Raw genomic sequence first — 57,311 nt, forward strand, 5'->3', positions numbered from 1 at the left:
AGCCCTTCAGCTTTCAAGACACGGAACCCGTTTCACCACGAACCACGGAGAGCCGGTAAAATCGCAACCCCCGCTCACTTCTTGCGCGTTGTCCGGTAACGCCCGCTCACCTCTGACAGCCCCCCGGGTAGAGTTGTTCCCCATGAGCAGCATCTTCAGCCATGCCCAGGACCCCTTCGAGCCGGATGGAAAGCCCGGTGCCGAATCCCTGGAACCGGTGGTCAACACGGTGGTGGTACCCGGACCCGTAGCCCGGGCATTCGCGGGCTTCACGGACCACACCCATCTGTGGTGGCCGCTGGAGCCGTATGGCGTCTACGGGGCAGCGTCGTACGTCGAATTCGAAGAGAACCTGATCCTCGAGACGTCAGACGACGGACGCACCAGCATCTGGGGAACGCTTGATGACTGGCAGCCGCCGCTCTCCTTCCACACCACATGGCACCCCGGCACCACTGCAATGTGGTCCACCGAGCTTCTGGTGGCCTTCCGCGCGGTTGACGGAGGCACGGAGGTCCGGGTGGTCCATGACGGCTGGGAGGGCGCCGAGGACCCTGCTGCCGTCCGGGGACATTACCTGCAGGCCTGGCCCGTAATCCTCGACAAGTTCGCCCGCTTCATGGGCGCCGCAGACCCGGCGAACTAGTTCAGGGCCGGCGGTACCGCCGTGCTGGTGCGGATCAGGAACTCGGTGGGGTACTCCTGGTCCTGAACCGGTGAAGGCGGCTGACCGCCGACGGAATCCTTGCCGGCGTTCAGCAACGCCAGGGCGGTTTTGGCCGCCAGGTTGCCTTGTCCGCGCGGATCCTGCTTGATGGTGGTGAGGCCAAACGTCTCGCTGAGCTCATGTCCGTCCATGCCCACCACCGAGAGATCCTGCGGGATCTGCAGCCCGAAGTCGCGCGCGGCAAGCATGATCCCTATGGCCATCTCGTCGGACGCGGCGAACACAGCGGTGGGTCGTTCCGCGGATGTCCCCAGCAGCTGGCGCCCCACGGCGTACGCGCCCTGGATGGTGAAGTCCGCGTTCACCACCCACTCGTCCCGGACAGGCAGGCCTGCTTCGGCCATGGCTGCGGCAAAGCCTTTCTGCCTTAGCTTGGGAAGCTTGAAGTCCCGGTTCAGCCCTGCATCCCCGGTGATGTGGGCAATCCGGGTATGGCCAAGCCGGATCAGGTGGCCGGCCGCGCCCCTGGCAAGGCCTTCGTCGTCGATGCGGATGGTGGAGGCGCCCCGCAGGACGCCCCCAATGCCCACAATGGGACGATGGACCGCCAGCAACTGGCCTATTTCGTCCTCGCGAAGGACCAGTGCCACTGCGATGACGGCGTCCAGGCGCTTGCGCAGCAGGAAGTCGTTCAGGATGCTGCTGCGCCGCTCGGGTTGCTCCCCCACGTTGTACAGGGTGAGGTCATACCCGGCGTCCAGGAGGGTTTCCGAGACCCCTTCCAGTACGGAGGAGAAGTACCAGCGCTGGACGTTGGGCACCACCAGCCCAATGTTGCGGTTGCGGCCGGACGCCAGGCTTGATGCGTGGTACGACGGAACGAACCCCAGCTCCCTGGCCGCTTCCTGCGCCAGACGGCGGCTTTTCGACGAGACATTGGACTTGCCGCTCAGGGCCCTCGAAACGGTGGCCACGGACAGGCCGGCCCGGCTGGCAACTTCTTTGATGCCTGCCAACGTCAGTCTGCCGTGGTGTCAGGTCCAAGCTGCAACCAGGCAGTCTCGCCGGATGCGAGGGCATGGCCCGTGGATCCCGGCAGGCTGCGAAGGAGGACGTGGCCGGCCGGCATCTCCAGCGGCTCATGGTTCAGGTTCATAAGCACCAGCGTAGTGCCGTTCACATAGCCGAGTGAGGATCCGGTGCACCAGTCCTCTGCCCAGGACAGGGATCCCCGGCCCAGATCGAGTTCCCGGCGCCGCGCCAGGGCTTCACGGTACAGGGCCAGGTGCGACGACGGTGACTCCGCCTGCACGTCCCGGGCAAGTTCAGCGAAGGACGACGGAATCGGCAGCCAGGGATCGTTCCCGGAGCCGAAACCCAGGTGCCGGTCGTCGGCACGCCAAGGCAGCGGAACACGGCAGCCGTCGCGGCCAAGGCGCTGGCCGTTGGTCCGGGCGAAGGTCGGGTCCTGCCGCAGATGGCCGGGGATGTCGATGCCGTCAGGCAGCCCCAGCTCTTCCCCCTGGTAGAGGTAGGCGGCCCCGGGCAGGCCCAGCATGAAGAGTGAAGCGGCCGCTGCGCGGCGCCGTCCCAGGTCCTCGTCCGGCTGGGGATCGCCGGTCCCGATGCCGTCGCCGTCACGCGGGCCGTGGCCGTTGTAGCCAAACCGGCTGGCATGCCGGACTACGTCGTGGTTTGAGAGGACCCAGGTACTCGGGGCACCGACGCCGTCCAGGACTGTCAGCGAGTCCGTGATGACTGACCGAAGCCGGTAGACATCCAGTCCGGCGTGGAGGTACGGGAAGTTGAATGCCTGGTGCATCTCGTCAGGCCGGACCCAGTGGGCCAGCCGGTGGAGGTCAACACTCGCCTCTGCACACAGAATCCGGTCAGGGCCGTATTCGTCCAGGATCTGCCGCCATCTCCGGTAGATGTCGTGGACGGCGGGTTGACCGAACATGGGTGCCTCATGGCCCGGGTAACCGTCGCAGCTGCCGCCGTCGGCACGGCCGCCCCATGCCGGCAGGCCCGGTGCCTTGACCAGTGCGTGGGCCACGTCCACCCGGAAGCCGGAGACGCCGCGGTCCAGCCAGAACCGGAGCACCCGCTCGAATTCTGCGTGAACCGCCGGGTTGTCCCAGTTGAAGTCCGGCTGGGAGGAGTCGAAGAGGTGCAGGTACCACTGGCCGGGCTCGCCGTCAGGTTCCACCACGCGCGTCCAGGCAGGACCGCCGAAGTGGGACTGCCAGTTGTTCGGAGGTTCCTGGCCTTCCGGGCCGGTCCCGTCCCGGAAGATGAACATGTCCCGCTCGGGGCTTCCGGCGGGCGCTGCAAGGGCTGCCTGGAAGGCGGGGTGCTGGTCCGAGCAGTGGTTGGGTACCAGGTCAACGATGACCCGCAGCCCGAGCCGATGCGATTCTGCCATCATGACGTCGAAGTCGCCCAGGGTGCCGAAGATCGGGTCCACATCGCAGTAGTCGCTGACGTCGTAGCCGGCATCGCGCTGCGGCGACCGGTAGAAGGGCGAGAGCCAGACGGCGTCCACGCCCAAGCCTGACAGGTGCGGCAGTTCCTCGGTGATCCCCGCCAGGTCGCCCACGCCGTCGCCGTTCAAATCACGGAATGAACGGGGATAGACCTGGTAGATCACGGCGGACCGCCACCAGCCGGGAATGGCGTCCTCGGCGTGGATCAGCGTCAATGGACCGGCAACGCTTGCAGTGTCCTGGGTCACAGTTTCGACAGACATGACAGTCAGCATAGCGGCTGGGGGCCGTAAAAATGAAAACGCTTCCATAACGTCCAGGCAAGCTTGTTGCTGTCGAAGGCGGGCGTTGCGCGCAACAATCTGGAAGCGATTGCATGCCCCGGAATGCCGGAGCGGCCAAGCGGGCGGCGCCTAGACTTGGTGGATGTGTCCGACGACGGGTGGAGGCTTTGTGGGAAGCATTGTTGAGCAACTGGAAGCCGTCTTGGCGCCCGGGCAGCTGGAACGCGGCGAGGCTGCGCTCCACCGCTACGCCATTGACCAGGCACCGGTCCTGGACTTCCAGCTACCCCTGGCCGTCGTGTTCCCCGAGTCCGTGGCCGACGTCCAGGCGGTAGTGCGGGCCTGCGCGGCCGGGGGAGTGGCGATCGTACCGCGCGGTGCCGGTACAGGAGTGTCCGGCGGGGCGCACGCCACCAGGAACTGCATTGTCCTCTCGCTGGAGCGGATGAACCGGATCCTTGCCCTGAACCCGGACGACGAAACGGCCGTGGTGGAGGCCGGCGTCGTCAATGCCGTCCTCAATGAGGCCGCCGCGGTGCACGGCCTCATGTACGCCCCGGACCCCGCAAGTTTCCGCAGCTCCACCATTGGCGGCAACGTAGCCACCAATGCCGGCGGCCTTCGCTGCGCCAAGTACGGGGTCACCAGGGACTCGGTCCTGGCCTTGGACGTCGTGCTGGCTGACGGCTCCCTGATCCACACCGGCCACCAAACCTTCAAGGGCGTGGCGGGCTACGACCTCACGGGCCTCTTCGTGGGGTCCGAAGGAACACTTGGGATCGTCGTCGGCGTCACGGTGCGCTTGAAGTACCTGCCCCGGGAAGTCCACACCGTTGCTGCGTTCTACCCGGACTTCAGGCTCGCCGCCGCAGGGGTCCTGGCCGTGGGCAAGGCGCGCGTCCAGCCGGCCATCATGGAGTTGCTCGACGGCGGCACCCTGGCCCAGCTGGATGACATCCACGGCTCGGACCTAACGGCACGCGGAAAGTCCCTGCTCCTGGTTCAGACAGACGGGTTTGGAGCGGCCGCCGAAGCGGACGTTGTACGCCAGGTCCTCAGGGCAGGTGGTGCCACGGTTACCACCGAGGCCAGTGCCGAAGCGGAACGGCTGGTGGAGCTCCGGCGGCACAGCCGGGGCACCGAGGTGGACGATGAATTCCGGGTGGGTGAAGACGTTGCTGTGCCTCGGTCCCGGCTGGTGGACTACGTGGCGGCGCTCGAAGCCCTCGCAGCCACCCAACGGGTGCACCTCAAAGTGGTGGCGCATGCCGGTGACGGCAACCTGCACCCCACCTTCTGGATCGACCGGCAGGGGGACAGCGTTGACGCCGACGCCATGGAACGCCTCCAGGCTGCCCTGGATGAGTCGATCACGGCAGCGTTGGCCATGGGCGGTACCATCACCGGGGAGCATGGCATAGGCCAGTACAAGCTGCGCTGGCTGGGCCAGGAGCAGCCAGCGCCGGTCCGGGAACTGCAGCACCGGATTAAGGGCTTGTTCGACCCTGCCGGAATCCTCAATCCCGGGAAGGCGATCTAGGGTTCAGTCGTCCGAGTCCGGGTATTCGTCGTCCGACTCATCGGCACCGTACCGGGACTCGTCGCTTTCCACCTCAAGGATCTTCAACATCTCGGTGTCGGGGTTCAGCATGATGGCTGCCTCGTCCCGCCGGTGCCGGAGGATCGAGTCGATGTAGGACTGCACGGCCTCGGCCAGCGGGATGTGGCGTTCCTGCTTTTCCGACATGTACCAGCGGTGTTCCAGTACTTCGTGGACCACCTCGGCGTGCTCCAGCTTGCCGGAAAGATCGCGCGGGATGGAGCGGACAATCGGCTCGAAGATCTGGCTCACCCACAGGTGGGCGCTGTATTCCTCGTCCATCTCCGGATTGTTGTCTGCCCGGAAGGAGTCCATGTCGTTGAGGAGCCGGCGGGCCTGGTTTTCCTGCGCGTCCAGGCCGGTAAGCCGCAACAGCCGGCGCTGGTGATGTCCGGCATCGACCACTTTGGGCTGCAGTTGGATGGTTGAGCCGTTCTGCGTGGTCTTTATGGCGTATTCCTCGACGTCGAAGCCGAGCTCGTTCAGGCGCCGGATCCGGGCTCCCACCCGCCAGCGCTCGCCAAGTTCGAAGGATTCCTTCTCCGTCAGTTCCGCCCACAGGCGCCGGTAGCTGTCCATGATCAGTTCACTGGTGGCGACCGGGTCCACTTTCTCCTCGATCAACCCGCCATCGAGCAGGTCCATCAGTTCACCGGCGATGTTCACCCGGGCAATCTCGAGATCGTATTCGCGCTGGCCGGTGGACAGGTCCGGGTAGAGCTCGCCGGTTTCCGCGTCCACCAGGTAGGCGGCGAAAGCGCCGGCATCACGGCGGAACAGGGTGTTGGACAGGGAGACATCGCCCCAATAGAAGCCGATGAGGTGCAGCCGGACCATCAGGAGGGCCTGGGCGTCGATGAGGCGGGTCAGCGTGTCCTTGCGCAGCATCTGCGAAAACAGTGCGCGGTAGGGCATGGAGAACTTCAGGTGGCGGGTCACCAGGACCGGATTGAGCGGGCGCCCGTCCGGGGTGGTGCGTCCGGTGATCACGGCCACGGGCTCCACGCAGGGGACGTCCAGCCGGGCCAGCTTGCGGAGCATGTGGTACTCGTGGCGGGCCACGTGCTCGGACGTTTCCTTAATGGCGATGACCGAGCCGCCCAGGTGGGCGAAGCGCACGATATGCCTGGAAATACCGCGGGGGAGTGCGGCCAGGTACTGTGCGGGCCACTCCTCCAAGGCAATGTGCCACGGCAGGTCCAGCAGTTCCGGGTCGGCCGCTGCGGCCGTGATGTTCAGCGACGACGCTACCGAGGCCGCCTTGTTGTCGTCGGCGCTGGCCGCCACGAACCGCGGCAGTTTACCGATCTGCGCGTAGTCGGTGGGTTCGTCGTGCCACTGGGCGCTGTTTTCCTCGGTCATGGGTCAATTCTTCCGTACGCAGGGCAAGGACGATAAATCTTCGTTAAAGCCCGACGGCGGCCCGCACCTTGATGAAAGGGTGCGGGCCGCCGTCGGTTCCGTGGCTAAGGCCGCTGAGTGCGTGGGATTAGTCGCCCAGGCGCAGGCCGGTCTTGGTGTCGAACAGGTGCACGTGGCCGGACTGCGGGCGGACGTAGATGACCTCGCCCTTCATCGGAGGACGGCGGCCGTCGACGCGGGCCACGATGTCGTGGTCCTTGCCGTCGAGCGTGGTGTGTCCGTAGACGTAGGCGTCGGCGCCGAGTTCTTCGACGACGTCGACCTCAACCTTCAGGCCCTCACCCTGCGGAGCAGTTTCAAGGTCTTCGGGACGGGAGCCCAAGGTGACCGTGGAGCCGTGTGCCTCTTCGAGGACGTCGCGCGGCACGGGGTACACGGTGCCGCCGAACTGCACGCCGCCGTCGACGACCGGAAGTTCCAGGAGGTTCATGGCGGGGGAGCCGATGAAGCCGGCAACGAAGACGTTCTTGGGACGGTCGTAGAGGTTGCGCGGGGTGTCAACCTGCTGCAGCAGGCCGTCCTTCAGCACTGCCACGCGGTCGCCCATGGTCATGGCCTCGACCTGGTCGTGGGTCACGTAGACGGTGGTGACGCCCAGGCGGCGGGTCAGCGACGCGATCTGGGTACGGGTCTGGACGCGGAGCTTTGCGTCCAGGTTGGACAGCGGCTCGTCCATGAGGAAGACCTGCGGGTTACGGACGATTGCGCGGCCCATGGCAACGCGCTGGCGCTGGCCACCGGAGAGGGCCTTCGGCTTGCGGTCCAGGTACTGCTCAAGGTCAAGGAGCTTGGCGGCTTCACGGACGCGTTCGGCGCGCTCTTCCTTGGAGACGCCGGCGATCTTGAGGGCGAAGCCCATGTTGTCCGCAACAGTCATGTGCGGGTACAGGGCGTAGTTCTGGAAGACCATGGCGATGTCGCGGTCCTTCGGCGGCACATCGGTGACGTCGCGGTCACCAATGAGGATGCGGCCTGCGTTGACGTCCTCAAGGCCTGCGAGCATGCGCAGCGAGGTGGACTTACCGCAACCGGAGGGTCCAACGAGGACCAGGAATTCGCCATCGGCGATGTCGATGTTGAGCTTATCGACGGCGGGCTTATCTGTGCCCGGGTACAGACGCGTAGCGTTATCAAAAGTAACTGTAGCCACAGTTATCAATCCCTTCACCGGCAGGTACGTGCCGGACGATCCGTTGTGAATGGTTCATGTTTATTCAGTTGTGTTCCAGCAAAGTGCTCCGGGTCATTGCCCGGAGCACTCAATGACGCCGCACGGTGTTTGTGCGCCACATCACATCAAAGAGTATGCCAGAGCCGGCGGTCTTTTGCGCAAATGTTACGAACGTCACACGCGGCGTTAGTCATTGCCTTAGCCGGAGGCGGACTCGGGATCTTCCTCAGCCACGGCGATGCTCCGCTCCTGCAGCAGCACCTCCAACAATTCGGCGATGTGCACAGGTGCTTCCACCCGGTACTGGGCCTGGGTGAAATCGAGGCCCACCTTGACCCCCACGTCGCCCGGCTCCAACCGGCCGAAAGCGTCCTCGTCCGTCACGTCGTCGCCCGCGAACAAGACGGCGGTGGCACCGGTGGCCTGCCGAAGGAAGGCGACGCCTTCGCCCTTGGAAGCATTCACCACCGAGGTTTCCAGGACACGCTTGCCCTCCTTCAGGAACACACCCTTGCGATCCTGCAGCGATGCACGGGCGTCCGCCACGGCGTCCTCGGCAACGTCGTCGTCAGCCTGGCGGGTGTGCAGGACGACGCCGGCGGGCTTGTCCTCCAGGGACGTTCCGGGGGCTTCGGCCACGATCTCGGCCAGCACCGCCCGGACTTCGGCGAGTAGCGCCTTCTGGTCCTCTTCCAGCGCCAGCTCGGTGGAACCCGGTCCCAGCCACGCTTCGGCGCCGTGGCTTCCGATGAGGAGGGTGTCCACCGGCGGCGACGCAACCTGCCGCAGGCTGGCGAGGGCGCGGCCCGAGATGAGTGCCGTCGTCGTCCGTGGAAGCACCGCAAGGCCCGCGAACGCTGCTGCCGAGCGTGGCAGCGGCCGCGCGTCCTGTGCGCTGTCCACGATGGGTGCCATGGTGCCGTCGAAATCCATGGCCACCAGCAGGTGCCCGGTTCCGGCGATCCGGCGCAGCGCCTCCCTCAGCTCGGGGGTCAATGCCAGCTGCCGCTTGGTGGGGCGGCCTTCATGAGTCATCGCGGACCACCTTTTCATTCAGTGCGCGAAGGAAGTCCGCGGACCAGTGGTCGACGTCGTGGTCCAGGATCTGGCGGCGCATGGACCGCATGCGGCGCGAGGCTTCCCGGGGCGTCAGTTCCACCGCGTTCATGATCGTGTTCTTCAGCCCTGCGATATCGTGCGGGTTGACCAGGAGCGCCTGCTTGAGCTGGTCCGCGGCACCCGCGAACTCGCTCAGGACCAGGGCGCCGTCATTGTTGTTCCGGGCGGTGACGTACTCCTTGGCCACCAGGTTCATCCCGTCCCGGAGGGCGGTGACCAGCATGACGTCCGCGGCCAGGTAGAGGGCCACCATTTCCTCCACCGGGTAGCTGTGGTGCAAGTAGCGGACCGCGGTGTTCTCGAGGGTGTCGTAGGTGCCGTTGATGTGGCCCACAGTCCCTTCCACCTCCTCGCGGAGGAGCCGGTACTGTTCCACCCGCTCCCGGCTGGGCGATGCCACCTGGATCAGCGTTGCCTCGCCAACGGTGAGCCGTCCGTCCGCCAGGAGCTCTTCGAAGGCCTTCAGCCGGTGGCGGATGCCCTTGGTGTAGTCCAGCCGGTCCACACCCAGCAGGATCGTCTTCGGGTTGCCCAGGTCCTGCCGGATCTGCCGGGCCCTTTCGATGATTTCGGGCCTGGCGGCGAGCTCGGTGATCTGCTTGACGTCGATGGAGATGGGGAAGGCCTGCGCCCGCGCAATGTGCGTGATCATGCCGTCCTGGCCCTTGACGTGCACCTGCTGCTGCTTGACGCTGGCACCGAGGAACCGGCGGGCGGAGCGCATGAAGTTTCCGGCGTCGCTGACGCGTTGGAAGCCCACCAGGTCGGCACCGAGCAGGCCGTCGATGATGGCCTGCCGCCACGGGAGCTGGGCAAAGATTTCCGGTGGCGGGAACGGGATGTGGTTGAAGAACCCAATCCGGAGATCGGGCCGCGCTTCGCGGAGCATTCGCGGAACCAGCTGCAACTGGTAGTCCTGGACCCAGACGGTGGCGCCGTGGTCCGCGTGCCGCACCACGGCGTCGGCGAACCGGCGGTTGACCTTGCGGTAGGCGTCCCACCAGGCCCGGTGGAATTCCGGCGGGGCGATGACATCGTGGTAGAGCGGCCAGAGGGTGGCGTTGGAGAAGCCCTCGTAATACAGCTCGACGTCGTCCGTGCTGAGCTGTACCGGGACCAGGTCCATCCCGCCATGGCTGAACGGTTTGACGGTTTCGTCAGGTGCTCCGTGCCAGCCCACCCAGGCGCCGTCCGTCTTGGTCATCATCGGTGCGAGGGCAGTCACCAGGCCGCCGGGGGACCGCCGCCAGCCGGATCCGTCGTCACCGCCGTCGGCGGGCGCCACGCGGTCAACCGGCAGCCGGTTCGAGACCACCATGAAGTCGTACTTCGTGTGCCCGGCATGGCTGGAATCGGTACCTGCGGCCTGTGCCGTGCCGGCGGGTTTTTCCTGGACGGGTGTTTGCATTGCGGCCCCCTGGGGTTGCTTGTGCCTCTAAGCCACACTAGCCGGACGGAATCATCGGGGCTATTCGTCCGTTGGTCAACCCGGAGGAATGGTTGAAACCGCAAGCTCCCAGATTTCTCCCCTAAAATGTGGGGGTGCCACCTAGTGGTCCCCCTTCGTCGACCGACCCAAGGAATTCATGAGCCCCGCAAACGAAGTACGTAAGTCCAAGGCTGAGCGAACCGCGGAGGCGCGGGAAAAGGCGCGCCTGATCCGTGAAGCACAGGCAAAAAAGGACAAGCGCAACAAGCTGCTGATCGGCTGGGGCATTGTCGCGGCTGTGGTGGCCATCCTTGTGGTGGTGGCCCTGGTGGTTACCAGCAGCCTGAAGCAGAATGCCCCGATTGCGGATCAGGGACCCACGCCGGCCAACGCCAACATCCATGGCGGCGTTACCTTGCTTGCCAACTCGGATGTGGCCAAGAGCGACCCGGCAACGGTGGACGCCAATTCCGTGGGCGATGCACCGAAGACTCCGCCGGCCGAGGTAGTGGCGCCGGGCGCGGAGGCGGAAGCCGGCAAACCGGTCAAGGTGGTCCTCTATGTCGACTTCATTTGCCCCATCTGCAAGAACTTCGAAACGCAGTACAACGACCAGCTCACGTCCCTGCGCAACGACGGCAAGATCACCGTGGAGTACCGGCCGCTGGGCTTCCTGGACAGCCGGTCCACCACCAACTACTCATCGCGTGCGGCCAACGCGGCAGCCTGCGTTGCCAACACGGCTCCGCAGAAGTACGCCGACTACTTCAACGCCCTGTACGCCCAGCAGCCGGCTGAAGGCAGTGCCGGCCTCTCGGACAACGACCTGAAGAAGATGGCATCCGACATGGGCGTGGACATCGGTTCCTGCGTGGATGACAAGACCTACCGACCGTACGTGAAGTACACGACGAAGGAGGCCTCGGCCATCGGCGTTACGGGGACGCCGACCGTCTTCGTTGACGGCAAGCAGTGGGGCAAGGGAGACAGCGCCCAGACGCCGTTCCCGGACTTCCTGCAGGCAGCCATCACCGCCAAGGGCTAAGGGCGGGAATCCTCGCAAGGGCCCGTTCCGGAACGTATCCGGGGCGGGCCCTTTCGGTGTCCGCTGCCGGTGTGGGCGGCGTTTTTACCCCCGGCGGGAGTTGGGCTAACCTTATCTAGCGCCTTGACGGCGCCGGCCCCCAGGGGCCATGCCTCCTTAGCTCAGTTGGCCAGAGCACCGCTCTTGTAAAGCGGGGGTCGTCGGTTCGAATCCGACAGGGGGCTCCGGTGCGAAGGCCCCGGCTCGAGGTTCCAGGAACTTCGGCCGGGGCCTTACTCTTCTCCGGGACTAAGCTGGATCCATCCCAATAATCAGCCTGCTGACTAAAGGAGGATGGGTGCCATGCCCAAGACCGGCAATAATGACCACGCCCGCCAGGAAGAACTGCCCTCGACCCTGCAGCGGTCCGGGCGAAAGGCGCAGGACACGTTCGCCAAGACCTACGATTCGGCCCTCGAGTCCTACGACCATGACGAGGAACGGGCGGCCCGCACCGCGTACGCGGCCGTGAAACACAGTTACGAAAAGGTGGGCGACCATTGGGAGCCAAAGGAGAAACGCGGTCCTTCTGACAAGCACGCCGAGGAGGGCGTGCGCTCAACCGAACCCACTGCCGGAGGCGTTGACGCCAACGCCTCCAAGGAACACCTCTACAAACTGGCCAAGGAACTGAACGTCAAGGGCCGCTCGACGATGGACAAGGCCCAACTGGTGGAGGCACTCCAAAAGGCGAACACCAAGGCAACCCGCAAAGCCCGCAGCAAATAGCTTATGCTCTTGCCGTCCCGCCGCCCAAGGTGTCGAATCAGAGGATACGTCCGGTCCGGCCGGCAATGATGCCAGGAGGTTCCCATGTCGGTGAAGAGCACCAAGGAGTCAGTGCGGGCGGCGGGCGGCAGGAACGGCCCCGATGCACGCCGGGCGGATCAAAACGCCGGCATTGCCGCCTCGGATCCGGGCCGGATCCGCAACGTGGCCCTGGTGGGGCACTCCGGCGCCGGAAAGACGATGCTGATCGAGGCCTTGCTCGCCGCAAACGGCATGATCACCCGCAAGGGCTCCATCGTGGACGGAACAACCGTCAGCGACTCCGACCCGGCGGCTGTGCACCAGCAGCGCTCGGTCACGCTGTCCTTGGTGCCGCTGATGGTGGAGGACGTCAAAGTGAACCTGATGGATACCCCGGGCTACCCGGACTTCATCGGGGAGCTGCGGGCCGGGCTGCGCGCCTCCGATGCTGCCCTGTTCGTGGTCTCCGCGGTGGATGGTATCGACGCCACCACCACCGCGCTGTGGGGCGAGTGCGAACACGTGAGGCTCCCGCGCGCCGTCGTGATCACCCGGATGGACCATCCGCGCGCAGACTACGGGCGGACCCTGGCAGCCTGCCAACAAGCCTTCGGCGACGCCGTTTTGCCACTGTGCGTGCCAGTGCAGGGGGAGGGGGCGGACGCCTCTTTGCTGGGCCTGCTGTCCCGCGAGGTCACCGATTACTCGTCGGGTGACCCATCGCCAGCCACCCGCCCTGCTGACCCTGCCGAGCTCGAGGCAGCAGGGCCGGCCCGCGGAACCCTGATCGAGGGAATCATCGCCGAAAGCGAAGACGAGACGCTCATGGACCGCTACCTGGACGGTGAGGACGTCGACCCGGCAGCGCTCGCAAGCGACCTGGAAACCGCCGTCGCCCGCGGCTCGTTCTTCCCGGTGCTGCCCACATCCGCCGTCACCGGCCTCGGTACCGCCGAGCTCCTGGAACTGTTGGTCAGTGCTTTCCCGCCGCCGGGGGAGCGGAGCCTGCCGGACCTGACCGACCTCGCGGGAGAGCCTGCCGGAACCCTGTCCTGCGATCCGTCCGGTCCGCTTGCCGCGGAGGTGGTGCGGACATCCAATGATCCCTTCCTGGGCCGCATCTGCCTGGTGCGGGTCTTCTCCGGAACCCTGCGTGAGGATTCGCCCGTGCACGTGGGCGGCCACGGCCTGGCCGACCGGGGCCACCAGGACCACGACACCGACGAACGCGTGACCCATATCTACTCGCCACTGGGGGCCAGCCTGCGTCCCGTGCCTTACTGCGTGGCGGGGGACCTCTGCGCCCTGGCCAAGCTGGGGAGCGCCGAAACAGGAGACACCATTTCTGCACGGGACATGCCACTGCTGCTCGCCACCTGGGAAATGCCGGAGCCGCTGCTGCCGGTCGCCGTGGAAGCGGACTCCCGCAGTGACGAGGATGCGCTGGCCCGCAGCCTGGGCAGGATTGCGGCGGGCGATCCCACCCTGCGGGTGGACCGGAATGCCGAAACGCACCAGCTGGTGCTGTGGTGCATGGGTGAGGCGCATGCGGAGGTAGTGCTCGACAGGTTGCGCGAACAAGGTGTGAAACTCCACACCGTTGACGTGGTGACGCCGCTGCGGGAAACCTTCGCCGCGCCCGCCACAGGCCATGGCCGCCATGTCAAACAATCCGGCGGTCACGGCCAGTACGCCGTATGCGACATCGAAGTGGAACCCCTGGAACGCGGTGCGGGGTTCGAATTCGTGGATAAAACCGTGGGTGGCGTCATTCCGGGAACGTTCATCCCGTCGATCGAGAAGGGCGTCCGGGCACAGATGGAGCGGGGCGTCTCCGCAGGCTTCCCTGTGGTGGACCTGCGCGTGACCGTCGTGGGCGGCAAGGCCCACAGCGTGGATTCATCCGACGCCGCATTCCAGTCGGCGGGGGCCCTGGCGCTCCGCGAGGCTGCGGCCGCGGGAAAGATCCAGCTCCTCGAACCCGTGTCCGCGGTGGCCATCACTGTGTCGGACGAGCACGTGGGGACGGTCATGAGCGACTTGTCCGGCCGGCGCGGGCGCCTGACCGGCACCAATTCCTCCGGCCAGGGCCTCACCGAGATCAGTGCCGAAGTTCCGGACCAGGAACTCCTGAGGTACGCGGTGGAACTGCGCGCCTTGACCGCCGGCACCGGCAGGTTCCGCCGGCACTACCTGCGCCATGAACCGGTGCCATCGAATTTCAGCCCCTCCTGATCCCGCCCGGGCAGGAACTTCGCCAAGGAACGCCGGCCGCCCGTGAACGCCGCTACACGAAAAATCCAAAACATCTACCTGACGTTGACGCTGGGCAACACCCTCGCGGCGTCCTTTATCTGGGGCATCAATACACTGTTCCTGCTCGATGCGGGCTTGAACAACTTTCAGGCCTTCGCCGCGAACGCCTTCTTCACGGCAGGCATGGTGCTCTTCGAAGTACCCACCGGGGTGGTCGCGGACAGCTGGGGGCGGCGGGTGTCGTTCCTGCTGGGCACTGTCACCCTGGCCGGGTCCACCTTCCTTTACTACCTGCTCTGGCAGTTGCACGCGCCGTTCTGGTGGTGGGCGGCCGTTTCGGCGCTGCTGGGGCTCGGTTTTACCTTCTTCTCCGGCGCGGTGGAGGCCTGGCTGGTGGATGCTCTGCACTTCACCGGCTACGAGGGCACCCTCGAAGCGGTCCTGGGCCGCGGCCAGATGGTTTCCGGCATCGCCATGCTGGGCGGTTCGGTGGCAGGCGGGGTGATCGCGCAGGCCACCAACCTGGGGGTGCCGTTCCTGCTGCGCGTCGCGGTCCTGGTGGCCATGTTTGCCGTTGCGTTCCTTCTCATGCACGACGTCGGCTTCACGCCCGAGCGCTCGGCCCACCCGTTGCAAGCCACCCGGGCAGTCCTCCGGGCCTCGCTCGACGGCGGGCTGAGGAATCCGCCCGTGAGGTACATGATGCTGGCCGCGCCCTTTACCGAAGGCGTGGGCTTTTACGTCTTCTATGCCCTCCAGCCCTACCTGCTGCAACTGTTCGGCGATCCGAGGGCCTACGCCATTGCGGGCCTGGCCGCAGCCATTGTGGCCGGGGCCGACATTGTGGGCGGCTGGCTGGCGCCGCAGGTCCGGAAGCTGGTGCACCGGCGGACCACCGTGCTGATCGGCTCCAACATCATCAGCTCGGTGGTTTTGGTGGTGCTGCTGGCAACCAACGTCTTTTGGCTGGCGCTGGTGCTTCTGGCCCTCTGGGCAGTGGTGGCTTCCGCCGGCACCCCGGTCCGCCAGGCCTACCTCAATGACATGATCGCCTCCCAGCAGCGGGCCACCGTCCTCAGCTTCGCATCGCTCATGGGCTCAAGTGGCGGGGTGGTGGTGCAACCGTTGCTTGGCAGGGCGGCGGACCTTTACGGCTACCCTGCCTCCTTGGCCATGAGCGGGGTCGTGCAGTTGCTGGCGGCACCATTCATCCTGCTGAGCCGGCGGCGGCGCTCGCCGGCCGATGCCGGGGCGGGCCTGCCGGCCGCGCCCTGACCAGGTTGGGAAGCACACACCGGACGACATGCAGCGAAGGCCCCTGGCCACGGACGGTATGCGTCCGGGGCCAGGGGCCTTCGAAGAACTGCCTGCCGGTGGCAGAAGCCGGTATTACTTGACGCCGGCCTCCACCGGTTCGCTGGCCACCGGCGTCAGTTTCTCCGCGGTGGGCGGAGGAGTGGTCTTCAGCCTGAACCGTCTTCCAAGGTCGCTGCCGCCGCCGCTGCGGTTCTTGTTGAAGATGTCGAACCCGACGGCGATCAAGAGCACCAGGCCCTTGATCAGCTGCTGGTAGTCCGTGCCCAGGCCCAGGATGGACATGCCGTTATTGAGCACACCCATGATGAGTCCGCCGATCATGGCCCCGGCAACGGTGCCGATGCCGCCGGTGACGGCCGCACCGCCAATGAACGCCGCCGCGATCGAATCGAGTTCGAATCCGGTTCCGCCTGCCGGTTGGGCCGAGTTGAGCCGGGCCGTGAAGACCAGGCCCGCCAAAGCTGCGAGGACGCCCATGTTCACGAAGAGGCGGAACGTCACGGCCTTGGTCTTGATCCCGGACAGCTCAGCTGCATACAGGTTGCCGCCGATTGCATAGGTGTGCCGGCCAAACACGCTGTTGTTCATCAGTGCCGTGTACGCGATCACCAGGACAGCCAGGACCACCAGGACGATCGGCGTGCCCCGGTAGGACGCCAGCAGGAAGGTGATGATGAGCATCAGCAACGCGGTGAAAGCGGTTTTGATGACGAACCAGACCAGAGGCTCGCTTTCGAGATCGAACTTCTTGCGGATGCGGCGTTCCTTTAGGGCCTGGATCAGGAGTGCCACGGTGGCGCCCACGCCAAGGATGACCGTGAGCCATTCCAGTACTGACGTGCCGCCGGAGATGTCCGGGAGAAAGCCTCCGCCCAGGGCACGCAGCTCCGCAGGGAACGGCGTGATCTGCTGGTTCTTCAGGGTGATGAGCGTCAGGCCGCGGAAGATCAGCATGCCTGCGAGCGTGACGATGAAGGCCGGGATTCCCACGTATGCGATCCAGTACCCTTGCCAGGCCCCGACGAGCGCGCCGACCAGCAGGCACGCAGGGATTGCGGCCCACCATGGCCAGCCCCAGTGCACGATCATGACGCCGGCGACGGCACCGATGAATCCCGCCACGGAGCCGACGGACAGGTCGATGTGGCCTGCGATGATCACCATCACCATGCCGATGGCCAGGATGAGGATGTAACTGTTTTGGACCACCAGGTTGGTGACATTCTGCGGCTCGAGCAGGATCCCGCCCGTCAGTCCTTGGAACAGGAGGACGATCAGGATCAGGGCGACGAAGATGCCAACTTGGCGGAGGCGGCTTGTGAGGAATCCGAGCGACTCTCTTAGGGCTGACATTTCGCTATTCCTTCTCTTTGGTCATGTAATGCATCAGTGATTCCTGGGTGGCCTCGGCGATGGGCACTTCACCGGTGACATGGCCGGCGGCGAGGGTGTAGATGCGGTCGCAGATACCCAGAAGCTCGGGAAGTTCCGAGGAAATGACGATGACGGCCTTTCCTTCGGCCGCGAGCCTGGCAATGATCGTGTAGATCTCATACTTGGCGCCGACGTCGATGCCTCGGGTGGGTTCATCAAGGATGAGGACGTCCGGGTCGGAGAACATCCACTTGCTCAGGACCACCTTCTGCTGGTTGCCGCCGGAGAGCTTTCCGGTGATGGCGGCGACGGAGGGTGCCTTGATGTTCATGCTGGTGCGGTAGCCGTTAGCTACCACGGTCTCCTGGTTTTTGTCGACGAATCCGCGCTTCGCGAGCTTGCGCAGCGATGCCAGCGAGATATTGCGCTTGATGTCCTCGATCAGGTTCAGGCCGTAGTGCTTGCGGTCCTCCGTGGCGTAGGCAATGCCGTGCCTGATCGCGTCCGAGACGGTGGACGTATTGATCTCCTCGCCGTACTTGTAAACCTTGCCTGAGGTGGCCGTCCCGTAGGTGCGGCCAAACACGCTCATGGCCAGTTCCGTCCGGCCGGCGCCCATGAGCCCGGCAAGGCCCACGACTTCGCCCTTCCTGACGTGCAGGTTGGCGTTGCTGACTACCATGCGGGCGTGGTCCTGCGGGTGGCGGACGGACCAGTCTTCGATCCGGAGGACTTCCGCGCCGATGTTCGGCTCGCGTTCCGGGTAGAGGCTCTCCAGGTCGCGGCCCACCATGCCGCGGATGATCCGTTCCTGGGTGATCTGGCCTTCGTCGAGCCGTAGGGTCTCGATGGTCTTGCCATCGCGGATGATGGTGACGGCATCCGCCACCTTGCGGATCTCGTTGAGCTTGTGGCTGATGATGATGCTGGTGACGCCTTGGCCCTTCAAGTGGAGGATCAGGTCCAGCAGGTGGCCGGAGTCCTCGTCGTTGAGGGCGGCTGTGGGCTCGTCCAGGATGAGCAGCTTCACTTCCTTGGACAGCGCCTTGGCGATTTCCACGAGTTGCTGCTTGCCCACGCTGATGTGCTGCACGGGAGTGACGGGATTCTCGTCCAGTCCCACGCGGGCCAGCAGTTTTGCTGCCTCCAGGTTGGTCTTCCGCCAGTCCACCCATCCCTTGGTGGCCTGTTCGTTGCCGAGGTAGATGTTCTCGGCGATGGAAAGGTACGGGCTCAGGGCGAGTTCCTGGTGGATGATCACGATGCCCCGCTTCTCGCTGTCCGAGATGCTGGAGAAGTTGCAGGGTTCGTTTTCGAAGAGGATTTTCCCGTCGAACGTGTTGTGCGCGTATACGCCGGACAACACCTTCATGAGCGTTGATTTTCCGGCGCCGTTTTCACCGCAGATGGCATGGACTTCTCCACGGTTCACATCAAGGGTGACATCCTGCAGCGCCTTCACGCCCGGGAATGTCTTGGTGATTCCTCGCATTTGAAGAATGGGTGTGTTCATCGTCAATTCCCACTGACTGGTCGAATCTTGGCCTTCCTGCTGCTGCAGGAGGTTGCGGGAGGGGCTGCGGCCGGACGGCCGGCCGCAGCCCCCGACTGCCTATTTGACGTCGGCGTCGGTGTAGTAACCCGAGTCGATCAGTTCCTTCTTGTAGTTGTCCTTGGTGATGATCACGGACTTCAGCAGGTAGGCCGGGACAACCTTGACCTTGTTGTTGTAGGTCTTGGTGTCATTGGTTTCCGGTTCCTGGCCCTTGAGGACGGCGTCCACCATCTTGACGGCCTGGGCGCCGAGCTGCCGGGTGTCCTTGAAGATGGTGGAGTACTGCTCGCCGGCAATGATCGACTTCACGGAGCCCTTCTCGGCATCCTGGCCGGTGACCACCGGCAGGGTTCCCTTGGCGTAGCCGCCGGTGCTGGTGAGGGCCGAGATGATGCCGATGGACAGTCCGTCATAGGGGGACAGGACGCCGTTCAGCTTGGTGCCTGAGCTGTAGGCGGACGTGATGATATCCTCCATGCGCTTCTGCGCCACGGGTGCCTGCCAGCGAAGGATCGCGGCCTGCTCGAACTTGGTCTGGCCGCTGGGGACCTTCAGGGTGCCGGCATCCATGTACGGCTTGAGGGTGTCCATGGCGCCGGTCCAGAAGAAGTTGGCGTTGTTGTCGTCAGGGCTTCCGGCGAAGAGTTCGACGTTGAACGGACCCTTGCCGTCCACTTTCTTGCCACTGGCGTCAAGGAGGCCCAGGCCGGTCAGCAGCGAGGTGGCCTGCTGGACGCCGACCGTGTAGTTGTCGAACGTGGTGTAGTAGTCCACGTTCGGGGTGCCGTTGATGAGGCGGTCGTACGCGATCACTTTGACGTTCTGCTCCTTGGCCTTGGCCAGGACATCGGTCAGGGTGGTGCCATCGATGGCGGCGATGATCAGCGCTTTGGCGCCCTTGGTCAGCATGTTTTCGATCTGCGAGACCTGGGTGGGGATGTCGTCATTGGCGAACTGGAGGTCTGTCTTGTAGCCGAGGTCCTTGAGCGACTTCTCGACGTTGGCGCCGTCGGCAATCCAGCGCTCGGATGTCTGTGTGGGCATTGAGATCCCAACCAGCGAGTCGGCGGGCTTCGCCGCGCTGCTGGATTCGGTTGCCGCGCCACGTGAGCCGCAACCGGTGGCGCCCACCGTCAGCGCGAGGACAAGGGCCACCGCGCCCACGATTTTTTTGATTCTCACCATTTTCTCCTTCCGCGGCAGCACTGCCGCGAAGTGTTATTGGACGAGGCAGCAGCGATGCTCCCTGGTCCTGGCCACATTGTTGATGTGTCGGTTCAATATAGACTGATTTGTGAACGCTAACAAGAGGCAGCTATCAAGTGCATGAACCTGCTTCAATTTCATTGACTTCTGCTTTGTTAGCGTTCACACTTGCTGCAGCGCTTAGCTCGACCGTGACCCCTAGACAACCCCGGCAATGAGGCCCCTGCCTCCCGGGCGGAGGCAACCGAATGCCAGATACATCCTTCAGTTCCAACCCTGACCACTGCGTCGTCGGCGTGGATTACGGAACACTTTCCGGCCGTGCCGTGGTGGTGCGTGTCCGCGACGGGAAGGAGCTCGGCAGCGCGGTCCATGCGTATCCGCACGCCGTGGTCACCGACGTCCTGCCACGTGACACAGCGGGCGACGACGGCGCGCGGCTTCCCGGGGAGTGGGCGCTCCAGGTGCCCAACGACTACCGGGAGGTGCTTCGCACTGCCGTCCCGGCAGCGGTGGCTGACGCCGGGATCGACCCGGCGGCCGTCGTCGGTATTGCCACGGACTTCACCGCCTGCACCATGGTGCCTGTCATGGCCGACGGCACCCCGCTGAACGAACTGCCGGGCTATGCCAACCGGCCGCACGCGTACGTGAAGCTGTGGCGCCACCACGCGGCGCAGGGGCAGGCCGACCGGATCAACCGGCTCGCCGCCGAACGGGGCGAGGACTGGCTTCCCAGGTATGGGGGGCTGATTTCCTCGGAGTGGGAATTCGCCAAGGGGCTGCAGCTTCTGGAAGAGGACCCCGAGGCCTACGCCGCAATGGACCGCTGGGTGGAGGCGGCGGACTGGATCGTCTGGCAGCTGTGCGGCAGGTATGTCCGCAATGCCTGCACGGCCGGCTACAAGGGCATCTACCAGGACGGGCGCTACCCCTCGGAGGATTTCCTGGCTGCCTTGAACCCGGAGTTCAAGGACTTCGTCAGCTCCAAACTCGAGCACACCATCGGTCGGCTGGGTGACGCCGCCGGCACACTGACCGCGGAGGCCGCAGCCTGGACCGGGTTGCCGGAGGGCATCGCCGTGGCGGTGGGAAACGTTGACGCCCATGTGACTGCCCCGGCAGCGAAGGCGGTGGAACCCGGCCAGCTGGTGGCCATCATGGGCACCTCCACCTGCCACGTCATGAACGGCACGGAACTGCGTGAAGTACCGGGAATGTGCGGGGCCGTTGACGGCGGCATCGTTCCCGGCCTGTGGGGCTACGAGGCGGGCCAGTCGGGCGTGGGAGACATCTTCGGCTGGTTCACGAAATACGGAGTCCCGCCCGAATACCACCAGGCGGCCGAAGCTGCCGGTCTGGGGATCCACGAATACCTCACCGAACTGGCCTCGCGGCAGGCCATCGGGGAGCACGGGCTGATAGCCCTGGACTGGCATTCGGGCAACCGGTCGGTCCTGGTGGACCACGAGCTCTCCGGCATCGTGGTGGGCCAGACGCTCGCCACCAGGCCCGAGGACACCTACCGGGCGCTTCTGGAAGCCACAGCCTTTGGAACGCGCACCATCGTGGACGCCTTCCGCGACGCCGGGGTTCCGGTCAAGGAATTCATCGTGGCCGGCGGCCTGCTCAAGAACAGGCTCCTAATGCAGATCTACGCAGATGCCACCGGCCTGCAGCTTTCCACTATCGGCTCGGAACAGGGCCCGGCCCTGGGGTCGGCGATTCACGCCGCCGTCGCAGCGGGAGCATACGCGGACATCCGCGAAGCCGCAGCCGCCATGGGCGCCGAACCCGGGGAGCTCTACACGCCAATCCCGGAAAACGTGGCCGCGTACGAGGAACTCTTCCAGGAGTACAAAACCCTCCACGACTACTTTGGCCGCGGCAGCAACGACGTGATGCACCGGCTTAAGGCCATCCAGCGACGGGCCGCCAGTACGGTGCTGCCCCGTACCGGGTCCGCCGTCCCCTCTGTCGTGGAAGTGTCCGCATGAGCGTCCGGCAAGGAACCGAAGCCGCAATCCTGGAAACCATCGCCCGGATCCGGGAAGACGTATGCGCCCTGCACGCTGAGTTGACGCGGTACGGCCTGGTGGTGTGGACTGCGGGCAACGTCTCGGCCCGGGTGCCCGGCACCGACCTGATGGTCATCAAGCCGTCCGGCGTCAGCTACCAGGACCTGACCCCGGAGCAAATGGTCGTGACCGACCTGCACGGCACGCCGGTGAGGGGCACCAACGTTGGTGGCGGGGGCACCGTCGATTGGGGCAACCCGCCGCTCTCGCCGTCGTCCGACACCGCCGCGCACGCCTATGTGTACCGGCACATGCCCGAGGTGGGCGGTGTGGTGCACACGCACTCCACTTACGCCACCGCGTGGGCTGCACGGGGTGAGGCCATCCCCTGTGTGCTCACCATGATGGGCGACGAGTTCGGCGGCTCTATCCCGGTGGGCCCGTTCGCGTTGATCGGCGACGATTCGATCGGCCACGGCATCGTGGAAACCCTCAAAAACTCGAACTCACCGGCGGTCCTGATGCAGAACCACGGCCCCTTCACCATCGGCAAGGACGCCCGCTCCGCCGTGAAGGCCGCCGTGATGTGCGAGGAAGTGGCCCGCACCGTCCATATCTCGCGGCAGCTGGGTGAACCCCTCCCAATCGACGCAAGCCATATCGACTCGCTCTACGCCCGGTACCAGAACGTCTACGGGCAGTAAACCCCCAAACCTTCAACAGGAGTACGCATGAACACCGCAGCAAACACCACCCTGGACGGCTACGAGGTCTGGTTCCTCACCGGCAGCCAGCACCTCTACGGCGAAGAAGTCCTCAAACAAGTGGCCGCCCAATCCCAGGAGATCGCCAACCAGCTCAACGCCTCCGCCACCGTCCCGGTGCGGATCGTCTGGAAGCCGGTCCTGACCGACTCCGATGCCATCCGCCGGACCGCGCTGGAAGCGAACGCCGATGACTCAGTCATCGGCGTGACGGCCTGGATGCACACCTTCAGCCCTGCCAAGATGTGGATCTCCGGCCTGGATCTGCTGCGCAAGCCTCTGCTGCACCTGCACACCCAGGCCAACCGCGACCTGCCCTGGGCGGACATTGACTTCGACTTCATGAACCTGAACCAAGCCGCGCACGGTGACCGGGAGTTCGGGTACATCCAGTCCCGCCTGGGCATTGCCCGGAAGACCGTCGTCGGGCATGTCTCCAACCCCGAGGTGGCACACCAGGTGGGGTCCTGGCAGCGCGCCGCTGCCGGCTGGGCCGCCGTCCGCACCCTGAGGCTCACCCGCTTTGGCGACAACATGCGCAATGTTGCCGTCACCGAAGGGGACAAGACCGAAGCCGAGCTGCGGTTCGGCGTTGCGGTGAACACCTGGTCCGTCAACGAACTCGCGGACGCCGTGCACGGCGCGGGGGAGGCCGACGTCGACGCCCTGGTGGCCGAGTACGAGGACCTTTACGACGTGGCGCCGGAGCTCCGCGCAGGCGCGGCCAGGCATGAATCGCTGCGGTACGGCGCCCGGATCGAGCTGGGCCTGCGCAGCTTCCTTGAAGCCAATGGCTCCGCCGCGTTCACCACCTCCTTCGAAGACCTGGGGGCCCTCCGCCAGCTCCCCGGCCTCGCCGTGCAACGGCTCATGGCGGCCGGGTACGGCTTTGGCGCCGAAGGCGACTGGAAGACCGCCATCCTGGTGCGCGCCGCGAAGGTGATGGGTGCCGGCCTGCCCGGCGGGGCGTCCCTGATGGAGGACTACACGTACCACCTGGAACCGGGCGCGGAGAAGATCCTGGGCGCGCACATGCTGGAGGTCTGCCCCTCGCTCACGCGGTCGAAGCCGCGCCTGGAAATCCACCCGCTGGGCATCGGCGGCAAGGATGACCCGGTCCGGCTGGTGTTCGACGCCGACGCCTCCCCGGGCGTCGTCGTTGCCCTGTCCGACATGCGCGACCGGTTCCGCCTGGTGGCCAATGCCGTCGACGTGGTCCCCCTGGACCAGCCGCTGCCCAACCTGCCCGTGGCCCGTGCGCTCTGGCAGCCGAAGCCGGACTTCGCCACGTCCGCCGCCGCCTGGCTCACCGCCGGCGCCGCCCACCACACCGTACTCTCAACGCAGGTGGGCATGGATGTGTTCGAGGACTTCGCCGAGATCGCCAAGACCGAACTCCTGACCATCGATGAAGGCACCACCATCCGCCAGTTCAAGAAGGACCTGAACTGGAACGCCGCCTACTACAAACTCGCCGGCGGGATCTGATTCCGTGGCGCAGCCCGGCTCCCGGCCACGGCGACTGCCAAGGCTCGAGGACGTGGCGGGGCTGGCCGGGGTCTCGCACCAAACCGTTTCGCGGGTGGTCAACAACCACCCCAACGTCAGCAAGGAGACCCGGCACAAGGTGGAAGCGGCGATTGCCGAACTCGGCTACCGCCGCAACACCGCCGCACGCAGCCTGGTCACCCGGCGCTCGCAGACCATTGGCGTCCTGGGCAGCGAGTTGTCACAGTACGGCCCTGCCAACACCTTGCTGGGAGTCGAACGGGCCGCGCGGGACGCAGGATACTTCGTCAGCGTCGCTGCCCTGCGCGAGGTCACGAGGGACACCATCCTGGACGCCGTCAGGCACTTCCTGGACCAGGCGGTGGACGGGATCGTAGTGATTGTTCCGCACCTGGCCACGTTGGCGGCCTTGGCGGAAATCGCTATCGGGGTGCCGGTGGTGGCCGTCGGCCCCGACGGGAATGACGCTGTTGGCGGTGTCCGGGTGGACCAGCGCAAGGGAGCTGAACTGGCCGTCCGGCACCTCATTGCGCAGGGCCACCGCCGGATCGGGCATGTCGCCGGGCCGCAGGACTGGATTGACGCCGTGGCGCGGTCCGACGGCTGGCGGTCCGCCCTGGAGGCCGCCGGGCTCGAGGCGGATCTCCTGGTCGAGGGGGACTGGAGCGCTGGCACCGGCTATGCCATTGGCCGGCGGCTGGCGGCTGACCGGCGCGCCACGGCCCTCTTCGTGGGCAACGACCAGATGGCATTGGGGATCCTGCGCGCCTTCAACGAAGCAGGCCTGGGGGTGCCGAAGCACGTTTCCCTGGTGGGCTTCGACGACCAGCCCGAATCCGCATACTTCAGCCCCCCGCTGACCGTGGTCCGGCAGGACTTCGAAGAACTGGGCCGGCGCTGCATGGACATGATGCTCGCGGTGCTCGGCGGTGCGGAAGGGCCCCGGACGCTGGTGGTGGAACCTGAGCTCATCCTGCGCAGCAGCACGGCCCAGCCCTGCTGAAGGAGCAGGCAGGCGCCGGAATTAATCCGGGGGAGACCGCCGCGAAACGTGGCCACAACAATTGCTGCGTAGGTTTCAGGGATGACGGCTACTTTGCTCACCCGGCTCCGCGACTGGGCCATTGATACCTTTACCTGTGAATCAGAGTCCGAGGCCGCCGGCGCCATGGCCGATGCCACCCGGTGGGGGTGGCTTCCCGCCTTGAGCGGAGTCTCCGTCGGCGCCGACCATGCCCGCTCCGAACATCTGGGAAGGGTGTCCGGCGGCAACTGAATGTCTGCTTGGCCACACTATTGCGCCGGGGCCGGGATGATGCCCTAAACTGCTTCACTGAGGTGCCTGAAATGGCGCTGTGCAGCAACGAAAGTGAACATGCTAATGGCTACCGATTACGATGCTCCACGCAAGCAGGAAGAGGAGTCTCCCGCTGACTCCCTGGAGGCCCTCCAGGCGTCCCGGAGCGGCAACGCTCAGACCGCAGTCATCGACGTCGACGAGAATGACACCGCTGAAGGCATCGACCTCCCCGGCGCCGATCTGTCCAACGAGGAACTCACCGTCATTGTGGTTCCCGAGCAGTCCGACGAGTTCACCTGCTCTTCCTGCTTCCTGGTCCGCCACCGGTCGCAGGTGGCCCGCGAAAAGGACGGCCTGAAGTACTGCCGCGACTGCGAGGGCTGAGCCCCACCCGTTCTCCCGGCGCCGGTTGCCCCTTCGGGGCGGCCGGCGCTGCTGTGTCTCCGGCCGCCGTCGTTATCAAAATTCGCCTCCGTGACAACGGAAAAGGTGCCGTGCCCCGGTTGGGGGCACGGCACCGTTTTTGGACGCTTCGCTTTATTCCGGCACTACCAGGGCGGGCGTGTCCTTCTTGAGCGTTTCGCCGCGGAAGAAGCCCGGGTGCGTGCGGGACATGACCAGCATGACGACGGCGCCCAGGGCCAGGATGCCCACGCCCAGGATGAATACCAGGCCCACGCCGAAGACCTCGGAACCGCTGCCGAACTCGGGCGCCAGGCTGTCCACGGCGGTCTGGACGAACACCACGAACAAGCCCACGCCGCCCACCACCGGGCAGACCAGCCTGAACAGGAAGTGGCGCATGCTGTTGAACAGGCTGTGCCGGAAATACCAGGTGCAGGCCAGTGCGGTGAGGCCGTAGTAGAAGCAGATCATCAGGCCCAGCGCCAGGATGGTGTCGTTCAGGACGTTGTCGCTGACCACATGCATCACCGCGTAGAACCCGGCGGAGACGACGCCGGCAGCAATGGTGGCGAAGCCCGGCGTCGCGAACTTCCGGCTGATCCGGCTGAAGGGTTCCGGCAGTGCGCCGTAGTGGGCCATGGCCAGCAGGCTGCGGGACGGCGACATGAACGTGGACTGCAGGGAAGCGGCCGAGCTGGAGAGCACCGCCAGGGACATCAGGATGGCGAACGGGCCCATGATGGGGGAGGCCAGCGCCGTGAAGATGTTCTCGTGGTTTTCGGCGTTGTTCAATCCGTTGCCGGTATCTCCCACGCCGGCGAACATCATGGTGGCGATGCTGACCAGGAGGTATATGGCCAGGACGATGACCGCGGTGAGGGTGCCCGCCACGCCGGCGGTCTTCTTGCCGTTGGCGGTTTCCTCATTGACTGTCAGGCAAACGTCCCAGCCCCAGTACACGAAGATCGACAGGGAGATGCCGGCGGCAACCTGGCCGAAGGTCTCGATTTTGGTGACGTCGAACCAGTCCCAGCTGAACGGGATGGCGGTCTCGGAGGTGGACCAGTTGGCGAAAGCCATGACGACGAACAGGCCCAGGACCAGCAGCTGGAATCCCACCAGGCTGTACTGCACCATTTTGGTGGTGTGCATGCCGCGGTAGCTGACCCAGACGGCCAGTGCCACGAACACGAAGCATGTGATGACGTTGAGCGCCTTGTTGTCCGCCAGGTCTGCCAGTTCGGGGGAGCCTGTGACCTGGGACAGGAAGAGATAGAAGAAGTCGACGGCGACGCCGGCCAGGTTGGACAGCACGATGATGTTGGCGGCCAGCAGGCCCCAGCCGCCCATCCAGCCGATCCAGGGGCCGAACGCTTTGGTGACCCAGGTAAAGGTGGTGCCGCTGTCCGGGGAATCGGCGTTGAGTTCCCGGTAGGCGAGCGAGACCAGGATCATGGGGATGAAACCGATCAGGAAGATGACTGGCAGTTGGAGCCCGGCTTCGTTGACGGTGGGTCCAAGTGCGCTGGTAAGCGTGTAGGCGGGGGCAATGGTTGAGATGCCCAGGACGACGACGGCCAGCAGGCCGAGCTGCCCGCCCTTGAGTCCCTTGGCGCTGACGCCGCCCGTGGACGGTGCGTGGGCGTGGGGGCCGGATTTGGAGGTACTGGTCCGGATTGTCTCTGTCATGGCACCACTTTCTGGAAGGCTGTGAGACGGAGGTCACTATATGAATGGCGTTCATTTAGTATGGGACCGCCGGCCCTGTGATGCAAGACGCAATATGAACCACATTCGTTTATGACTGATTTCCATAATTAGTAAGCTCACTGAGAAATTTCCGGATTGCCGGCCGCGGGGCAGTCTACGGCTGGTAGCGTCGGCCCTACTGGACCAATCGAGGAGGACGCATGAAAGCTTCACCGACACTGACCAACAACCTGCAGGCAGTCCTTGCCGACCTGATCGAACTCCACATCCAGGGCAAGCAAGCGCACTGGAACATCGTGGGCACCAACTTCCGCGACCTGCACCTGCAGCTCGATGAGATCGTTGACGCTGCACGCCAGTTCGCCGACGATACGGCCGAGCGCATGCGCGCCCTGCACGCCCTCCCGGATGGCCGCAGCTCCACCGTTGCCGAAACCATCAGCCTGGCCCAGTTCCCTGACGGGCTGATCAGCACCGCGGACGCCATTGAGCGGATCGTCGCCGCCATGGAAGCCGCCGTGGGCACCATGCGCAAAGTCCACGACGAGGTGGATGAGGAAGATCCCACCTCCGCGGACCTTTTGCACGAGTTCATCGCCCGGCTGGAGCAGTTTGCCTGGATGGTGCAGGCAGAAAACATGAAGCCTACCGCCAAGGTGACTGCCGCCGACTCCAAGTAGGCCAAGCGTCCCACCCCTTGGGCGCCCCGTACCGGAATTGATCCGGCGCCGGGCGCCCTTTGCGGTCCCGGGCGGTCAGGTGGCCTTGGGCACTTTCCGCAGCACGACGGCGGCGAGAACTGCCGCCGTCGCCATCAGTACCAGCCCGATTGCCGCAGTGATGTGCACGCCGGAATCGAACGCCGCCGCCGCAGCGTCCCGGACCGCGTCCGCCAGCGGGCCGGGCAGGACGGCGGCCGCTTCCATGGCGCCCGCCAGCGTTTCCCCGGCGTTGTGCAGCGCGGTGCCCGGGAGCATGCCATCCAATCCTGCCGGGAGGCGCAGGTTGTGCTGGTAGGAGGCCGTCAGGATGGAGCCCAGGACCGCCGTCCCCAGCAGTGAGCCCACCTCGTATCCTGTTTCGGAGATGGCCGCGGCGGCGCCTGACTTTTCCGGGGGCGCGGAGCCCAGGATGAGGTCATTCGAAATGGTTTCCGCCGTCCCCACGCCCAGCGCCAGGACCAGGAGCGCTGCCAGCAGCAGTGCGGGTCCGCCGTCGTGGTTTCCGAACGCCACCAAGGTGTAGCCAGTGGCACTGAACGCCAATCCGGCTGCCACCACGTATCCCGGACGGACCTTGCGGACCAGCGGCACCACCACCAGGCCGGCCACCACCGTGGCTGCCAGCGCGGGAATCATCGCCACCCCCGCGGCTGACGGGCTCAGGCCCTCAAGGAGCTGGAGGTGCTGGGCAAGGAACAGGATGAAGCCATTGAAGGAAAACAGGGCCAGGATGTTGGCGCTGATGGCCATGCTGAACACCCGGTTCCGGAACAGCGACATGTCCAGCAGGGGGTGTTCCAGGCGTTGCTGGCGCCGCACGAACACCACGCCCATCGCCGCGCCGAACGCCATGCTGCCAAGGCCTGCCGGGCCCGGACCTTCGGTGGCAACATCCTTGATGCCGTAGACCATGGGAACCATCACCAGCATGGAAAGCAGGATGCTGGGGACGTCCACCCTGCCCGGCGATGGGTCCTTGGATTCCGGGATCAAGGTTCTCCCCAGTGCCAGCAGGGGAAGCATCAGGGGTACCGCCACCAGGAACACGGCGCCCCACCAGAAATGCTCCACCAGCCAGCCGCCGAAGATTGGGCCCAGGGCTGCGCCTCCGGAGAACCCGGCAGCCCAGATGGCGACGGCCATTCGCCGGCGGTTGGGCTCCGGGAAGATGTTGCGGATCAGCGACAACGTGGAGGGCATCAGCATGGCCCCAAAGAACCCCAATGCGGCCCGTCCGGCGATCAGCCACTCCGCGGTGGGCGCAAAAGCCGTCGCGGCGGATAACCCGGCAAAGCCCGTGCTGCCGATAATGAGCAACCGGCGCCGCCCGATCCTGTCGCCAAGGCTTCCCATCGATACCAGGAGTCCGGCCAGCACCAGCGGATAGGCGTCGATAATCCACAGCAGGTGGACGCCGGAGGGTTCCAGGGCGCGGGTGATGGCGGGAAGGGCGAATGTCAGGGCGGTGTTGTCCACGGCGACGAGCAGCACTGGGAACATCAGCAGCCCCAGCGCGAGCCAGTCGCGCCGCGGGGAGCGCGCGGCCGCTCCGCCGGTGCGTGCGGGCACCAGGGTCGAAGGGGAAGTCGTCATGAAATAACTATACCGTCCAGACGGTATAGTTTGAAATCCGCGATTTCCCGTTTTGCCGCCGGGGGAGGGCATGATGGGAAGCATGCCCCGAAAGCCTGTAGCCCGTGACGCGGTCCTTGATGCCTTCGAAACCCTCCTGATTGAGGTGGGGGAGCGGGCAGCAACCTTGGACGCGGTGGCCAAGAAGGCGGGGGTGTCCAAAGGTGGGCTGCTCTACCACTTCCCCAACAAGGAAGCGCTCATCGAAGTGCTCCTGGACCGTTTGGACGGGCTGGCCAAGGAGGACGCCGACGCCATGGCCGGGGCCGCCGAGGGGGCGGCCGCCTACTTCATCCGTTCCTCCGTCTGGGCGGACACTCCGCTGGACCGGGCCATCGTCGCCGCCACCAGGCTGGCGGAGGTGGCGCACCAGGAAACGCGACGCCGATTCGCAGCCATCCAGCAGCGGTGGCTGGATGAGATCGCGGCCGACGTAGGGCCTGGACTGGCCAAAGCGGTCCTGTACATGGGGGACGGGCTGTATTTCAACGCCATGCTGTCCGTGGGCCCGGCACCGCAAGGGGGAGCGGCCGCTGACGTGGAGGAACTCCTGGCGGCCCTGGAGCGGCTCCGCAGGTAGCCTTCGCCATTTGCCGGGAAGGGTTGCGGCATAGGACAATGGAATGTTGTGAGGGCTGTCACCGGCCCGCATGATCCAGCACATGGCTGGTTTAACAAGTGAATAGCCTTTGATCTGCGGCGGGAGAGTTCTGCCGGTGTACAGGCAGGCGCCGTAGGAGCAAATCCTCCCCAGGAATCTCGCAGGCCCCCGTACCGCCGCGGCGAGGCGCCTCTGGAAAGCAGCAGGCGGTTCCCATGGCCCCCATCAGGGTCAGGAACCGGTGTGCTCACCGACGGTGCAAGCGGGTCCTGCCAGGCAGGCACCGCGGAAACTCTCAGGTCCAATACAGAGCGGGGAGGAACCCGAATCGCTGTGGCGTACCCTGCGCCGCCTGAGTAAATGGAGTTCCTTCGTGCCGGTTAGCCCAGCCTCCACCACCTTCGTAGACCGCCATATCGGCGCGAGCCGCCAGGCCGACGTCGACACCATGCTCAAAGCCGTTGGCTACGACACTGTCGACTCCCTGGTTGACACCGCCGTCCCCAAGGTCATCCGCCAGGAAACCGCCCTCCGCCTGCGGGACGCCCTCAGCGAGGTGGAGGTCCTGGCTGAGCTGCGCAGGATCGCCGGCCGGAACAAGACTGCCGTGCAGATGATCGGGCAGGGCTACTACGACACCGTGACGCCGCCGGTGATCCGCCGCAACATCCTTGAATCCCCGGCCTGGTACACCGCCTACACCCCGTACCAGCCCGAAATCTCGCAGGGCCGGCTCGAGGCGCTGCTGAACTTCCAGACCATGGTCCAGGACCTGGTGGGACTGCCCATCGCCAACGCCTCCCTCCTCGATGAAGCCACCGCCGTTGCCGAGGCCGTGCTGTTGATGCGCCGCGCCAACAAGTCCGCGGCGGCCAAGGACGGCAAGACCGTCCTGGACATCGACGTGCTCCCGCAGACCATCGCCATTGTCAAGGGCCGCGCCGAGGCGCTCGGCTTCGAGGTGGAGGTCGCCGACCTCTCCCAAGGCCTGCCCGACGGCGACATCAATGGCGTCGTGCTGCAGCAGCCCGGCGCCTCCGGCCGCGTGTGGGACCAGTCCGCCGTGATCGCCGCCGCCAAGGACCGGGGCGCGCTGGTGACGGTGGCCGCCGATTTGCTGGCGCTGACCCTGATCACCCCTCCGGGCGAGCAGGGCGCGGACATCGCCGTCGGCTCGGCCCAGCGTTTTGGCGTGCCGTTGTTCTTCGGCGGCCCGCACGCTGCCTACATGGCTGTCCGCAAGGGCCTGGAACGTTCCCTGCCCGGCCGCCTGGTTGGGGTGTCAAAGGACGACGCCGGTGTTCCCGCCTACCGTCTGGCTTTGCAGACCCGCGAGCAGCACATCCGCCGCGAGAAGGCCACGTCCAACATCTGCACGGCCCAGGCGCTGCTGGCCATCGTTGCGTCCATGTATGCCGTGTACCACGGCCCGGAGGGGTTGAAGGCGATCGCGGAAACGGCGCATGGCCACGCCCGTACCCTCGCCGCGGCGCTCAAGGCCGCCGGCCTGGACGTCCTGCACACCTCCTTCTTCGACACCCTGACGGTGCGCGTTGCCGGCCGCGCGTCAGCTGTGATCTCCGACGCAGAGGCCCGCGGCATCAACCTGCGGCGCATCGACGCCGACACCGTAGGCATCTCCCTCGACGAAACCACGACGCCGGCCATCGTCGCCCAGGTTGCCGACGTCTTCGGCGCCCCGGTTGCCGAGGTCCACGGCGAGGGCCAGGGCTTCGGTCTTGAGGCCGCCGTCGAGCGTTCCTCGGCCTATCTGCAGCATCCGGTGTTCAACACGCACCGGTCTGAAACCCAGCTGCTGCGTTACATCCGCAGGCTCTCTGACCGTGACCTGGCCCTGGACCGGACCATGATCCCGTTGGGTTCGTGCACCATGAAGTTGAACGCGACGGCTGAGATGGAAGCGATTTCCTGGCCGGAGTTCGCCTCGATCCACCCGTTCGCCCCGGACTCCCAGACCGAGGGCTGGCGCGAACTGATCACCGGGCTGGAGGCTGACCTGGCCGAGATCACCGGGTATGACCAGGTGTCCATCCAGCCCAACGCCGGCTCCCAGGGCGAACTCGCCGGCCTGCTGGCGATCCGCGGCTACCACCACTCCCGCGGCGAGCAGCAGCGCACCGTCTGCCTGATCCCGGCCTCGGCGCACGGCACCAACGCCGCCTCCGCCGTCCTCGCCGGCATGAAGGTCGTCGTCGTGGCCACCGCCCCGGACGGCACGATCGACCACGACGACCTGACGGCCAAGATCGAGGCGAACAAGGATGTCCTGTCGGCCATCATGATCACCTACCCCTCCACCCACGGCGTGTTCGACGGGGATGTCCGGGAAGTCTGCGACGCCGTCCACGCCGCGGGCGGCCAGGTCTACATTGACGGGGCCAACCTGAACGCCCTGGTGGGCCTGGCCCAGCCGGGCCGGTTCGGCGGCGACGTCTCGCACCTGAACCTGCACAAGACCTTCTGCATCCCGCACGGCGGCGGGGGACCCGGCGTCGGGCCCGTTGCCGCGAAAGCCCACCTGGCCCCGTTCATGCCCGGGGACGCGAACAAGGCCGCCCACGAAGAGGGCCACGGGGTGGCGATTTCGGCGTCCCGGTTCGGTTCGGCCGGGGTGCTGCCGATCTCGTGGGCGTACGTGAAGCTGATGGGCGGGCAGGGCCTGACCGAGGCCACCAAGTCCGCGCTGCTGGCCGCGAACTATGTCGCGTCCCGCCTGAACGAGTACTTCCCGGTCCTCTACACCGGTGAGGGCGGGCTGGTGGCGCACGAGTGCATCCTGGACCTGCGCGAACTCACCGCGAAGACCGGGGTCACGGCCGAGGACGTGGCCAAACGGCTGATCGACTTCGGGTTCCACGCCCCCACCCTGTCCTTCCCCGTCGCGGGCACCCTCATGGTGGAACCCACCGAGTCCGAGGACCTCGCCGAGATCGACCGCTTCATCGAAGCCATGATCACCATCCGACAGGAAATCGACCAAGTGGCCAACGGCGACTTCGCCGTCACCGACTCACCCCTGCGCCACGCACCCCACACGGCCGCCGCCGTCGTCTCCTCTGACTGGGACCGCGCCTACCCGCGCGAGCAAGCAGCCTTCCCGGCCCACCACAAGCAGGACAAATACTTCCCGCCCGTCGGCCGCATCGACGGCGCCGCCGGCGACCGCAACCTCATCTGCTCCTGCCCGCCGCTGTCCGAGTTCGAGAACTAGACCACTCCCGTGGTTGAGCCGGCCGGCACCGGGTTTTCGGCCGGCTCAACCACCGCTCCCAAAGGACTTTCAATGACTGAGAAGTACACCGCGCTCTACGACGAGCACAAAAAGCTGGGCGCCTCGTTCACGGACTTCGGCGGCTGGCAGATGCCGCTCAAGTACAGCTCCGAACTGGCCGAGCACCACGCCGTCCGCAAGGCCGCCGGGCTGTTCGACCTCTCCCACATGGGAGAAGTCTGGGTGACCGGCCCCGACGCCGCCGCCTTCCTGGACTACGCCCTGGCCGGCAAACTGTCCGCGGTCGCCGTGGGCAAGGCCAAGTACTCGCTGATCTGCAACGAAGACGGCGGCATCATCGACGACCTCATCACCTACCGCCGGCCGGCAGCAGCGGACGGCACCGACGTCTTCCTGGTAGTCCCCAACGCAGGAAACGCAGACACCGTCGCAGCAGCATTGCAGGAACGTGCCGCACGGTTCGACGTGAAGGTGGAGGACGCCTCAGCCCGCACGTCACTGATCGCCGTCCAAGGCCCGGCAGCAGAATCGATCCTGCTGCGGCTGCTTCCGGCAGCCCGGCATTCCCTGGTGACAGAGCTGAAGTACTACGCCGCCGTCGAGGTCCCCTTCCTGGTGGGCGGTGCGGGCCTGGACCTGCTGTTGGCCCGGACCGGGTACACCGGCGAGGACGGCTTCGAGATCTTCGTGGACAACGCGGACGCCCCGGGCCTCTGGCAGGCGCTGATCGCCATAGCCGACGAGGGCCAGCTCACCCCCGCAGGGCTCGCCTCCCGCGACTCCCTCCGCCTCGAAGCGGGAATGCCGCTCTACGGCAACGAACTCTCGCTGGAAGGCGACCCGTTCGCCGCCGGCCTGGGCGCCGTCGTCGCGCTGTCCAAGGAAGGCGACTTCGTCGGGAAGGCCGCGCTGGCAGCCATCAAGGAAGCCGGTGCAGGCAGCACCTCCGGCCGCCGCCTCGTGGGGCTCAGGGGCCAGGGACGCCGCGCCGGCCGCGCGCACTACCCGGTCCTGAAAAACGGCGCCACCGTCGGTGAAGTCACCTCCGGCCAGCCTTCGCCCACCCTGGGCTACCCGATCGCCATGGCCTACGTCGACGTCGAGCATTCGGCGCCGGGAACCTCCCTCGAAGTCGACCTTCGCGGTAAGGCCGAACCCTTCGAAGTCGTCGGCCTCCCGTTCTACAAGCGCCAAAAATAGCGCCGGACAGCCGGTGGTTTTGCTTGTCGAAACCCCGCCCCCACCACCCGTTTTAGTTAGGAACCAATCGCATGGCTGTTGGCGTTTTTGATCTGTTTTCGATTGGGATCGGGCCTTCGTCGTCTCATACTGTGGGGCCGATGCGGGCTGCCGCCGTTTTTGCGGAGGAACTCAAGGCCTCGGGTGTGCTGGCTCACGTGGCGTCGTTGCGGGTGGATTTGTATGGCTCGTTGGCGGCCACGGGCCATGGGCACGGGACGATGACCGCGATCCTGCTGGGCTTGGAGGGGTTTCACCCGGAGTTGATCCTCCCGTCGGAGGTGGAGGAGCGGCTGGCCGCGATTGCCGGGACGGGGACCTTGCACCTCGCCGGCGCCGTGCCGCTGCCGTATGGGGTGAAGGACATGGTGCTGCGGCCCCTGACGGTATTGCCCCGGCACACGAACGGGATGACGTTCACCGTCACCGATGCTGCCGGTGCGGTGGTGCATGCCGCGACGTTCTTCTCGGTCGGTGGCGGGTTCATCGTCCGGGAGGGTGAGGAAGACGCGGCCCGGCAAGAACTGGAGGAGTCCAAGAAGGAGCTTCCGCTGCCGTTCCGGACCGCGGCGGAACTGTTGGAGCATTGCGCAGTGACCGGGTTGGGAATCGCCGACGTGATGCTGGTGAACGAAAAAGCCTCCCGCGGCGAGGAGGAGATCCGGGCCGGGTTGCTGCACATCTGGTCCGTGATGGAAGCCTGCGTTGCGGCCTCGTTGAAGCGTGAGGGCGTGTTGCCGGGCGGCTTGAAGGTCCGCCGCCGCGCCCCTGACTGGTTTGAGCGGTTGAAGAAGGAATGCGCCGACGGGCAGGACACGGACCAGGACGCCGCGTGGGACGCGGGCCCGTTCGATCCCCGGTATTGGCAGGAATGGGTTAACTTGGTGGCGCTGGCCGTGAACGAGGAGAACGCATCCGGTGGCCGCGTGGTCACCGCCCCGACGAACGGGGCGGCCGGGATCATCCCTGCCGTGTTGTTCTACGCCCTGCATTTCGCTCCCGGCATGGACAAAGCCACCGGCGCTGACCGCGACGACGTCGTGGTCAAATTCCTGCTCGCCGCCGCCGCCGTGGGGGTGCTGTACAAGGAACAGGCCTCGATCTCCGGGGCCGAGGTCGGCTGCCAGGGCGAGGTGGGTTCCGCGTCCTCGATGGCCGCCGCGGGCCTGGCCGAGGTCATGGGCGGGACCCCGGCGCAGGTGGAGAACGCCGCTGAAATCGCGATGGAACACAACCTGGGCCTGACCTGCGATCCGATCGGCGGGCTGGTGCAGGTGCCCTGCATCGAACGGAACGCGATCGCGGCCGCGAAGGCGATCAACGCCGCGAAGATGGCGCTCTGGGGTGACGGGACCCACCGGGTCTCCCTGGATGAAGTCATCATCACCATGCGCGAAACCGGCAAGGACATGTCCCACAAATACAAGGAAACCGCCATGGGCGGCCTCGCCGTCAACGTCGTCGAATGCTGACCACAGCCGCCGCTTTCCGGAACCCGGGCGGCCCTTCCTAGTTGTGGGCGGCGCTTCCTAGTTGTGGGCGGCGGCCCACCAGTTCAAGGAAGCGGCAAACACCAGCCAGGAAATGTATGGCAGCAGGAGTATCCCGGCGGTCCGGCTGATGGGACCAAAGAAGAGGACCGTGACCGCAACGGCGGAAATGAGTGCCAGGATGATGCCAAACCCAAGCCACAGGGCAAGAGTTCCAAGGGCAGGGTAGAGGGCGAAGAACGCAGGGGTCCAGGCAAGGTTGAGGAGCAACTGGATCCCGTAGGCGGTGAGGGCGCTCCGGGTCTGTTCCGTCCGCTTGCGCCACACCAGCCAGCCGGCAACAGCCATCGCCGTGTAGAGGATTCCCCAGACCGGGCCAAACACGCCGTTGGGCGGGGACCAGGGCGCCTTGTCCGCCGTCGCATACCAGCCGTTGACGTTGCTGGCCGACGCCAGTCCGCCCAACGCCGCCACCAGCAAGGAGGCCACCAGGAAGGCGGCGAGCCCGGCCATTTGGATCCCGGCGCCATAGGGCCGCCCGCCCTCCGCGGAAGTGCTGCTCTGGTGCCGGTCTGGCCTCATCCTCCAACCCTTGCCGACCCCGGGCAGCCCCGTCAAGGCGCCGCCCCGTGGACGGTCGGCGCCATGCCAGGCAGCGCCGGGAGAAGGGCTCCAGTGGCTGAGGCTTTAGACTTGATGCTGCATGTCCGCACGCATCCAGACCCACCGAAACCGCGCACAAACCCGATTGGACACGGCCCCCTTGCGAGAATTCACCGCACGTTTTGCCACAGCCGAGGAAATTGAGAACTGGGACAAGCACGTCACGGCCAACCCCAACGGCGGCAACATGCTGCAGTCCGCTGCCTACGCCTCGGTCAAGAACGGGACCGGCTGGAAAGTCCGCTTCCTTGTCCTGGAAGCCCCGGGAAGCTCCAGCTACAACCTGGTCCTGGAAAAGTCATTTCCCGTCCTCGGACGGCTTTGGTACCTCATCAAGGGCCCTGATGTTGCGGCCGCCGCAGACTTGAAGGCTGCCCTCGAAGCCTGTGCGGCTTTTGTCCGCAGCCGGAAACTGAACGTCTTCACCATCAAGGTGGAACCGGACATCATCGACACCGCCGGGGCGCAGCAGGACATCCAGGCGGCAGGCCTTGTCAAGGCCCCTAACATCCAGTCCAACGACTCCACCGCGCTGCTGGACATCTCGGGCAGCCCCGAGGACGTGTTCAAGGCGATCTCCTCGCGCGCCCGCAACGCCGTCCGGCGCGCCGAGCGCGAGGGCTGCCAGGTGGTACGGCGGGAACAGGGCCCGGAAACCTACCGCGCCCTTTACGACCTGATGGCAGACACCGTCAACGCCAAAGGCTCCATGCCCCTGCGCAGCTACGACTACTACGCCAAGTTCTGGGACGAATTCTGCAACCGTGGCCAGGGCAACTTCTTCTTCGTCTATGAGGATGGAAGGCCCAGCGTCGGAGCTTTCGTGATCAACTACGGTGCCAAGGCAACCTACAAGGACGGCGGATCCACCCAAAACCGCAAGCAGTACGGGGACTCGCACCTGGTGCAGTGGGAAGCCATCCGCCGCATGCAGGAACTCGGCTGCACCGAATACGACTTTTGCGGCACCCCGCCGGCGGCCCGGATCAAGGACAAAACCCACAACCTGTACGGGATGGGCATGTTCAAGACCAGCTTCACCAAGACCGTCACCGACTTTGTGGGCTGCTACGACTACGTCCTGTCCCCGCTGCGCCACAAGCTCTGGACCAGTGGCGGCGAAAAGGTGCTCCGCCGGATTGAGACCGCCCGGACCGGCCAGCAGTTCTACTGACCGGCATCCCCGCGGGACGCAACCCACCGCAGCCCACGGCCGGACCGTACGCCCCGTGCAGCCCGCCCCGAACACCGTCCGCCCAGCGCGTGCCCACCAGGCCGCGAAGAGTCCCGAAGAAGGTCACCCCTTGAATCCTGTTTCCGCCGCTACCGGACTTGAATACGCCACGCTCAGCGACGCCGAGTTTGAGGCCTTCGCCGAAAAGCACCCGCAAAACAGCTTCCTGCAGTCCATCGACTTTGCCCGTTTCCAGCGCGCCCGGGGCCAGCAGGTGGAACTCTTCGGCGTCCGGCGCAGCGGCGAACTCGTCGCCGCCGGCAAACTCAACTACTCGACCACCAGGCTTGGCTACACCATCTGCGAATGCGCCAAGGGGCCCCTCATGGACTACGGGGACCGCAACCTGGTGAGCGGCGTCGTCGAACTCCTCCGCAAGCACGCCGCCGGCCGCAAAGCCGCTGAACTGCGGATCTCGCCGAACATCAGGTACATCGCACGGGACGCCGATGGCGCCGAGCACCCGGACGTCGAGGACAACCGCCCGCTCGTGGCGGACCTGGAACGGCTCGGGTTCCGGCACCAGGGCCTGGACATGAACTTCGTCAACGTGAACTGGATGTTCATCAAGAGCCTCGTGGGAATCCAGGACGCTGAAGAACTCATCATGGGCACCAGCTACCGGACCCGTAAGGCCATCCGCAAGGCCGAAAAGAACGGTGTCTTCCTGGAACAAGCCACGCTGGAAACCCTGGACGATTTCTACGGGGCCTTGAGCCGGGCCGGGGACGAAAAGGGATTCACCTACCGAGAGCGCGCCTATTATGAGCACCTGCTCCGGACCACCTCGGCGGAATTCACCAAGCTCATGATGGCCAAGATCGACATCCCCGCGTACCGGAAATCCATCACCGAGCGCCTGGCGGCGGAGTCGGCCACCGCCGCGGAGCTCCGGCGTGAAGTGGAAGAAACGGGCAGCAAGAAGAAGGCCAACCGGCTCAAAGTGGTCCAGGACCTGGTGGACAGCTACGAGCGGAGCCTCAAGGACATCGAGCGGTTCCCGGATTCGGTGGGGACCGCCACCGTGGCAGCCATCCACTTCGTCTGCTACGGCGATGAGGTGGTGTGCGTGATCGGCGGCACCGTCCAGGACTACATCTACTTCAACGGGGCCACCTCACTGTACTGGGGCATGATGCTGCACGCCCTGGAAAAGGAGTACCCGCGGTACAACTTCTACGGCACGTTCGGCATCTCCGGCCAGGACGAGGAGGGGCACGGCGGCTACGAATTCAAGAAGGGATTCGGCGGCGAAGTGGTCCAGCTGGTGGGCGACTTCACCATGCCCGTACGGCCCGTGGTCTTCCACGCCAACCGGCTGGCCAGATCAGCCGCCGCCGCGGCCCGCTCATTGCTTGGCAAGCTGCCGCTGAAGCGCGCAGCCTGACCGTCCACACACCGCGCAGAGGGAGGAACCGGGCATGACTGACCGGCACGAACGGCCAGGGTCCAGGCCGAAGACTGACGGCTTGCCCAAGACTGAGCCGCTGACCCCTGCCCAGATGCGGCAGGACGCAGCCGCCCGGAGGATGCTGCGACGCCTGGTGCAGGGCGAGAACCCGCCCACCGCCCCCTTGAGCATCGTGGACCGCCTGGCGGGCAGCCCCTACGCCAACCCCACCATCCAGGTGGGCGGTGTGGACACATCGGCCCGCAAGACCCTGGACTTCGCGCTCCACCTGGCAGAGACCATGTTCCGCTACGGGGCGGGTGCCCTGGAGGTGGAGACCAGCATCATCGCCGTCACTGCCGCCCTGGGCCTGAAGAACATCGAGGTGGACATCACCAACCAGTCCGTGGGCATCAATTACGCCCCCAAGGACCAGACGCCCATCGCCCTGCTGCGGGTGGTGCGGTCCTGGACCAACAACTATGCGGGCCTGGCCAAGGTCCACCAGCTGGTCACGGACATCGTGGCCGGCGGCGTGGGCCGCGAGGAAGCCATCCGCCGGCTCAACGAGGCCATCACCAGCCCCAAACCGTATCCGCGCTGGATGGTCACCGCTGCATTCGGTGTCTTCGCCGCCGTGTTCGTCGGTGTGCTGGGCGGCGGTGTGGTGTCCTCGGCCATCGCGTTCGTCGCCAACATCGGGATCAGCCTGCTGGCCCGGCAACTGGGCCGCTGGCGGGTCCCGGACTTCTTCACCACGGCCAGCTGCTCGTTCGTCGTCACCATCCTTGCCTTGCTGCTCTGGCAGTTCGGCCTCACCGCATCACCGTCGATCGTGGTGGTGGGCGGCATCCTGCTGCTGCTGCCCACCGGACGGCTGGTCTCGTCCGTGCAGGACGCCATCAACGGCTTCCCGGTCACCGCCGCGGGCCGGTTCCTGTCAACCCTGCTGACCTTCGGTGCGATCGTGGCCGGTATCGCCGTGGCGTTCGTGGTGGGGGAGCTGACCGGGTTGCAGCGGATCGACGTCACGCAGACCTTCCCGCCCGCCTACGATTTGTGGGTCCTCGTCCTGTTCGTGGCCGCCGCGGTAATGGCCATCGGCATCACTGAGCAAACCACCTGGCAGCTCCTGCTGCCAACGGCGGGAGTGGGCGTTGCAGGCTACCTGGTGCTGCTGGGCGGCGGACTGCTGGGGATCGGGGACCGCTTCGCGCCGGCGCTGGCGGCCGTTGTCATCGGCCTCCTGGCGCGGGTGGTGGCACTGCGGATGGGCGCGCCGCAGCTGGTGGTGGCTGTGCCCGCGGCGCTGATCCTGCTGCCGGGGCTCACCATTTTCCGGTCCATGTATGTGCTCACGGTCGAGGAATCGGAAATCCTGAACGGCGCAGGCGGTATGCTCAGCGCCGGCGCCATCGTGCTGGGAACGGCCGGCGGGATCGTCCTGGGCGATGTGCTGGCCAGGCCGTTGACCCGGAGCCTGGCGAGCAACGAGCGCCGCCGCGCCCGCCGGCGCTAGATTTTCCCTACCGGCAACTTTTTCTCTGCCTGGAACACGTCCTCCACGCGGCCCTGCGCCCAGTACCCGGACAATGACACCTGGCGCCGCTCCAGGCCGCGCTGCTTGAAGAAGACCTCGCGCAGGGACTTCATGTAGCCCCGCTCGCCGTGGGCAAAGACATCCACCGTGCCGGCCGGCCACTCCGCTCCCGCCACGGCATCCACCAGCACCGTGCTGGAGCCTGCCGGGACATCGCCGCGGACCAGCCACCGGACCTCGAGCCCGGCCGGAGAGTTCAATGGCTGGATGTCGGCCTCGGCGCCGACTTCCAGGAAGGCCAGCCCCACCGCGGTGGGAGGAAGCGCCTCGATGGACGCGGCAATGGCCGGCAGCGCCGCCTCATCACCGGCGAACAGATACCAGTCAGCCTCGGGATTGGGGTTGTACGCACCGCCGGGGCCGGTGAACGTGAGCGTTTCGCCGGGCCGGGCGTTAGCCGCCCACGGACCGGCCAGGCCTTCGTCGCCATGGACCACGAAGTCGATGGCGAGCTCCTTGGCCCCTGGATCCACCCAGCGCAGCGTGTAGGTGCGGGTATACGGCCACTGCTCGCGCGGCATGGTTTCCCGGACCGTCCACAAATCCAAGGGGGAGGGGTAGTCCACGCCGGGCTGCGGGAACACGATCTTTACGTAACGGTCCACGAAGGCGTTATTGACGAAGTCCCTGAATCCGTCCCCACCTGCGATGATTCGGACCATGTGCGGGGACAACTGCTCTTTACGCAGTACCGTCAGGTTGACCTGGGGGCGGTTGTTCTTCGTAGCGCTGGTGGCGGCGGGGACAGTGCTCATCAGGCAAGCCTAAGCCAGGGGCACCGGCGGGAGCTCCCAGGTTACGTCCGGCGCACCCTGTTCCCGCAGCAGCTCATTCACACGGCTGAACGGGCGGGAACCAAAGAAGCCGCGCGAGGCGGACAAGGGACTGGGATGCGCGCTGGCGACGACGGGCGCATCGGCCAGGAGGGGCCTTACCCCCTCCGCCTCCTTGCCCCACAAGACGGCGACCAAGGGCGTCCCGGACCCGTCCGCGGCGCGGCGTCCGGCCACGGCCGTGACTGCCGCCGTCGTAATGTCCTCCCAGCCCTTGCCCCGGTGGGAGCCGGCGGACCCAGCCCGGACGGTGAGCACCCGGTTCAGGAGCAGGACTCCCTGATCCGCCCAGGCGGACAGGTCGCCGTGGACCCGCGGGGGAATGCCCAGGTCGGATTCGAGTTCTCGGTAGATGTTGGCAAGGCTGCGGGGGAGCGGGCGCGTGCGCGCGTCCACGGAAAAGGAAAGGCCGACGGCGTGCCCCGGCGTGGGGTACGGGTCCTGCCCCACGATGAGGACTTTCACGCCGGCGAGCGGCTGGCGGAAGGCGCGCAGGACGTTCGACGGCGGCGGCAGGATCTGGTGCCCGGCCGCCTCTTCGCCGGCAAGGAAGGCCAGCACCGACCGCAGCTTCGCTTCGACGCCCTGCAGCGCCGCCGCCCAATCCGGCGCCATGAGCTCCGCCAGGGGCAGCCTGGCCAGGTCGCTGAAGCTGGTGCCGTCCGCCGGGTCCTGCTGCAGGTCGAACAACGCATCCGATTCAAACATCGGTCCATTCTTGCAGCAGGCGCCTGCCGGCCGGGAAAGTGCGTCGACGGCCGGGCCGAATGACACTCCTGTGAGACGGCCGGGCCGAATGACACTCCTGTGATTCGCCCGCTAGCATGGGGGTAAGACATTTACCGTAACCAGCGAAGGAGTGTGGCGTGGCGGAACCGGCCCGGGAACACCTGCCGGAGCAGGATCCACGGAATTCCCTGCTGGCGGATTTTCTGCTCCGTGACTCCTCCCTCACCGAGCGCGAACAGCAGATGCTGGCGCTGGAGCGCCAGTGGTGGAAGTACGCCGGGGCCAAGGAACAGGCCGTCCGGGAGCTGTTCGACCTCTCCGCAACCCACTACTACCAGCTCCTCAATGCCCTGATCGACCGCGAGGATGCATTGGCCCACGATCCCATGCTGGTCAAGAGATTGCGTAGACTACGTACGTCGCGCCACCGTGCACGCACCGCCCGCCGCCTGGGATCCGACGCTTAGCACGCCCCAGGCCGGGACCCTGGCAGCAATCAACAAGGATGTCCTTCCACCATGACCAAATACGCCCGCGATGAATTCGACAAGGTCCCCGAGGCCGCGTCGCGACAAGGTGTCCACCGGACGGCCTCGGCCCCGTCCCGGGTGCGGCTGTGGCCCATCCTCGCAGTGGGCGTGGCGGCCCTGGCCATCGGGCTGGTGTCTTTCCTGATCCTCCCCAAGCTCGGCTTCAACGCCACGGCAACCGAGGCCTCTGCCAGCGTGGAATCCACCGCGTTGGCCGGTACCGGATCCACCGCTTCCGCCACGCAGGCAACCACGCCCCCGGCCGCTTCCGAATCCTCGGCCACTGCCGGGCCGTCTGCAAGCAGCAGCCCGGAGCCGACGCCGTCGGCCACCCAGCAGGCCGTCGTCGACCGGACGCAGCCAGTGGCCGTCTACAACGCGGCCGGTACCGCCGGGCTGGCCAGCCGCATTGGCGGAACGGTCCAGGCTGATGGCTGGCGGCTCGGACAGGTAGGCAATTGGTCCGGTGCGCCGCAGAAATCCTCCGTGATCTATTACGCCGGTCCCCAGCAACTGGCCAGCGCCCAGGAGCTCGCCGCGCTGTTGAACATCCCCACGGTGGTCAGCAGCACCGAGTTCCAGGCGCCGCTCGTAGTGGTCCTGGGCCCCGGGTACCGGTAGCCGGGCGGCCTCAGTTACGCCTGCATAACGTTCCCGGCCCGGGGCATGCCGCAGCCGTCGACCCGTGGCGGCCTTTGGCTAGAGTGATTCCAGGCCACGGCCCGCGGGGCTGCACGCAACAGCACCGGCCCACCCGGCCGCAACGGAAAAGAGTTGGTCACCATGGCACTGGGAACCGTCAAATGGTTCAACGCTGAAAAAGGCTACGGCTTCATCACTGTTGACGGCTCCAGCGATGACGTCTTTGTCCATTGGTCTGCGATCCGGGGCGAAGGCTACCGGGCCCTCGAGGAAGGCCAACGGGTGCAGTTGGAGGTCGGCGAGGGGGACAAGGGCCCGCAGGCGGAAAACGTCCGGCCCGCCGAGTGAAGCCGATGCACCGTCCCGCCGTCCGCACTGCCCTCGCCGTTTCCCTGGCGGCCGTTCTCGGCAGCACAGCCTGCTCCGGGACAGGCGGAAACGCCCGGGTGGAATCCGCCGAGGCATCCGGCGACGGCGTCCTCCGGGTTGGCCTGGTCCTGGACAACACCGGCGACAGTGCCTTCCTGAACCAGCCACAGGTCGCCGCCGCCAAGCTGGCCGTCCAGGACATCAACGCGGCCGGGGGACACAAGGGCCGTCCCGTCGAACTGCTGCCCGCACACCCGGAACAGGACACTGCCGGGCAGGCGAAAGCCTTGCTGGCCGCGAAGGCGGACGTGGTCATCGGACCCACCGATTCCAGCCACGCGGAGGCGGCAGTAGATGTCCTGTCCCGCGCCCACATACCACTCATTTCACCGGCCAACACCGCTGCCGGCCTGACCGGAATGGCCAGCGGCGGCTACTACTTCCGCACCGCGGCGGCCGACGTCGCGCAAGGCCCTGTGTTGGCCAAACTCGCCAAGGACGCCGGGGCTGCCACCGTCAGCGTGCTGTACCAGGAAGGCGCCTACGGCAAGGACCTGCAGGCCGCCGTCACGGAAGCGGCAAAGCAGTCCGGGCTTACCGTCCTTCCCGGCGCCGGTTTCACGACCGGGGACGCCGCCACGGCGGCAGGCTCCTTGGCCAAAACCAAGCCGGACGCCGTCGTCGTGATAGCCCGTGAGGGCGCCCAAGGCGCACTGGCTGCGCTGAACGATGCCGGCCTTGGCGGTTCACGCATCATCATGAGCGACGGCGCTTTCGCCCGCTACGGCTCCGGTCTCGGTTCCAAGGTCCTGGATGGTGCCCGCGCAGTGGTGCCGGGACAGCTGCCGACGGCCGCTTTCCAGCAAAAACTCCTGGCGGTGGACCCGTCGCTGAAGGACGTCTCCTACGCTGCCGAAACCTACGATGCCGTGACCCTGGCCGCGCTGGCAGCGGCCCGTGCGCAGGACGACGCCGGCCGCTCGATCGCCGCCAACCTGATTCCGGTATCGGGCGGGACAGCGGCGCCCGGCGCCGGAACGGCCGCTGCGCCGTGCGCGACCTACAAGGCGTGCCTTGGCGGCCTGGCTGCCGGTCCCGACATCAATTACGACGGCGAGTCGGGGCCCATTGCCTTTGACGCGAACGGGGATATCACCGTGGCGTCCTTCTCCGTGTTCACTTACGGGCCGGACAACCTGCCCACTCCGAGCGGACGGGAGACAGCCGGACATCCGGGCTGATCGCCCTCGGCGAAGCGACCGCCGCCAGCGGCCCGTCCGGTGTCTTTTCGCTTGCACTCTCACCGGGGGAGTGCTAATTATGGAGTTAGCACTCTGACGTACCGACTGCTAAGCAACGCCCGGTTCCGGCCGGCCGCGCAAGGCACCGGTCGAAGAGCGAAAGAAACACCTCACTTCAGTGAGATCCCCAGCCGGAGGCATACAGAGGCCGCTGTCGAAGGATCGTCCGTCGCGGGCACTGCAGCGAAGGTTCATTCTTAACGACTGTCCCGAAAGGACTACTGCCGTTATGGCCAAGATCATTGCATTTGATGAAGAGGCACGCCGCGGCCTTGAGCGTGGCCTGAACACCCTCGCCGACGCCGTTAAGGTCACCCTCGGCCCGCGTGGACGCAACGTCGTCCTCGAAAAGAAGTGGGGCGCCCCCACGATCACCAACGATGGTGTATCCATCGCCAAGGAGATCGAGCTGGACGACCCGTACGAGAAGATCGGCGCAGAGCTGGTCAAGGAAGTTGCCAAGAAGACGGACGACGTCGCCGGCGACGGTACCACCACGGCGACCGTGCTGGCCCAGGCGCTGGTCAAGGAAGGCCTGCGCAACGTTGCCGCCGGCGCCGACCCGCTGTCCCTCAAGCGCGGCATCGAAAAGGCCGTTGAAGCTGTCACCCGCGAACTCCTGGCCTCCGCCAAGGAAATCGAAACCAAGGAAGAGATCGCGGCCACCGCCTCCATCTCCGCCGGTGACGACGAAATTGGTGCCCTCATCGCCGAAGCCCTGGACAAGGTCGGCAAGGAAGGCGTCATCACGGTCGAGGAGTCCAACACCTTCGGCCTGGAGCTTGAACTCACCGAAGGCATGCGCTTCGACAAGGGCTACATCTCCGCCTACTTCGTCACCGACGCAGAGCGCCAGGAAACGGTCCTCGAGGATCCGTACATCCTGATCGTCAACTCCAAGATCTCCAACGTCAAGGAACTGGTTGCTGTCCTCGAAAAGGTCATGCAGTCCAACAAGCCGCTGCTGATCATCGCCGAAGACATCGAGGGCGAGGCCCTGGCCACCCTGATCGTCAACAAGATCCGTGGCACCTTCAAGTCCGTCGCCGTCAAGGCCCCGGGCTTCGGTGACCGCCGCAAGGCTCAGCTGGCAGACATCGCCGTCCTCACCGGCGGCCAGGTCATCTCCGAGGAAGTCGGCCTCAAGCTTGAGACCGCAGGCCTCGAACTGCTGGGCCAGGCCCGCAAGGTCGTTGTCACCAAGGACGAGACCACCATCGTCGAGGGTGCAGGCGACGCAGACCAGATCGCCGGCCGCGTATCCCAGATCCGCGCCGAGATCGAGAACTCGGACTCCGACTACGACCGCGAGAAGCTGCAGGAACGCCTGGCCAAGCTGGCCGGCGGCGTTGCAGTCATCAAGGCCGGTGCCGCCACCGAGGTTGAGCTCAAGGAACGCAAGCACCGCATCGAGGACGCCGTCCGCAACGCCAAGGCTGCGGTTGAAGAAGGCATCGTCGCCGGTGGCGGTGTTGCCCTCATCCAGGCCGGTGCCAAGGCATTTGCCAACCTGCAGCTCTCCGGCGACGAAGCAACGGGCGCCAACATCGTCCGCGTTGCCATCGACGCCCCGCTGAAGCAGATCGCCTTCAACGCCGGCCTCGAGCCCGGCGTGGTTGTCGACAAGGTCCGCGGACTGCCCGCAGGCCACGGCCTGAACGCAGCCACCGGCGAGTACGTCGACCTGCTGGCAGCCGGCGTGAATGATCCGGTCAAGGTCACCCGCTCTGCCCTGCAGAACGCGGCGTCCATCGCCGGCCTGTTCCTCACCACCGAAGCCGTGGTGGCAGACAAGCCCGAGAAGGCTTCTGCCCCCGCCGGTGGAGACGACATGGGTGGCATGGGCGGCATGGGCGGCTTCTAAGCCCACTTGCCGGGACCTGTCCCGCTGACACGAAATGCGGCCCCCTCCTTGGGAGGGGGCCGCATTTCTTTGTTCCGAGGGCTACTTCCTGGCGGAAGCCAGCATCCCTTCGACTTCCTTCTTGAAGGCGTCCGCGGCTGCCTGCGGCGTCAGGCGGTCGTACAGTACTTCATCCGTGTAGCGCTTGATGACGTTCTGGACGCTTCCCGCACCCACTGGCGGAACCGGCGGCGCGCCCTTGATGTCCGGCGCTATGTCCTTGAGGAAGCCCACCACCGTGGTGTCGGCCGGCTTGAGCGAGGGAGTAATACCAGCCACGATGGCGCTGTTGGTGGGCACACCGCGGTCCGTCATCAGGATGCCGCCGGCCTCCGGACTGTTCGTGAGGTAGTCGATGAATTCAGCCGCCTGCTGCGGGTGCTTGGACCGGGACGAAGCCGACCAGAACATGGTTGGCTTGTAGTACATCCCGTTGCTTGCCGATGCGCCGCTGATGCTCGGGGCCCGCAGCATCTTGATGCTGCTGCCCGTGGTGGATTCCAGCGAGCCCAGCTGGTTGGTCCACCACCAGGCCATGGCCACCCGGTTGGTGCCGAAGAGGCTCTCCTCCAGCCCCGCGCCGGCGTCCTCGGTGGCGACGGTGGCAGGAGGACTGGCCTTTGAGTTCCGCTGGTCCTTGAGCCGTTCCCAAAAGGACGCGGCGGTGGCCGTCTCGAAACCGAGCCCGCCGTCACCCGTGTACAGGTCCTGTCCGTGCTGGCGCAGCCAGATGATCAGGTCTGCTTCGTTGCTGCCGTAGGCGGCGCCGTAGCTCTTCCCGTCACCAGCGGCACTGATATTGGCTGCGGTGTCCGTGAAGTCTTTCCACGTCCACGTCTTGTCGTCCGGGAGCGGAATGCCTGCTGCGTCGAACACCTTGGTGTTGGCCATGATGACGTAGGCATTCTGGCCGGTGCTGAGACCATACTGGGCACCGCCATACTGGCCGGACGCCAGGGCCTCCTTGTCCAGCTTGGAGGTGTCGATGCCGCTTTGCTTGGACAAGTCCATGAGCGCCCCGCGGCCGCCGTATTCGGCAATGTACTTCTGATCCATCTGGATAACGTCCGGGGCATCATTGGCAGCTGTCTTCGTTGCGAGCTTGTCCCAGTAGCTGGCCCATTCGCCCGGCTCCGCCTTGATCTTGATGTTCGGGTGCGACGCTTCAAATGCGGCGATGACCTTTTGGGTCTGTGCGTTCAGGTACTCGTTGCCCCACCACGCGAACCGCAGGGTCACCTGCCCGTTGTCCCCCGAGCCGCCGGGGGCTCCGCAGCCTGTTGCCAGCAGGGTGAGCGCCATGGCGGCGGCGCCGAGCTGGAAACTGCGCCGGCTGAAGACTGGACTCGTCATTGATGTTCCTTCCGGATGTTGTAACCGCTGGGTCGATCCCACGTCGTTGCGGGACCCTCGACCTCACGGGAAAGCGTTTTCTCACTGTGATTCTGCGATTGTTTCGCGAGTGGAAGGGATGAGTCAAGAGTTTCGGTAAACGTTTTCCTGGATGGTATCCAGGCTGGCGGCCACGGCACGTGCGGGAGCTGTACATCGTGCGGCGGACTGCCGAGAGGGCCTGTGCCGCTGCGGTGGCGGCCCATTGTCGTTGGCTTCTGGCAGGATGGACCGGTGACGATTACTGCAGCGGCTGACGGTTCGGCCTTGGGAAACCCGGGCCCGGCCGGCTGGGCCTGGTACGTGGATGACAACTGTTGGCGGGCGGGCGGCTGGCCCCACGGGACCAATAACCAGGGGGAGCTGATGGCTGTCCTGGATCTCCTGCGGGCCACCGCGCATCTTCCGGGGGAGGACCTTCGCATCCTCTGCGACAGCCAGTACGTCATCAACTCCATTACCAAATGGATGCCCGGGTGGAAGCGCAAGGGATGGCGTAAAGCCGACGGGAAGCCCGTCCTGAACGTTGAACTGCTGAAGGAACTTGACCGCGAACTGGCAGGCCGGACGTATACCTTCGAATGGGTCAAGGGCCATGCCGGCCACAGCCTGAACGAGGCCGCCGATGAACGCGCCCGGGCCGCGGCAACCGCCTACCAGCAGGGCGTGGCCGCCCGGTCTGGTCCGGGATTTCCGGGGGCGCACCATCCGGGCGCCTCCGGGCACAGCTTTGAGGCGCAGCCTCAGGCCGGCAGTGGCCTCCAGCCGGCCACCCTCGACATCCCCGCCCCTGCACCCGCCCGCTCGGCCGCCCCCGGCCGCCCGGAGGCAGGCCCTACCCGTGCGGACACCCGCCCGGCAGCGGCCGGCCAAAAAGGTCCTGCAGCGGGAAACGGCAAACAGCGGGCCATGCCCCAGCCGGCTTCGGCTTATGACGAGCTTGACCTGTTCAGCGAATTGGACACGGAAGCCCAGGAGGATGCGGAGGCAGCGCAGCAGGCCGGTGCGGTCGCGCCGGAGGCCCTGGTGGAGCAATTCGAACGTGAGCTGCTGGGCCCGCTGGTGCGCGGCGACATTGGCCGGACAGCAGTCCTCCTCCACCCGGACTTCATGGAAATCGGCAGTTCGGGAAGGGTGTGGACCCGGGACGCCATGATGATGGCCCTCGAAGAGGACCCCGGTGAACGGACCGACATCGAGGTTCTGGGCGCTGAGCGTATCGGCACCGGCGCCGTCCTGCTGACGTATCGGAGTTTTGCCCGTGCCGGCACCACGCTGCGAAGCTCGCTGTGGGTCCTTGACGGCGAACGGTGGCGGCTGCGGTTCCATCAAGGAACCCCGGAAGCCTGAACTGTCAGCTGAAGCGCTGCGCGTTTCCCTGCTCGGCCTGCGCATACGTGGCCGCGGCGGAGGCCAGGGCCGCGTTGATGGAGGCCAGCGACGCCTCCACCCGGCCCTGGGTGATGGTCCACTCGGTGACCAGCGCCTGGAAGTTGCTGGCCGCCGAGCCGCGCCACGAGCCTTGCAGCTCGTCGAGGCCACGCTTCATGGCCTGCACGTCAGCGCTGATCCTGTCCACGGTTGCCTGTACGTTGGCGGACTTCAACTGCAGGAGCTCGGTGTCGACGGAAATGATGCTCATGGCTATGCCTTTCGGTACGGCGGGGGACGCCTCCGGCCCGGCGGTTCCGGGCTGCTGAAACGAGCCTAGGCAGCCGCGCGGGGCGGAGTCATGGCCGGAGCTCTATATGTGGATAACCGGGTTGCCGCTGTCTACGCCACGATGGGCGGTGGCGCCGTCCGCCGCTTCCTCCCCGTCTGCCGCGTCAGCCGCTGGTGCTTCGTCATGGTGCGGCAGGCTGACCACCAGCGTGGCCCCGCCGCCGTCGGTCTGCTCCACCCGCACTGAACCTCCGTGCGAACCAACGATGGCGGCCACGATGGCCAGGCCCAGGCCGCTGCCGCCCGTCTCCCGGGTGCGGGACGTGTCGGCACGGTAGAACCGTTCGAAGACCTTGGCTGCGTCCTCTTCCGAAATACCGGGCCCGTGGTCCCGGACCTCGATGACGGAACGGGCCTCACCATCCGTGCTGCGGACTCCGACGGCCAGTTCGATGGGGCTGCCTTCCGGGGTGTACCGCAGCGCGTTGCCCACGAGGTTGCCCACCACCTGGCGCAGCTTGGCCTCATCCCCGAGGACCGGGGCAGGCGTGGCCGGGCCGCCGTTGAGGCCCGCCAGCGAGATGGTCCTGGAACGGTCGCTGGCCTGGGTGTCCACCATGGCGTCGTGGGCGATCAGCTGCAGGTCCACGGGCCTTTGCTGCAACGGCCGCTGCTCGTCCAGGCGGGCCAGCAGGAGCAAGTCCTCGACCATGGAACCCATGCGCTTGGCCTCGCTTTCGATCCGGCCCATCGCGGTGGCCACGTCCTCGTCCGTGGACAAGGCGCCATGGCGGTACAGCTCGGAGAAGCCGCGAATGGTCACCAGTGGTGTGCGAAGTTCATGGGAGGCGTCCGCGGCGAAGCGGCGCATCCTCGCCTCGGACGCGGTCCGGGCCGCAAACGCCGTCTCAATATGCGCCAGCATGGCGTTCAATGAGCTGCTTAGCCGGCCCAGTTCGGTGGCGGGATTCTCCACCTCAACGCGCCGGGAGAGGTCACCGGCGGCGATGGCGGCCGCGGTCTTCTCCACCCTTGCCAGCGGCCGGAACGAGCGCGATACCGTCCAGCTCGCGATGAGGGAGGCCAGCAGCAGGGTCAGCAGGCCCACCCCGGTCACCACCAAAGTAGCGTGCTTGAGGACGTCGTCAACGCTCGCCAGGGGCAGCCCGATGACCACCACGGCAGTCGTTTGGCCGTTTTGGACGGTCACCGCCACCACCCGCCAGCTTTGCCCGTCCGTCCCGCGGACCTGGAACGGGGCAAGTCCCCGGGCCTGGGCCTGGTCGACGGTGAGCGACGTGATGTCCGGGTGGTCGTCGGGGTCGCCGCCGAACGTGTAGGGCTGCTCGCCGGGGGCGAAGAGCATCAGCGAATAGTCGGTGGGAATGGGGCTGGGCGCCTGCAACTGCGTGAACGAGCGCTGTTGCCGGGCCGAGTCGACGGCGGCGTTAAGTTTGTCGTCCACCTGGCCCTGGAGGTAGCTGTGCAGCAACGTGAGGGTGACGGCGCCGGTCACCGTCAGGGCCACGATAAGCAAGGCCATGATCATGGCCACCAGCTGCGACCTGAGCGAGGCCGACTTCCACCGCTTCAACAAGGTCAGCGCTTTTCAGCCGTCCGCAGCACGTAGCCCACGCCGCGCTTGGTCTGGATCAGGGCCGGGGCTTCGGGATCGATGTCCACCTTCCGCCGGAGGTAGGAAATGTAGGACTCCACGATGGAGGCATCGCCGTTGAAGTTGTACTCCCACACGTGGTCCAGGATCTGGGACTTGGACAGGACCCGGTTGGGGTTGAGCATGAGGTAGCGCAACAGCTTGAACTCGGTGGGGGAGAGCTCGATGACGGTGCCGCCGCGGCGGACCTCGTGGGCGTCGTCGTCGAGCTCAAGGTCGTCGACACGGATGATCGCGTCGTCATCCAGCAGGGGCTGGGTCCGGCGCAGCACTGCGCGGATCCTGGCCACCACCTCATCGAGGCTGAACGGCTTGGTGACGTAGTCGTCGCCGCCAACGGTCAGGCCGGTCACCTTGTCTTCCGTGTCGTCCTTCGCTGTCAGGAAAAGGACAGGGAAGTGCTTTCCGGCGGCGCGCAGGCGGCGGGTAACGGTGAACCCGTCCATATCCGGGAGCATGACGTCCAGTACGGCCAGGTCAGGCGCCTGGGTGTCCGCGGCAGCGAGGGCGTCGCGCCCGTTGGCTGCGGAGACAACTTCAAAGCCTGCGAACCGGAGGGACGTGGAGAGAAGCTCGCGGATGTTGGGTTCATCATCAACGACGAGCAGCCTGGCTTCGGGACCGTTCTTGTTCATGTTCCCATAATGCTCCCAGTGTCTGGGAGTTGTCTGGATATTCGTTGTGAGCATGATGGTGGTGTTCTTGTGTTTACCAGCCCATCGTTCCCGGCTCCCCTTTGAAGGGACCGAGGATCCGCTGGGTAATCCAGCCGCCGTAGAAGCGGCCCGGCTGCGGCTGCACGCGTTCACCCTCCACCTCGCAGTAATCCATCCTGCCCGCGTAGACGGCCACCCAGCCTGCCAGGGCCTCGAATCCGGACGACGGCTCCGGATAGGACCAGGCGGCCCCGTCGGCTTCCTCCCCGCCGCCGCGGACGGTCAAGTACTCGGCGGACCCCTTGAACTCACAAAAACTGCTGCCTGCCGCCGGTTCCAGTGCGCCAGGCACGAACGCCGACCGCGGCAGGTAGTAGACCGGCGGATGGCTGGTCTCCAGGACACGCAGCGAGTCGGTGGTGTCGGCGATCAGCTCACCGCCCAGGACGATCCTTATGTGTTCGGTGCTGGGTTCGATCCGTGGCGGCCGGGGGTAGTCCCAGACCGATTCCTGGCCGGGCCCGGGGACAGCGGGAATGATGCGCATGCTCATGCATCCAGTGTCCCCCCGATCCGCGGCTTGAGGCACACGCCGGCGGGAACCGAAATCAGGGTGAGAACGTTCAGCGCCCCATCTCTTCCGCCGTCACGGGCTCGGGAATACAGTGTTGATTCCCGGATTCCATCGCTCCTGACCCATGTGAAGGGATTGACCATCATGACTGATCTGAGCGCATCTGAAAACACCACATCCACGGACCGCAGCATCCGCGACTGGGCGGACCTGGCGGAGGAAATGTGGTCATATCTCACCGGCAAGGGTGCTGCCATCAACTACCAGTTCGTGGACATGACCATCGAGGTGCCCCGCGACATCGGTCCTGACGCGCCGCGGGCCACCTGGAAGCTCAACGGCAGCCTGCGGGTTACCACCAGCGACAAGGATGCCGCCGGATCCGATCTGAACCGCGGCTGAAAATCATGGCTGAGTACCGGTTGGACGTGGACCTTGACTTCTCCTTCTCGGACGAGTCAGGGGCAGTCACCCGGGGCAGCGCCAAGGCCGCCGGCACGGAGCTGACGGTATCCCTCGCGGACCTTTCCCCGTTGTCGGGAGGCGGACTCCCGTCCCTGGACGAAGTGAAGCCGCTGGCCGAGGTACTGGCCAGGAAAGGCATCAGTGTCCACGTCTCCGGTCCGGACGGAAACCTCATCAGCCTGGGAGCCGTGGAGAGTCCTGCATCGCAGCGGCTCGTCACCAGGTCCCCCCATATCAAGCTGGGGAAGCTCGGAACCCTCCTGCCGCTCCTTCGGCAGGGACGGCGCCGGCCAAAGGGCATTCCGCTGCTTCCGCCGGCCACGCCGTTGCCGCTGCTCCCCACGGTGCGGCGGCGTATTCCCCGCCGCATCACCACCACGCACTACACCAGGGGGAGCGGCCGGCCACGGCTCATCTTTGTCCAGGACGCAACCACCTGGACCGGCCAGGTCCCGCGTGAAGTGGCTTTGTCGGGGGAGGTCACCACGATCGGCAGCGGTCCGGAGTCCGATATCAGGCTCGAGGGCCTGGAAGGGCTGCATGCGGAGATCAGGCACGACGAGCAGGACGAGTATGTCCTGGTGCCGCGCGGCCCTGTCAGCGGAAGTGTAGCCACCTCCGGTCCTTCCGTGCTCAGGACCGGCGCCCGGATGCAGATGGGCCAATGGTGCCTTGCGTTCTTCCGGGAAGAATTCGCGGACCACGGCCGCCCTTACGGCGGCCGCAGCGGCGGCGAACTGGCCTACGAGCGTCCGCAGTTCGATCCGCGCACGGGAACCATGGAACGCGACAGCTCGTACGGCGTGAGCTGACAGAGTGGAGGCTGCCGGGCCCTATCCGGCAGCCTCGACGTCCTTGGCGTCCATGATCCGGTAGGCATACCCCTGTTCGGCCAGGAACCGCTGGCGCTTTGCGGCGAACTCCTGGTCGAGGGTGTCGCGGGCCACCAGCGAGTAGAACCTGGCAGCCCGGCCGTCCTTTTTGGGCCGCAGCAGGCGCCCGAGCCGCTGGGCTTCCTCTTGCCGGGACCCGAATGAGCCCGATACCTGGATTGCCACCGAGGCTTCGGGCAGGTCGATCGAGAAGTTGGCCACCTTGGACACCACCAGGGTCTGCAGCTCACCGGCGCGGAACGCGTCAAAGAGCTTCTGGCGCAACTTCACGGAGGTGTCGCCCTTGATCACCGGTGCCTGCAGGCGCTCGCCGAGTTCGTCCAGCTGGTCAATGTACTGGCCAATCACCAGCAGCTGCTCACCGGTGTGGCGTGCCACCAGCTGCTCCACCACCTGCGTCTTGGACTCTGAGGTGGCGCACAGCCGGTACTTGTCGGCGTCATCGGCCATGGCGTAGGCAACCCGCTCGTCCTGCGGCAGGTCAACGCGAACCTCGACGCAGTCCGCCGGCGCGATGTAGCCCTGCGCCTCGATGTCCTTCCACGGCGCGTCATAGCGTTTGGGCCCGATCAGGCTGAATACCTCGCCTTCGCGCCCGTCCTCCCGGACCAGGGTGGCTGTCAGCCCAAGGCGGCGGCGGGCCTGGAGGTCGGCCGTCATCCTGAAGATCGGAGCCGGCAGGAGGTGGACCTCGTCGTAGATGATCAGCCCCCAGTCGTGGCCGTCCACCAGTTCCAGGTGCGGGTAGATGCCGCCACGCTTGGTGGTGAGCACCTGGTAGGTGGCAATGGTTACGGGACGGACCTCTTTCATGGCGCCCGAGTATTCGCCCACCTCCTCTTCCGTGAGGGAGGTGCGCCTGATGAGTTCGTCCTTCCATTGCCGCGCGGCAACGGTGTTGGTGACCAGGATGAGCGTGGTGGTGGAACCGGTGGCCATGGCCGCGGCGCCCACCAGCGTCTTGCCGGCGCCGCAGGGCAACACCACCACCCCGCTGCCGCCCGCCCAGAAGTTTTCGCTGGCCAGGCGCTGGTAGGGGCGCAGCTGCCAGCCGTCCTCGGTGAGCGAAATCAGGTGCGGCGTGCCGTCCACGTAGCCGGCCAGGTCCTCGGCCGGCCAGCCGATCTTCAACAGCAGTTGCTTGAGCTGGCCGCGCTGGGATGCGTGCACCACCACGGTTTCGCCGTCGATCCGGGGCCCCAGCAGCGGCGCTATTTTCTTCGCCCTGATGACTTCCTCGAGCACGGGGTAGTCGTCGGTCCGCATCACCAGCCCGTGGCGCGGGTCCTTCTCCAGGCGCAGCCGGCCGTACCGCGACATGGTTTCTGCGACGTCGACCAGCAGCGAATGCGGGACCGGGAAACGCGAGTATTTCAGCAGGGCGTCCAGTACCTTTTCCGCATCCAGCCCGGCGGCGCGTGCGTTCCACAGTCCCAACGGGGTCAGCCGGTAGCTGTGCATGTGTTCCGGAGCCCGTTCCAGTTCGGCGAAAGGCGCGATGGCGTGCCGCGCTTCGGTGGCCAGCTCGTGGTCCACTTCGAGGAGGATGGTTTTGTCGCTTTGGACGATCAGGGGTCCGTCGGTCACGCGGGGAAGTCCTTTACTGCCGCAGTTCCTCGGCGGCTTCGATATCGATAATGCGGTGGACGGACAACACCCGTTCAGTTTCCTTGGCGGGATCGAACACCCGGACCCGTCCTCCGCTGACAGACAGCGGAACAACCACTTCCACGCTGGCATTCCCCAAGCTGTCCACCACGTTCATGTGGATTCGCTGCTTCAGCCGGATGGCCCGCTGCAGCGCCTCCAGCCCCAGCTGCGTGGCGGCTTCGCTGCCCGCGGCAGGTCCCGGGGAGTGTCCGACGGCGTCACGCGCCTGCCGCAGCAGGTGCAGCTGGGCATCCACGTCCTCCGCCGCAGGTGCCAGCCGCGGAGCGGTATAGACAGGGCGGAGGCTTTCCTGCGGGGAGGCAGCGCGGCGAAGGTGGCCGGCGGGTTCGGCGCCGTCCACCGAGGGGGAGAGGCCCAGGCTGCGGAGCGCGGCGGCAACGTCGCGTTGCGGGGCCGAGGACGCCACGACGGTGGGGGCAAGCCGGACCAGCCCAAGCTGCGCCGCTTTCGGGCCGGCCAGCAGCCCGGCGAGCATCGCCTCATCGTCGCTCTGGATGAAGCTCGCGGCCTGCCCCACCCGCAGCCTGCCGTGCCGGGAGGCGGTGTCCTCCACCAGGTACTCCAACGGTTGCGGCACTGCGGTGGCCGAGTGCTCACGCAGGAAGCGCAGCAGGGCGGGGGCGTCGTAGCCGTCGTCGAGCGCCCGTTTGATGGACTCGGCGGAGAACCGGTAGATGGTGGCCGGCCCCTGCCCTTCGGCATCGGCCATGGCCAGCAGTTTTTCCGTGAGTGCGGGGGCCAGGTAGCCCGGCGCGACGGCGGTAAG

The 57,311-nt window shown here is 66.1% G+C and carries 49 protein-coding genes, 1 tRNA gene and 1 riboswitch (1 of these 51 running past the window's edge); of the genes, 29 read left to right on the forward strand and 21 right to left on the reverse strand.

Translation table 11 applies throughout. From position 1 onward, the window contains the following. Positions 1-142: 142 nt before the first annotated feature. On the forward strand, positions 143-646 hold the full coding sequence (locus tag QRM95_RS19260) for an SRPBCC domain-containing protein (protein WP_285249038.1): 504 nt from the start codon (positions 143-145) through the stop codon (positions 644-646). Here the strand turns inward: QRM95_RS19260 and QRM95_RS19265 are convergent. Together QRM95_RS19265 and QRM95_RS19270 are read right to left on the reverse strand one after the other, a co-directional pair. Continuing rightward, positions 643-1,683 carry a LacI family DNA-binding transcriptional regulator gene (locus QRM95_RS19265; protein ID WP_285249039.1) on the reverse strand — a complete coding sequence of 347 codons (1,041 nt, stop codon included), beginning with the start codon at positions 1,681-1,683 and terminating at the stop codon, positions 643-645. The two genes, QRM95_RS19260 and QRM95_RS19265, sit on opposite strands and share 4 nt — an antisense overlap. 2 nt (positions 1,684-1,685) lie before the next feature. Then, positions 1,686-3,428, reverse strand: a complete 1,743-nt coding sequence (locus QRM95_RS19270) for a glycoside hydrolase family 13 protein (RefSeq protein ID WP_502934985.1) — start codon at positions 3,426-3,428, stop codon at positions 1,686-1,688. A gap of 151 nt (positions 3,429-3,579) precedes the next feature. On the opposite strand from QRM95_RS19270, the gene QRM95_RS19275 reads away from it, so the two are divergent. Then, the gene (locus tag QRM95_RS19275; protein ID WP_502934986.1) at positions 3,580-4,977 is read left to right on the forward strand and encodes an FAD-binding oxidoreductase; all 1,398 of its coding nucleotides are present in this window, start codon (positions 3,580-3,582) and stop codon (positions 4,975-4,977) included. A gap of 3 nt (positions 4,978-4,980) precedes the next feature. Here the strand turns inward: QRM95_RS19275 and QRM95_RS19280 are convergent, their stop codons facing one another. From QRM95_RS19280 to QRM95_RS19295, 4 genes are all read right to left on the reverse strand, one after another. Further along, a complete protein-coding gene (locus QRM95_RS19280; RefSeq protein ID WP_285249042.1) occupies positions 4,981-6,399 on the reverse strand; it encodes a DUF4032 domain-containing protein in 1,419 nt (472 codons plus the stop codon). 127 nt (positions 6,400-6,526) lie between these two features. After that, positions 6,527-7,609 carry an ABC transporter ATP-binding protein gene (locus tag QRM95_RS19285; protein ID WP_018762103.1) on the reverse strand — a complete coding sequence of 361 codons (1,083 nt, stop codon included), beginning with the start codon at positions 7,607-7,609 and terminating at the stop codon, positions 6,527-6,529. Positions 7,610-7,828: 219 nt separating this feature from the next. Then, entirely contained in the window at positions 7,829-8,665 is an 837-nt protein-coding gene (otsB, locus tag QRM95_RS19290) for a trehalose-phosphatase (RefSeq protein ID WP_285249043.1), read from the reverse strand. Then, positions 8,655-10,157 carry an alpha,alpha-trehalose-phosphate synthase (UDP-forming) gene (locus QRM95_RS19295; protein ID WP_285249044.1) on the reverse strand — a complete coding sequence of 501 codons (1,503 nt, stop codon included), beginning with the start codon at positions 10,155-10,157 and terminating at the stop codon, positions 8,655-8,657. Before QRM95_RS19295 ends, otsB begins: the two co-directional genes overlap by 11 nt. Positions 10,158-10,335: 178 nt before the next feature. On the opposite strand from QRM95_RS19295, the gene QRM95_RS19300 reads away from it, so the two are divergent. The 5 genes from QRM95_RS19300 (at position 10,336) to QRM95_RS19320 (ending at position 15,543) form a co-directional block, all read left to right on the forward strand. After that, positions 10,336-11,223, forward strand: a complete 888-nt coding sequence (locus tag QRM95_RS19300; protein ID WP_285249045.1) for a DsbA family protein — start codon at positions 10,336-10,338, stop codon at positions 11,221-11,223. A 150-nt stretch (positions 11,224-11,373) separates the two neighbouring features. Next, positions 11,374-11,447 (forward strand) — tRNA-Thr (locus QRM95_RS19305). Positions 11,448-11,565: 118 nt separating this feature from the next. Next, positions 11,566-11,991, forward strand: a complete 426-nt coding sequence (locus QRM95_RS19310; protein WP_285249046.1) for a ChaB family protein — start codon at positions 11,566-11,568, stop codon at positions 11,989-11,991. Positions 11,992-12,075: 84 nt separating this feature from the next. After that, positions 12,076-14,247 (forward strand): elongation factor G-like protein EF-G2, encoded by a 2,172-nt coding sequence (locus tag QRM95_RS19315; RefSeq protein ID WP_285249047.1) that lies wholly within the window; start codon positions 12,076-12,078, stop codon positions 14,245-14,247. A 42-nt stretch (positions 14,248-14,289) separates the two neighbouring features. Continuing rightward, the gene (locus tag QRM95_RS19320; RefSeq protein ID WP_285249048.1) at positions 14,290-15,543 is read left to right on the forward strand and encodes an MFS transporter; all 1,254 of its coding nucleotides are present in this window, start codon (positions 14,290-14,292) and stop codon (positions 15,541-15,543) included. A gap of 114 nt (positions 15,544-15,657) precedes the next feature. Here the strand turns inward: QRM95_RS19320 and mmsB are convergent, their stop codons facing one another. From mmsB to chvE, 3 genes are all read right to left on the reverse strand, one after another. Next, positions 15,658-16,938, reverse strand: coding sequence for a multiple monosaccharide ABC transporter permease (mmsB, locus tag QRM95_RS19325; RefSeq protein WP_285249049.1), 1,281 nt, complete (start codon positions 16,936-16,938; stop codon positions 15,658-15,660). Between the two features lie 4 nt (positions 16,939-16,942). Further along, a complete protein-coding gene (gene mmsA / locus QRM95_RS19330; protein ID WP_285249050.1) occupies positions 16,943-18,472 on the reverse strand; it encodes a multiple monosaccharide ABC transporter ATP-binding protein in 1,530 nt (509 codons plus the stop codon). A gap of 99 nt (positions 18,473-18,571) precedes the next feature. Then, complete coding sequence (chvE, locus tag QRM95_RS19335; RefSeq protein WP_285249051.1) at positions 18,572-19,699, reverse strand: multiple monosaccharide ABC transporter substrate-binding protein; 1,128 nt, start codon at positions 19,697-19,699, stop codon at positions 18,572-18,574. Positions 19,700-19,968: 269 nt separating this feature from the next. Between chvE and araB the strand changes: the two genes are divergently transcribed. The 6 genes from araB (at position 19,969) to QRM95_RS19365 (ending at position 25,695) form a co-directional block, all read left to right on the forward strand. Continuing rightward, positions 19,969-21,717, forward strand: a complete 1,749-nt coding sequence (gene araB, locus QRM95_RS19340; protein ID WP_285249052.1) for a ribulokinase — start codon at positions 19,969-19,971, stop codon at positions 21,715-21,717. Then, positions 21,714-22,442 carry an L-ribulose-5-phosphate 4-epimerase gene (locus tag QRM95_RS19345; RefSeq protein WP_285249053.1) on the forward strand — a complete coding sequence of 243 codons (729 nt, stop codon included), beginning with the start codon at positions 21,714-21,716 and terminating at the stop codon, positions 22,440-22,442. The genes araB and QRM95_RS19345 overlap by 4 nt, the downstream gene beginning before the upstream one ends. Positions 22,443-22,469: 27 nt before the next feature. Next, a complete protein-coding gene (gene araA / locus QRM95_RS19350) occupies positions 22,470-23,990 on the forward strand; it encodes an L-arabinose isomerase (protein ID WP_285249054.1) in 1,521 nt (506 codons plus the stop codon). Between the two features lie 52 nt (positions 23,991-24,042). Continuing rightward, the gene (locus QRM95_RS19355; protein WP_285249055.1) at positions 24,043-25,014 is read left to right on the forward strand and encodes a LacI family DNA-binding transcriptional regulator; all 972 of its coding nucleotides are present in this window, start codon (positions 24,043-24,045) and stop codon (positions 25,012-25,014) included. An 81-nt stretch (positions 25,015-25,095) separates the two neighbouring features. After that, positions 25,096-25,287 carry a hypothetical protein gene (locus QRM95_RS19360; RefSeq protein ID WP_285249056.1) on the forward strand — a complete coding sequence of 64 codons (192 nt, stop codon included), beginning with the start codon at positions 25,096-25,098 and terminating at the stop codon, positions 25,285-25,287. A gap of 105 nt (positions 25,288-25,392) precedes the next feature. Beyond that, positions 25,393-25,695: a DUF4193 domain-containing protein gene (locus QRM95_RS19365; protein ID WP_018762118.1), complete on the forward strand. Its 303-nt coding sequence runs from the start codon at positions 25,393-25,395 to the stop codon at positions 25,693-25,695. A gap of 153 nt (positions 25,696-25,848) precedes the next feature. Here the strand turns inward: QRM95_RS19365 and QRM95_RS19370 are convergent, their stop codons facing one another. Continuing rightward, the gene (locus tag QRM95_RS19370) at positions 25,849-27,405 is read right to left on the reverse strand and encodes an APC family permease (protein ID WP_285249057.1); all 1,557 of its coding nucleotides are present in this window, start codon (positions 27,403-27,405) and stop codon (positions 25,849-25,851) included. Positions 27,406-27,626: 221 nt separating this feature from the next. Here QRM95_RS19370 and QRM95_RS19375 point away from each other — a divergent pair, with 221 nt between their 5' ends. Continuing rightward, positions 27,627-28,106: a Dps family protein gene (locus QRM95_RS19375; protein ID WP_285249058.1), complete on the forward strand. Its 480-nt coding sequence runs from the start codon at positions 27,627-27,629 to the stop codon at positions 28,104-28,106. 75 nt (positions 28,107-28,181) lie between these two features. Here QRM95_RS19375 and QRM95_RS19380 read toward each other — a convergent pair whose 3' ends face one another. Next, positions 28,182-29,741, reverse strand: a complete 1,560-nt coding sequence (locus tag QRM95_RS19380) for an MFS transporter (protein WP_285249059.1) — start codon at positions 29,739-29,741, stop codon at positions 28,182-28,184. 82 nt (positions 29,742-29,823) lie between these two features. On the opposite strand from QRM95_RS19380, the gene QRM95_RS19385 reads away from it, so the two are divergent. From QRM95_RS19385 to QRM95_RS19400, 4 genes are all read left to right on the forward strand, one after another. Then, positions 29,824-30,360 (forward strand): TetR/AcrR family transcriptional regulator, encoded by a 537-nt coding sequence (locus QRM95_RS19385; RefSeq protein WP_285249060.1) that lies wholly within the window; start codon positions 29,824-29,826, stop codon positions 30,358-30,360. Between the two features lie 110 nt (positions 30,361-30,470). Next, positions 30,471-30,567: riboswitch (glycine riboswitch) on the forward strand. 187 nt (positions 30,568-30,754) lie between these two features. Continuing rightward, complete coding sequence (gene gcvP, locus QRM95_RS19390) at positions 30,755-33,613, forward strand: aminomethyl-transferring glycine dehydrogenase (RefSeq protein WP_285249061.1); 2,859 nt, start codon at positions 30,755-30,757, stop codon at positions 33,611-33,613. 72 nt (positions 33,614-33,685) lie between these two features. Continuing rightward, the gene (gene gcvT / locus QRM95_RS19395) at positions 33,686-34,834 is read left to right on the forward strand and encodes a glycine cleavage system aminomethyltransferase GcvT (protein WP_285249062.1); all 1,149 of its coding nucleotides are present in this window, start codon (positions 33,686-33,688) and stop codon (positions 34,832-34,834) included. 71 nt (positions 34,835-34,905) lie between these two features. After that, complete coding sequence (locus QRM95_RS19400; protein WP_285249063.1) at positions 34,906-36,345, forward strand: L-serine ammonia-lyase; 1,440 nt, start codon at positions 34,906-34,908, stop codon at positions 36,343-36,345. A gap of 57 nt (positions 36,346-36,402) precedes the next feature. Here the strand turns inward: QRM95_RS19400 and QRM95_RS19405 are convergent, their stop codons facing one another. Beyond that, positions 36,403-36,945: a TspO/MBR family protein gene (locus tag QRM95_RS19405; protein ID WP_285249064.1), complete on the reverse strand. Its 543-nt coding sequence runs from the start codon at positions 36,943-36,945 to the stop codon at positions 36,403-36,405. Positions 36,946-37,066: 121 nt separating this feature from the next. On the opposite strand from QRM95_RS19405, the gene QRM95_RS19410 reads away from it, so the two are divergent. The 3 genes from QRM95_RS19410 (at position 37,067) to QRM95_RS19420 (ending at position 41,169) form a co-directional block, all read left to right on the forward strand. Beyond that, entirely contained in the window at positions 37,067-38,200 is a 1,134-nt protein-coding gene (locus QRM95_RS19410; RefSeq protein WP_285249065.1) for a lipid II:glycine glycyltransferase FemX, read from the forward strand. A 130-nt stretch (positions 38,201-38,330) separates the two neighbouring features. Then, positions 38,331-39,647: a peptidoglycan bridge formation glycyltransferase FemA/FemB family protein gene (locus tag QRM95_RS19415; RefSeq protein WP_285249066.1), complete on the forward strand. Its 1,317-nt coding sequence runs from the start codon at positions 38,331-38,333 to the stop codon at positions 39,645-39,647. A 34-nt stretch (positions 39,648-39,681) separates the two neighbouring features. Then, positions 39,682-41,169, forward strand: coding sequence for a threonine/serine exporter family protein (locus QRM95_RS19420; protein WP_285249067.1), 1,488 nt, complete (start codon positions 39,682-39,684; stop codon positions 41,167-41,169). Here the strand turns inward: QRM95_RS19420 and QRM95_RS19425 are convergent. Both QRM95_RS19425 and QRM95_RS19430 read right to left on the reverse strand, forming a co-directional pair. Further along, on the reverse strand, positions 41,166-42,005 hold the full coding sequence (locus tag QRM95_RS19425; RefSeq protein ID WP_285249068.1) for a siderophore-interacting protein: 840 nt from the start codon (positions 42,003-42,005) through the stop codon (positions 41,166-41,168). The two genes, QRM95_RS19420 and QRM95_RS19425, sit on opposite strands and share 4 nt — an antisense overlap. Before the next feature lie 9 nt (positions 42,006-42,014). Further along, positions 42,015-42,791, reverse strand: coding sequence for a uracil-DNA glycosylase (locus QRM95_RS19430; protein WP_285249069.1), 777 nt, complete (start codon positions 42,789-42,791; stop codon positions 42,015-42,017). A 158-nt stretch (positions 42,792-42,949) separates the two neighbouring features. On the opposite strand from QRM95_RS19430, the gene QRM95_RS19435 reads away from it, so the two are divergent. From QRM95_RS19435 to groL, 5 genes are all read left to right on the forward strand, one after another. Beyond that, positions 42,950-43,279 carry a DUF3263 domain-containing protein gene (locus QRM95_RS19435; RefSeq protein ID WP_285249070.1) on the forward strand — a complete coding sequence of 110 codons (330 nt, stop codon included), beginning with the start codon at positions 42,950-42,952 and terminating at the stop codon, positions 43,277-43,279. Between the two features lie 51 nt (positions 43,280-43,330). Beyond that, positions 43,331-43,963 (forward strand): LytR C-terminal domain-containing protein, encoded by a 633-nt coding sequence (locus QRM95_RS19440; protein WP_285249071.1) that lies wholly within the window; start codon positions 43,331-43,333, stop codon positions 43,961-43,963. Positions 43,964-44,125: 162 nt separating this feature from the next. Then, complete coding sequence (locus QRM95_RS19445) at positions 44,126-44,332, forward strand: cold-shock protein (protein WP_285249072.1); 207 nt, start codon at positions 44,126-44,128, stop codon at positions 44,330-44,332. A gap of 5 nt (positions 44,333-44,337) precedes the next feature. Continuing rightward, positions 44,338-45,594, forward strand: a complete 1,257-nt coding sequence (locus QRM95_RS19450) for an ABC transporter substrate-binding protein (RefSeq protein WP_285249073.1) — start codon at positions 44,338-44,340, stop codon at positions 45,592-45,594. Between the two features lie 289 nt (positions 45,595-45,883). Continuing rightward, complete coding sequence (gene groL / locus QRM95_RS19455) at positions 45,884-47,518, forward strand: chaperonin GroEL (RefSeq protein WP_018762136.1); 1,635 nt, start codon at positions 45,884-45,886, stop codon at positions 47,516-47,518. An 81-nt stretch (positions 47,519-47,599) separates the two neighbouring features. Here groL and QRM95_RS19460 read toward each other — a convergent pair whose 3' ends face one another. After that, complete coding sequence (locus QRM95_RS19460) at positions 47,600-48,910, reverse strand: ABC transporter substrate-binding protein (RefSeq protein ID WP_285249074.1); 1,311 nt, start codon at positions 48,908-48,910, stop codon at positions 47,600-47,602. 273 nt (positions 48,911-49,183) lie between these two features. Here QRM95_RS19460 and QRM95_RS19465 point away from each other — a divergent pair, with 273 nt between their 5' ends. Beyond that, positions 49,184-50,299, forward strand: a complete 1,116-nt coding sequence (locus QRM95_RS19465) for a ribonuclease HI family protein (protein ID WP_285249075.1) — start codon at positions 49,184-49,186, stop codon at positions 50,297-50,299. 4 nt (positions 50,300-50,303) lie between these two features. Here QRM95_RS19465 and QRM95_RS19470 read toward each other — a convergent pair whose 3' ends face one another. The 4 genes from QRM95_RS19470 to QRM95_RS19485 form a co-directional block, all read right to left on the reverse strand. Then, a complete protein-coding gene (locus QRM95_RS19470; protein WP_285249076.1) occupies positions 50,304-50,591 on the reverse strand; it encodes a WXG100 family type VII secretion target in 288 nt (95 codons plus the stop codon). A 102-nt stretch (positions 50,592-50,693) separates the two neighbouring features. After that, complete coding sequence (locus QRM95_RS19475; RefSeq protein WP_285249077.1) at positions 50,694-52,208, reverse strand: sensor histidine kinase; 1,515 nt, start codon at positions 52,206-52,208, stop codon at positions 50,694-50,696. Positions 52,209-52,210: 2 nt separating this feature from the next. Further along, positions 52,211-52,921, reverse strand: a complete 711-nt coding sequence (locus QRM95_RS19480) for a response regulator transcription factor (RefSeq protein ID WP_018762141.1) — start codon at positions 52,919-52,921, stop codon at positions 52,211-52,213. A 73-nt stretch (positions 52,922-52,994) separates the two neighbouring features. After that, complete coding sequence (locus QRM95_RS19485) at positions 52,995-53,495, reverse strand: DUF427 domain-containing protein (RefSeq protein WP_285249078.1); 501 nt, start codon at positions 53,493-53,495, stop codon at positions 52,995-52,997. Positions 53,496-53,660: 165 nt separating this feature from the next. Here QRM95_RS19485 and QRM95_RS19490 point away from each other — a divergent pair, with 165 nt between their 5' ends. Further along, on the forward strand, positions 53,661-53,918 hold the full coding sequence (locus QRM95_RS19490; protein WP_026264693.1) for a hypothetical protein: 258 nt from the start codon (positions 53,661-53,663) through the stop codon (positions 53,916-53,918). Between the two features lie 5 nt (positions 53,919-53,923). After that, positions 53,924-54,793: an FHA domain-containing protein gene (locus QRM95_RS19495; protein ID WP_285249079.1), complete on the forward strand. Its 870-nt coding sequence runs from the start codon at positions 53,924-53,926 to the stop codon at positions 54,791-54,793. A 21-nt stretch (positions 54,794-54,814) separates the two neighbouring features. Here QRM95_RS19495 and QRM95_RS19500 read toward each other — a convergent pair whose 3' ends face one another. Together QRM95_RS19500 and QRM95_RS19505 are read right to left on the reverse strand one after the other, a co-directional pair. Next, on the reverse strand, positions 54,815-56,461 hold the full coding sequence (locus tag QRM95_RS19500) for a DNA repair helicase XPB (protein WP_285249080.1): 1,647 nt from the start codon (positions 56,459-56,461) through the stop codon (positions 54,815-54,817). Between the two features lie 13 nt (positions 56,462-56,474). Continuing rightward, positions 56,475-57,311 carry the 3' portion of a helicase-associated domain-containing protein gene (locus QRM95_RS19505; RefSeq protein WP_285249081.1) on the reverse strand. Its footprint extends 1,641 nt past the window's final position, so the window shows 837 of its 2,478 coding nt (coding positions 1,642-2,478); its start codon lies beyond the right edge, outside the window — the gene reads right to left on this strand; it ends in the stop codon at positions 56,475-56,477.

The sequence above is a fragment of the Pseudarthrobacter sp. efr-133-R2A-89 genome (genome assembly GCF_030209315.1).
Taxonomy (GTDB): Bacteria; Actinomycetota; Actinomycetes; order Actinomycetales; family Micrococcaceae; genus Arthrobacter.

What these genes read in the sequence shown, in the direction of transcription:
- QRM95_RS19260 (WP_285249038.1), top strand. Translation starts at nt 143, where the DNA reads ATGAGCAGCATCTTCAGCCATGCCCAGGACCCCTTCGAGCCGGATGGA.
- QRM95_RS19270 (WP_502934985.1), bottom strand. Translation starts at nt 3,428, where the DNA reads ATGCTGACTGTCATGTCTGTCGAAACTGTGACCCAGGACACTGCAAGC.
- QRM95_RS19275 (WP_502934986.1), top strand. Translation starts at nt 3,580, where the DNA reads ATGTGTCCGACGACGGGTGGAGGCTTTGTGGGAAGCATTGTTGAGCAA.
- QRM95_RS19280 (WP_285249042.1), bottom strand. Translation starts at nt 6,399, where the DNA reads ATGACCGAGGAAAACAGCGCCCAGTGGCACGACGAACCCACCGACTAC.
- otsB (WP_285249043.1), bottom strand. Translation starts at nt 8,665, where the DNA reads ATGACTCATGAAGGCCGCCCCACCAAGCGGCAGCTGGCATTGACCCCC.
- QRM95_RS19295 (WP_285249044.1), bottom strand. Translation starts at nt 10,157, where the DNA reads ATGCAAACACCCGTCCAGGAAAAACCCGCCGGCACGGCACAGGCCGCA.
- QRM95_RS19300 (WP_285249045.1), top strand. Translation starts at nt 10,336, where the DNA reads ATGAGCCCCGCAAACGAAGTACGTAAGTCCAAGGCTGAGCGAACCGCG.
- QRM95_RS19310 (WP_285249046.1), top strand. Translation starts at nt 11,566, where the DNA reads ATGCCCAAGACCGGCAATAATGACCACGCCCGCCAGGAAGAACTGCCC.
- QRM95_RS19315 (WP_285249047.1), top strand. Translation starts at nt 12,076, where the DNA reads ATGTCGGTGAAGAGCACCAAGGAGTCAGTGCGGGCGGCGGGCGGCAGG.
- mmsB (WP_285249049.1), bottom strand. Translation starts at nt 16,938, where the DNA reads ATGTCAGCCCTAAGAGAGTCGCTCGGATTCCTCACAAGCCGCCTCCGC.
- mmsA (WP_285249050.1), bottom strand. Translation starts at nt 18,472, where the DNA reads ATGAACACACCCATTCTTCAAATGCGAGGAATCACCAAGACATTCCCG.
- chvE (WP_285249051.1), bottom strand. Translation starts at nt 19,699, where the DNA reads ATGGTGAGAATCAAAAAAATCGTGGGCGCGGTGGCCCTTGTCCTCGCG.
- araB (WP_285249052.1), top strand. Translation starts at nt 19,969, where the DNA reads ATGCCAGATACATCCTTCAGTTCCAACCCTGACCACTGCGTCGTCGGC.
- QRM95_RS19345 (WP_285249053.1), top strand. Translation starts at nt 21,714, where the DNA reads ATGAGCGTCCGGCAAGGAACCGAAGCCGCAATCCTGGAAACCATCGCC.
- araA (WP_285249054.1), top strand. Translation starts at nt 22,470, where the DNA reads ATGAACACCGCAGCAAACACCACCCTGGACGGCTACGAGGTCTGGTTC.
- QRM95_RS19360 (WP_285249056.1), top strand. Translation starts at nt 25,096, where the DNA reads ATGACGGCTACTTTGCTCACCCGGCTCCGCGACTGGGCCATTGATACC.
- QRM95_RS19365 (WP_018762118.1), top strand. Translation starts at nt 25,393, where the DNA reads ATGGCTACCGATTACGATGCTCCACGCAAGCAGGAAGAGGAGTCTCCC.
- QRM95_RS19370 (WP_285249057.1), bottom strand. Translation starts at nt 27,405, where the DNA reads ATGACAGAGACAATCCGGACCAGTACCTCCAAATCCGGCCCCCACGCC.
- QRM95_RS19375 (WP_285249058.1), top strand. Translation starts at nt 27,627, where the DNA reads ATGAAAGCTTCACCGACACTGACCAACAACCTGCAGGCAGTCCTTGCC.
- QRM95_RS19380 (WP_285249059.1), bottom strand. Translation starts at nt 29,741, where the DNA reads ATGACGACTTCCCCTTCGACCCTGGTGCCCGCACGCACCGGCGGAGCG.
- QRM95_RS19385 (WP_285249060.1), top strand. Translation starts at nt 29,824, where the DNA reads ATGCCCCGAAAGCCTGTAGCCCGTGACGCGGTCCTTGATGCCTTCGAA.
- gcvT (WP_285249062.1), top strand. Translation starts at nt 33,686, where the DNA reads ATGACTGAGAAGTACACCGCGCTCTACGACGAGCACAAAAAGCTGGGC.
- QRM95_RS19400 (WP_285249063.1), top strand. Translation starts at nt 34,906, where the DNA reads ATGGCTGTTGGCGTTTTTGATCTGTTTTCGATTGGGATCGGGCCTTCG.
- QRM95_RS19405 (WP_285249064.1), bottom strand. Translation starts at nt 36,945, where the DNA reads ATGAGGCCAGACCGGCACCAGAGCAGCACTTCCGCGGAGGGCGGGCGG.
- QRM95_RS19410 (WP_285249065.1), top strand. Translation starts at nt 37,067, where the DNA reads ATGTCCGCACGCATCCAGACCCACCGAAACCGCGCACAAACCCGATTG.
- QRM95_RS19420 (WP_285249067.1), top strand. Translation starts at nt 39,682, where the DNA reads ATGACTGACCGGCACGAACGGCCAGGGTCCAGGCCGAAGACTGACGGC.
- QRM95_RS19425 (WP_285249068.1), bottom strand. Translation starts at nt 42,005, where the DNA reads ATGAGCACTGTCCCCGCCGCCACCAGCGCTACGAAGAACAACCGCCCC.
- QRM95_RS19430 (WP_285249069.1), bottom strand. Translation starts at nt 42,791, where the DNA reads ATGTTTGAATCGGATGCGTTGTTCGACCTGCAGCAGGACCCGGCGGAC.
- QRM95_RS19440 (WP_285249071.1), top strand. Translation starts at nt 43,331, where the DNA reads ATGACCAAATACGCCCGCGATGAATTCGACAAGGTCCCCGAGGCCGCG.
- QRM95_RS19445 (WP_285249072.1), top strand. Translation starts at nt 44,126, where the DNA reads ATGGCACTGGGAACCGTCAAATGGTTCAACGCTGAAAAAGGCTACGGC.
- QRM95_RS19450 (WP_285249073.1), top strand. Translation starts at nt 44,338, where the DNA reads ATGCACCGTCCCGCCGTCCGCACTGCCCTCGCCGTTTCCCTGGCGGCC.
- groL (WP_018762136.1), top strand. Translation starts at nt 45,884, where the DNA reads ATGGCCAAGATCATTGCATTTGATGAAGAGGCACGCCGCGGCCTTGAG.
- QRM95_RS19460 (WP_285249074.1), bottom strand. Translation starts at nt 48,910, where the DNA reads ATGACGAGTCCAGTCTTCAGCCGGCGCAGTTTCCAGCTCGGCGCCGCC.
- QRM95_RS19470 (WP_285249076.1), bottom strand. Translation starts at nt 50,591, where the DNA reads ATGAGCATCATTTCCGTCGACACCGAGCTCCTGCAGTTGAAGTCCGCC.
- QRM95_RS19480 (WP_018762141.1), bottom strand. Translation starts at nt 52,921, where the DNA reads ATGAACAAGAACGGTCCCGAAGCCAGGCTGCTCGTCGTTGATGATGAA.
- QRM95_RS19485 (WP_285249078.1), bottom strand. Translation starts at nt 53,495, where the DNA reads ATGAGCATGCGCATCATTCCCGCTGTCCCCGGGCCCGGCCAGGAATCG.
- QRM95_RS19490 (WP_026264693.1), top strand. Translation starts at nt 53,661, where the DNA reads ATGACTGATCTGAGCGCATCTGAAAACACCACATCCACGGACCGCAGC.
- QRM95_RS19495 (WP_285249079.1), top strand. Translation starts at nt 53,924, where the DNA reads ATGGCTGAGTACCGGTTGGACGTGGACCTTGACTTCTCCTTCTCGGAC.